This window comes from Arthrobacter sp. U41, from assembly GCF_007679325.1.
In the GTDB taxonomy this organism is placed as follows: domain Bacteria; phylum Actinomycetota; class Actinomycetes; order Actinomycetales; family Micrococcaceae; genus Arthrobacter.
Genome location: NZ_VEGI01000001.1, coordinates 112321 through 169991, shown reverse-complemented (window position 1 = coordinate 169991; position 57671 = coordinate 112321). Strand labels below are relative to the sequence as shown.

Sequence of the window (57671 nt, the reverse complement as noted above, 5' to 3'; positions counted from 1 at the left end):
GACATTCCGAGGGTTTCCTTGGTGTCCGTGGCGAGGTTCATGGTGAGGCAGCGGCGGGCGGCCGTGTTGCAGAGCGCCTGGCGCATTTCCGGCAGCAGCAGGTGCGGGAGCACGGACGTGTACCAGGACCCGGGTCCCAGGATGACCCAGTCCGCCAGTTCGATGGCTGTGAGCGCCTCAATGCAGGCCGGCGCGTCCTCGGGCAGCAGCCGGACGCTTTCGAGCGTGCCGGCGACGGCGCATTTCGCCTGTCCGGCGATGGTCTGCAGTGCCGACGTGCCGTCGGGGGCGGTGACGCGGACCTGACCCTCGATGGTCAGGGGGACGCTGGACATCGGCAGCACCTCACCGCGGGCACCGAGCAGCGCGCCGGCCCATTTGAGCCCGGCCACGGTGTCGCCCAGGAGCTCCCAGAGCGTCACGATCAGCAGGTTGCCCATGGCGTGCTCATCGAGGGAACCGCCTCGGCCTTTGCCGGGGGTGAAGCGGTGCTGCATCACGTCACGCCAGGTGCGGCCCCAGTCGGTGTCATCGCACAGCGCGGAGAGCGCCATCCGGAGGTCGCCGGGCGGCAGGACGCCGTACTCCTCGCGCAGCCGTCCCGAGGAGCCGCCGTCGTCCGCGACAGTGACGACGGCGGTCAGCTCGGTGGTGAGCAGGCGCAGCGCGGACAGCGAGGCGGAGAGACCGTGTCCGCCGCCGAGCGCAACGACGGACGGACCCTTGTCCTGTTGGCTGGCCATCACCGCGCTGGCGGGCGGGACGAGCGGCAGCGGACCGGTGAGCAGCGCCATTACTCGCGGCCCAGGTCCCGGTGGGTGGTGGTCACCGTGACGCGCGGGTACTGCGCCAGCCGGCGGGACAGCTCGACGGCGACGGCGACGGAGCGGTGTTTGCCGCCGGTGCAGCCGACTGCGATGGTGGCGTAGTGCTTGTTCTCCCGCCGGTAGCCTTCCAGGACCGGTTCCAGGGCCAGGACGTAGCGTTCCACGAAGTTGCTGACGCCCTCCGCTTCCAGAACGTAATCGCTGACGTCCTGGTCCAGCCCGGTGTGCGGGCGGAGCGCCGGAACCCAGTGCGGGTTGGGGATGAAGCGGGCGTCGGCCACGAAGTTGGCGTCCACGGGGAGCCCGTACTTGAAGCCGAAGCTCATGACGTTGAGGCGCAGTGCCACGGGACCGGTCTCGCTGAACAGTTCGGTGATCGCGGTGGCGAGTCCGTGGACGTTCAGCGCGGACGTGTCCAGCACGATGTCGGCGGAGGTGCGCAGTTCGTGCAGCAGCTCGCGTTCGGCGGCGATGCCGTCGAGGATCCTGCCGCCGCCCTGCAGCGGGTGGGGGCGCCGGCCCTGCTCGAAGCGCCGCACCAGGACGCCGTCGTCCGCGTCGAGGAACAGTACGCGGAAGCCGACGCCGCTGGCTTCAAGATTGCGGAGGGCGGCGCGGATGTCCGCGAACAGTTCCTTGCTGCGGACGTCCATCACGACGGCGAGTTTGGAAATGGACCCCGGCGCGTGGGACACGATTTCCGCGAGGGTGCCGAGCATCTGCGGGGGGAGGTTTTCCACGACGTACCAGCCGTGGTCTTCCAGGGCGTCCGCTGCAGTGCTCCGGCCGGCTCCGGACATGCCCGTCACTACGAGCAGTTCGGCCTCGACGGGTTTGACCGGTGTCATACCGTCCGTGTCCGTCCCGGATCCTGCCGTCGACTCTGCCATCAGTGAAGCCCCGTTCTGCTGTGCTGTTGTGCGCTGTTCCCGCCGGGCGGCGGTTGCGGTGGATTGCCCACCGCGTATGCCGATTTACCCAAGTCCTTACCCTAGCTAAGTTTGCCGGTGCTAGCTAAGTCTCCAGGATTTCGCCGGTGGTCATGTTGATGGCGGGGACGGTGGCAGCGGCGCCGTCGTCGTCGGTGAAGTGCCGGACGATCGCCGCCGCCAGGGACGGGCCGATGCCCTTGGCGTCCGTGAGTTCCTCGATGCTGGCCGTCTTGATGCTTTTGACCGAGCCGAACTGGGCCAGCAGGGCTTTGCGTTTGGATTCCCCCAGGCCGGGGACGCCGTCCAGCGCCGAGACCGTCATTGCCTTGCCGCGCTTCTGCCGGTGGAAGGAGATCGCGAAGCGGTGCGCCTCGTCACGGATGCGCTGCAGCAGGTACAGCCCGGCCGAGGCACGCGGCAGGATCACCGGGAAGTCGCTGTCCGGCAGCCAGACTTCCTCGAGGCGTTTGGCGAGCCCCACGACGTAGACGTCCTCGATGCCCAGTTCGGCCAGCGCGCGGGCGGCCGCGTTGACCTGGGGCTTGCCGCCGTCCACCACCACGAGGTTGGGCGGGTAGGCGAACTTGGTCCGCGGCGCCGGGGTGGTGGTATCAGCCACTGTGGTGGAAGCAGTGCCGGCCACAGCGGCGTCCGCGACGGCGTTGAGCATGGCCTGGTGGCCAGGCTGCCGGGCGGCGTCGGCCTGGACCGACTGCTCCTGGAGGTAGTTCCGGAAGCGCCGGGTCAGCACGTCGTGCATGGCTGCGGTGTCGTCATTGGCGGCGGCGCCCGTGACAGAGAACTTCCGGTAGTCGGACTTCTTCGGCAGGCCGTCCTCGACCACCACCATGGAACCCACCACGTTGGTGCCCTGGACGTGCGAGATGTCGAAGCATTCGATCCGCAGCAGGGCAACCGGCAGTTCCAGGGCCTCCTGCAGTTCCTGGAGCGCCTGGGACCTCATGGTCAGATCGCCGGCGCGCCGGGATTTGTGCAGTTTGAGGGCGTGCTCGGCGTTGTCCCGGACGGTTGACAGGAGGGCGGCCTTGTCGCCGCGGCGGGGCACACGGATGTCCACGCGGGCTCCGCGCAGACCGCTGAGCCAGGGTCCCAGCTCGGCGGCGTTGCTGGGCTCCACCGGGACGAGGACCTCCCGCGGCAGCCGGCCTTCGAGGCCCGCCTCCTCTCCATAGACCTGCTGGAGCAGGTGCTCGACGAGGTCCGGGGTGGTGGTGTCCTCGACCTTTTCGACTACCCAGCCGCGCTGTCCGCGGATCCGGCCGCCCCGGACGTGGAAGACCTGTACGGCGGCTTCGAGTTCGTCCTCGTGCAGGGCGAAGACGTCGGCGTCCGTCCCCTCGGCCAGGACGACGGCGTTGCGTTCGAAGACCTTTTTGAGCGCGACGATGTCGTCACGGATCCGCGCCGCCCGCTCGTAGTCCAGTTCCGCCACAGCGGCGGCCATGTCCTTTTCCAACCGGGAGACGAACGGCTTGGCCTCACCGCCCATAAACGTGCAGAAGTCTTCGGCCAGCGCGCGGTGGTCCTCGGTGGAGATGCGCCCGACGCACGGCGCGGCGCACTTGTCGATGTAGCCGAGCAGGCAGGGCCTGCCGCTGGCTTCGGCCCGTTTCAGGACCCCGGCGCTGCAGCTGCGGACCGGGAAGACGCGCAGGAGGGTGTCCATGGTGTCCCGGATGGCCCCGGCGGTGTAAGGACCGAAGTAGCGGGTGCCCTTGCGGCGGTCCCCGCGCAGGACCTGGACCCGGGGGTACTTCTCGGCCATGGAAACGGCGAGGTACGGGTAGCTCTTGTCATCCCGGAACATCACGTTGAACCGGGGTTTAAATTCCTTGATCCAGGTGTATTCAAGCTGCAGCGACTCGAGCTCGCTGCCGACGACGGTCCACTCGACGCTGCTGGCCGTGTGGACCATGGCATAGGTCTTGGGCAGCAGGCCCGCCGGGTTGGCGAAGTACGAGTTCAGCCTCGAGCGGAGGTTCTTGGCTTTGCCGACGTAGATGACCCGCCCGTGCGGGTCCCGGAAGCGGTACACGCCCGGATTGGTCGGAATTTCACCGGTCTGGGGCCGGTAGCTCGCTGGATCTGCCACACACCAAGTCTACTGAGGGTGCAGCCATGCCCCGGACAGTTAAGCCCCGGGCAGTGTTTGCCGGGCTGGGTTTCTGCTGTGCCGGGGTGTGATGCTAGTCGGTGACTTTGCTCTGGTTGTAGCTTGTGGAACGTTCCTGGCCGCTGAGTTCGGCGATGGCGTCCATGATCCGGTCCGTGGCCTGGCGGCGCGCGGGGAGGGAATGGTCCGGCCCGGTTTTCTCAAAATACAGCGGCTCGCCGACCTTCATGGTGAAGTGCTGCGGCTTGACCGACTTGCTGTCCGCCGGCTGCAGGTTTTCAGTGCCGATCAGCCCCACCGGGATCACGGGGGCTCCCGTGGTCAGCGCCAGCCAGCCCACGCCGGTGCGTCCGCGGTACAGGATGCCGTCCCGCGAGCGGGTGCCTTCCGGGTAGATCCCGACGCCCTTGCCGGAGTCCAGGATTTCCAGCAGCGTCTTGAGCGCCTGGACGCTGGCGGCCTGTTCGCCGCGTTCCACCGGGATGGACCCGACCGCCTCGAAGAAGGCCTTCATCGCCTTGCCCTTGACGCCGCCGGTGGTGAAATACTCCGCTTTGGCGAAGAAAGCCACGGGGCGCGGCATCAGGGCCTGCACGATCACACTGTCCAGGAAGGACAGGTGGTTGGGTGCCACGATGAACGGGCCCTCCTTGGGCACGTTCTCCAGTCCGATGACCGTGGGCCGGCAGGTCGAGGAGACAAGGCCCCGCGTGGTCCAGCGGATTGCATCAAACATTGCCATGGGTGTGCACCTCGTCTTGGGCTTCGATCGAAAGGTCAGGGTTCGCTGTCATGGGGCCCGCTGCGACGTCATGCGCAGCGGCGGGATTCACCGCGTTGCTGCGCACTGCGTCCCGCTTCGCAATGGTCTCGTGCAGTGCCAGGCTGCTGTGCACAATCTCCACGGCGCCCGCCGCGTCCAGTTCGCCGTCCGGAGCAAAACCCCAGCCTACGCCGATGCAGTCGAGGCCGTTGGCAGCGGCTCCGGCCACGTCCTGCGCCCGGTCCCCCACCATCACGGCATGTTGCGTGTCCACGCCGTGGTGCGTCGAAAGGTCCGCCAGCGCGGCAGCCACGATCCCGGCCTTCCCCGACGGCACGCCGGCTGCTGCCGCCTCGTCCGCGGCCGAGCCGCGGATCGTATGGAACAGGGCGGCAATGCCGTGGTGCTCCAGGACGGTCCGGGCGATCCCTTCGGGCTTTTGGGTGGCCACGGCAATCGGCCGTCCGGCGTCGACGAAGGCTTCCAGCAGGGCACGGATCCCCGGATACAGCCTGCTCCGGGAAATACCGGTCGCGAGGTAGTGCGCCCGGTAGATCCGGATGGCGTCGTCCAGCTGCGCGGCCGGGACCCCGGCGATGTCCGTGAGGGAATGGCTCAGCTTCGGTCCGATCATGGCATCCATCCGGGACTGGCCGGGAACTCTGAGACCGAGCTCCGTGAGGGCCGCTGCGATTCCGTCCGTTATCCCCCCGGCCGGATCGACAAGAGTGCCGTCCAGGTCGAAGATCACGGGCACTGTTGTTTGGGTCACCGGCCTAGTTTCTCACGACTGAACGGATGCCAGAAACTCGCATACCCCGCCGGGAATATGTCGTCATCCGGCAGGCCGGTGCATCCGCGGCAGCTTCCGCTGATGCACAGGGCCCGGCGTATCAGCCCAGGATGTCGGCCAGGAACCCTGCCGTGTGGCTCTCCGTGGACTTTGCGACCTGTTCCGGCGTGCCCGAGGCGACAATGCGGCCGCCGCCGGAGCCGCCGTCGGGACCCAGATCGACGATCCAGTCCGCGCTCTTGATGACGTCGAGATTGTGCTCGATGGTGATGACCGTGTTGCCCTTTTCCACCAGGCCCTGGAGGACCAGCAGCAGCTTCCGGATGTCCTCGAAATGCAGACCCGTGGTGGGCTCGTCCAGCACGTAGACGCTGCGGCCGTTGGAGCGCTTCTGCAGCTCCGCGGCGAGCTTGACGCGCTGCGCCTCGCCGCCGGAGAGCGTCGTGGCGGGCTGGCCCAGCCGGACATAGCCGAGTCCGACGTCGACGAGGGTCCGGAGGTGCCGGGCGATCGGCGAGAAGGCGGCGAAGAACTCCGCGCCTTCCTCGATCGGCATGTTCAGGACATCAGCGATCGTCTTGCCCTTGTAGTGGACTTCCAGCGTTTCGCGGTTGTACCGGGCGCCGTGGCAGACCTCGCAGGGCACGTAGACGTCCGGCAGGAAGTTCATTTCGATCTTCAGCGTTCCGTCACCGGAGCATGCCTCGCAGCGGCCGCCCTTGACGTTGAAGGAGAACCGGCCCGGGAGGTAGCCACGGACCTTCGCCTCGGTGGTGTCAGCGAAGAGCTTGCGGATGTTGTCGAAGACACCCGTGTAGGTGGCCGGGTTGGACCGCGGGGTCCTGCCGATCGGGCTCTGGTCGACGTGGACCACCTTGTCGAGGTGCTCGAGGCCCTTGATCGACTTGTGCCGCCCCGCCACCTGCTTGGCGCCGTTGAGCTTGTTGGCCAGGACCTTGTAGAGGATTTCATTGACCAGGGTTGACTTGCCGGAGCCACTGACGCCGGTCACCGCGGTGAACAAGCCCAGCGGGAAGGTGGCATCCACGTTCAGGAGGTTGTTCTCCTTGGCACCGACCACCTTGAGTTCGCGCTTTTTGTCGTACTTGCGGCGCTTTGTGGGGATCTCAATCTGCTTCCGGCCGGAGAGGTAATCCCCCGTGAGGGACTCGGTGTTCTCGAGCAGCTCCTTGTAGGAACCGGAGTGCACCACCATGCCGCCGTGTTCACCGGCTCCCGGTCCGATGTCCACCACCCAGTCGGCTTCCTGGATGGTGTCCTCGTCGTGTTCGACCACAATCAGGGTGTTGCCGAGGTCCCGCAGCCGGGTGAGCGTCTCGATCAGGCGGCGGTTGTCCCGCTGGTGCAGCCCGATGGACGGTTCGTCCAGGACGTAGAGCACGCCCACAAGGCCGGAACCGATCTGGGTGGCCAGCCGGATGCGCTGGGCCTCGCCGCCGGACAGCGTGCCGGACGGGCGTTCCAGGTTCAGGTACTCCAGGCCGACGTCGAGCAGGAAGGTCAAGCGGGCCTGGATCTCCTTGAGGACCTGGTTCGCGATCTGGGCTTCGCGGCCGGTGAGGACGAGGTTGTCCAGGAAGTGGGCGCATTCGCGCATCGGCAGGGCGGCGACTTCGGCGATGGACTTGCCGTTGATCAGCACCGAGAGCGACGCCGGGTTCAGCCGGGCGCCGTTGCAGGCCGGGCACGGGATCTGCCGCATGTATTCCTCGTAGCGGTCGCGGGCCGAGTCCGAGTCCGTTTCGAGGTGTTTGCGGTGGACGTACTGGATGACACCCTCGAAGCCGGTGCTGTATTTGCGTTCCCGGCCGAAGCGGTTGCGGTACTGCACCACCACTTTGTGGTCCTTGCCGTGCAGCACGGTCTGGCGGATGTCCTCGGAGAGCTTGTCCCACGGCGTGTTCATGGAGAAGCCGAGTTCCTTGGCGAGCCCGCCGAGCAGGCGGTTCCAGTACTCGGTGGTGGCGGTGCCGAGAGACCAGGGCGCGATGGCCCCCTCCGCGAGGGACAGCTCCCCGTTGGGGATGATCAGTTCCTCGTCAACCTCCAGCTTGGTGCCGATGCCGCTGCAGGCGGAGCAGGCACCGAAGGGGTTGTTGAAGGAGAAGGACCGGGGTTCGATCTCATCGATGGCAAGCGGGTGCTCGTTGGGGCAGGCAAGGTGTTCGGAGAACGCCCTGATGCGTTCGGGATCGTCGGCGTCGAGGTCGACGAACTCGGCGAGGATCCGGCCTTCGGCCAGGCCCAGGGCGGTTTCCACCGAGTCGGTGAGGCGCTGGCTGATGCCGTCCTTGACCACCAGGCGGTCGACCACCACTTCAATGGTGTGCTTGAACTGCTTGCCAAGCTTGGGGGGATCGCTCAGCTGGATCAGCTTGTCATCGACCCGCGCCCGCGAGTAGCCCTTCGCGGTGAGTTCCTTGAACAGTTCGACGAATTCGCCCTTGCGGCCGCGGACCACCGGCGCAAGGACTTGGAAGCGGGTGCCCTCCGGCAGTTCCAGCAGCTGGTCCACAATCTGCTGCGGTGTCTGCTTGGTGACGGGCTCGCCGCACACGGGGCAGTGCGGTCGGCCCACACGTGCCCACAGGAGGCGCATGTAGTCGTAGATTTCCGTGATGGTGCCCACGGTGGAGCGGGGGTTCTTGCTGGTGGACTTCTGGTCGATGGACACCGCGGGTGAGAGGCCCTCGATGAAGTCGACGTCGGGCTTGTCCACCTGGCCCAGGAACTGGCGGGCGTAGGCGGAGAGTGACTCGACGTAGCGTCGCTGGCCCTCGGCGAAGATGGTGTCGAACGCGAGCGATGACTTGCCTGAGCCGGAGAGGCCCGTGAAGACGATCATGGAGTCGCGCGGCAGGTCCAGGTCCACGTTGCGCAGGTTGTGTTCGCGCGCGCCTTTGACCACCAGCCGGGACATGTCCGGCCGGGTCAGCGCCGGGCGGGACCCGGCTTCGCGGCCGGGTTTGGCGGAGGCGGGTTTTGCGGAGGCATCAACGGCGGTCGGGGCCTGAACGGCGGGGGCATCAACGGCTGGATCTTCAGCTACGGCTTTAGGCACGCTACCAATGCTAATCGAAAACTTCTTCGAGTATCCATTCGCGGCTGTGTCCCGCGCGGGGAACGCGGGCCGATATGTTAGCGGGGCGCTACTCGCGGTCGTACGCCGCGGCGAGCAGCTGAACGGCCTCGGCGAAGCTGGCACCCTGGGCTTTGGCCGCAGCCGCGAAATCGGCGGCGGCGGCCGAGAGTGAACTCCACGCCTCGTCCCGGGCGCACACCACCGTCCCGTTCCGTCCCCGGGTGAGCACGACGCCGGCAGCCTCCAGTTCCTTGTAGGCGCGCGCTACCGTGTGGGGCGCGACGCCCAGCTCGCCGGCGAGGTTCCGGACTGCTGGGAGCTTGGTCCCGGGCGCCAGGGTCCCGTTGTCAGCGCGTTCGATGATGTTGAGCCGGAGCTGTTCAAAGAGGGGGACGGTGCTGCCCGGATTCGGCCGCCAGGAGCCGGGAAACGGTGCCGCTGATGTTGCTGAGGTTTCGCTGGCGGTCACTGTCCGGGCTCCTGGCCGCGTCGGGATTGTTCGCGGCGGGCGAACTGCGCCTCGTACAGTTTCAGGTAGTGCCCGCCCTTGGCCATCAGCTGCTGGTGGGTTCCCTGTTCAACAATCCGTCCTTGGTCCATGACCAGAATTAGATCAGCGTCGCGGACGGTGGACAAGCGGTGGGCAATGACGAAGCTCGTGCGGCCCTGCCTAAGCCGCTGCATCGCCTGCCGGATCTGCACCTCGGTGCGGCTGTCGACGGAGCTCGTGGCCTCGTCCAGGACCAGGATGCTGCGCCCGGCAAGTTGCGCCCTGGCGATGGAGATGAGCTGGCGCTGGCCGCGGCTCAGCGAGTCCCCGTCGTTGCCGAGCACCGTGGCGTAGCCGGCAGGCAGGGCCCGGACGAACTGGTCCACGTGGCTGGCGCGCGCGGCGGCCACGATTTCGGCGTCGCCGGCGCCGGGGCTGCCGTACTCGATGTTGTCCCGGATGCTGCCGCTGAACAGCCAGGCGTCCTGCATCACGACACCGAATTTGGCCCGCAGGGCATCCCGCGGCAGATCCGTGATGTCCGTGCCGTCGACCCTGATCCGTCCGGAGTCAAGTTCGTAGAACCGCATCAGGAGGTTCACCACGGTGGTCTTGCCGGCGCCGGTGTGGCCCACCACCGCCACGGTCTGCCCGGGTTCCACTGTGAAGGACAGGTCCCGGACCGCGGGGGCAGCCGGGCTGTAGCCGAAGGTGACGTGTTCAAAGCCGACCCTGCCGGCGGCGCCGGACGGCGCGGCGGCGCCGTTACGGGTGCCCGGGCCGGCTCCCGGGACAGGGGCGGGCTCCCCCGGGATTTCCGGCGCGTCGAGGAGTTCGAAGACCCGCCCGGCCGAGGCGAGGCATGACTGCGTGAGGGTCAGCATGCCGCCGATCTGGCCCATTGGCTGGCTGAAGAGCCGGCTGAACTGAATGAAGGCCTGAAGTCCGCCGATGGTCATGGCGCCGGCCAGCACCTGGAGCCCCCCGACGACGGCGACGGCGACGTAGTTGAGGTTGGATACAAAGACCATCAGGGGCTGCACCACGCCGGATACGTACTGCGCGCGAGCGCTGGCGCGGCACAGTTTGTCGTTGCCGTCCTTGAAACGGGATGCGGCCGTCTCCTGCCGCCCGAAGGCCTTGAGGACCTCGTGGCCGGTGAAGAACTCCTCCAGCTGCGCGTGCAGCTCGCCCGTGCTCCCCCACTGCTCGGTGAAGTGGGCCTGGGATTTCCTGGCCACAAGGACGGTGATGAGCGTGGAGACCGGGACAGAGATCAGTGCGATCAAGGCCAGGACCGGCGACAGCCACAGCATCATGGCCAGGGCAGCGGACAGCATCAGCAGCGACATAATCAGCTGGTTGAGCAGCTGGTTAAGGGCCTGGGCGATGTTGTCGACGTCGTTCGTGGCGCGGCTCAGCACGTCCCCGCGGTGTTGGTCGTCAAAATGGCCGGACGGCAGGACGTGCAGTTTCTCCTCCACCGAAGCCCGCAGCCCGTAGCTCAGCCGCTGCACGGCGACGGCGGTCATGGCACCCTGGATCCAGCTGAAAAAGGAAGCCCCCAGATAGATGACGGAGACTCCCGACAGGAGCGCGGCGAGTTCCTCCTGGTTGAAGGAACCCCCCACCACACCGGCAACCACGACGTCGGTGGCGTCACCGAGGAGTTTCGGCGCCGCCACGTTGAGCACCACAAACGCGCACGTGGCGGCGATGACGCCGGCCATCCGCCACGCCGACGGCCGCAGCAGTCCGAGCAGCCGCCCGGCGGTCCGCCAGCGGAACCTGCTGCCCGTCGGCGCCTCCTCCGCGGCCACTACCGGGAGGGCCTCGGTGCGCCCGCCGGAGGGCGTGTCCACCAGGGACTGGTCCCTGGCGTCGCGCGGCGGGGCGTCCGTGCCGGCGTCGAGCGCCTGTTCCGGGGTCACAGGGTCTCCTCCAGCACCAGCTGGGAAGCGGCGATCTCCCGGTAACTCGGTGACGTGTCCATCAGCTGCTGGTGTGTCCCCTGCGCCACCAGCCGGCCGTCCTCAAGAACCAGGATCAGCCCGGCGTCCACGATCGTGGCGACCCGTTCGGCGACGATCAGAACGGTGGCCGTGCGGAGCAGCGGAGCGATCGCCTCGCGGAGCCGGTGGTCGGTGCCGTAGTCCAGCGCCGAGAAGCTGTCATCGAACAAATACACCGGAACCTCACGTAGCAGCGCCCGGGCGATGCACAGCCGCTGACGCTGGCCGCCGGAGAAATTCGTGCCGCCCTGGCTCACCGGCGCTTCCAGCCCCTGCGGCAGCTTCCGGACAAATTCCCCGGCCTGCGCGCTGCCCAGCACACGCCAGAGATCCTCGTCGGTGGCCCCCGGGGCGGCCATCCGCAGGTTCTCGGCAAGCGTCCCGGAGAACAGATACGAATGCTGGGGCACGACGGCGATCAGGCTCCGCAACGTCTCCAGGGTCAGGCTCCGGACATCGCATCCTCCGATGCTGATGTGCCCACCGGTGGCGGCCAGGAACCGGGGCACCAGATTCAGCAGCGTTGTTTTGCCGCTCCCGGTGGCGCCGATAACAGCCGTCACGGTCCCCGGAGCGGCGGTGAAGCTGACACCGTCGAGGACCGGGGCCTCGGCCCCGGGATAAGCGAAGGAGACGTTCCGGAATTCCACGGTGTTGCCCTTGGGTGCGTCGCTGCCCGGGCCGTCCGTGATCGCCGGCGCGGTGTCGAGGACCGCCTGGATCCGTTCGGCGCAGGCGGCCGCGCGCGGGGCCGTCATAAAGACGTACATCGCCATCATGATCGCGATGAGGATCTGCAGGATGTAGGCGATAAATGCTGTCAGTGCGCCAAGCCGCATTTCGCCGGACTGGATCCGGTGCCCGCCGAACCAGACGACAGCGACGGAGGACAGATTCACCACGAGCATGATCAGCGGCATCATTCCGGCGACCAGCAGCGCGGACCGCAGGTTGTTCTGCGTCAGGTCCTTGTTGACCACATCGAAGCGCCGGATTTCGTGTCCCTGGCGCACAAAGCCGCGGATGACGTTGGCGCCGATGATCTGCTCGCGCAGCATCCGGCTGACCCGGTCGATGAGGTCCTGGCCCTGCCGGTAGAGCGGTACGAGGCGGCGGACGATCAGGACCATAATGACCGCAAGGACCGGAATCACCGCGATCACGATGCCGGACAGGACGACGTCCTGGTGGATGGCCAGCAGAATGCCCCCGACAAAGATGGCGGGCGCGGCGACCAGCATCGTGAACACGAGGACTACCAGGTTCTGGATCTGCGCGACGTCGTTGGTAGCCCTCGTGACGAGGCTGGCCGCGCCGAAAGCGCCGACTTCCTGGGACGACATGGACTGCACCTTGGCGAACAGCTCCTCGCGCAGTTGCCGGCCCAGTTCCATGGCAGTAACCGCGCCCAGATAGCCGGCAGCGATGGCGGCAATGACCTGCACCAGGGCGATCCCGGCCATCCAGGAACCCAGGTGCACGATCGCCGGGACCTGCCCGCCGACGACGCCGTCATCGATGATGGCCGCGTTCAGGGTGGGGAGGAGGAGGGTGGCGGTGGTCTGTACCAGCTGCAGGAGAACGATCGCCAGCACGGTTCCTTTGTGGGCGGCCAGCAGCCGGCCCAACAGGCCAATAAGCACCGAACCTCCATCACTAGGTCAGGGCACGGATCCAGCTTCGCCAATGCAGCCGCCCCCACGCTGCCCGGTCATTGTAAGCACGATCACACAGTGCCCGGTTGTCACGCCGCGGCCGTCCCCGTGACCAGGCCGGGGCCGGAGGTCATTCCCGCTTGCGGGCCACAGCGAAGATCCGCCGGAACGGGAACACGGTTCCGTGCGGCCCGGGCGGGTAGGCCCCGGCCAGCCGCTCCGAGTATTCGGCTTCGAAATCGCGGGCATCCCCGGCGGACAACGCGGTGAGAACAGGCCGGAGCCCGGTACCGCGGACCCATTCCAGGACGGGGTTGGGCCCGGCGAGGAGCTGGCTGTACGTGGTCTCCCACGCGTCCGCATCGCAGCCGGCGTCGAGCATGATGTTCAGGTAGTCCTCGGGTTCGCCCACAACGTCGTCGTGGCGGAGTACACCGGCCAGCCGGCCCTGCCATTCCGCCGACTCCGCCAGCCCGCGCATCAGGGCGTGCGAGGGGGCGTTGAAGTTGCCGGGCACCTGCAGCGCGAACCAGGCCCCGGGCTTGAGCGCGGCGAGCCAGCGCACCAGCATGTCCCGGTGGCCCGGCACCCACTGCAGGGCGGCGTTGGTGACGACGACGTCGGTGTCCCCCGAGGGCACCCAGCCGGCGATGTCCGCCGTCGCGAAGGAGAGGTTGGGCAGCCGTTCGGCGTGGGCCGCTGATTGGGCCAGCATTTCCACGGACGAGTCCAGTCCGGTGACCTTCGCATCGGGCCACCGCTCGGCAAGGGTGGCCGTCAGGTTCCCGGGACCGCAGCCGAGGTCCACGACGTGCCTGGGAGAGTCCGCATGGACCCGGGCCGTCAGGTCGAAGTACGGCCTGTCCCGGTAGTCCCCGAACTGCACGTACTTGGCGGGATCCCATTTCACGGCTTTCCTCCGGTCGTTGGCGAACGGCGCGACGTCCGAAGCCTAACCCCGGCCGGGACGGCGGCCAAGGAGGCGCGACCTTGGGGCATGCGCCGTCCGGGCGCTTCATCCCAGCCCGCCCGGCGCTGCCGCCCGGGCGCCGGCCACCAAGCAGGCCGCCAAGCTGGCCACTAAGCTGGCCACTAAGCTGGGGGCAATGAAACTTGTTGATCAGCTCCCCGCCCCGGCCGCGCGAGTCCCAGGCCGGACCGGCCTCGACCCGGACGAGCTCTACACCCGCTTCGTCGAGTGGACGGAAACCCGCGGGCTGGCCCTGTACACCGCCCAGGACGAGGCCATTATGGAGCTCGCGGCCGGCGCCAACGTCATCCTGGCGACCCCCACCGGCTCCGGGAAATCACTCGTTGCCATCGCCGCCCACTTCCAGGCCATGGCCCGCGGCCAGCGCAGCTACTACACCGCACCGATCAAGGCCCTCGTCTCGGAGAAGTTCTTCGCCCTGTGCGAGATCTTCGGCGCCGAGAACGTGGGAATGATCACCGGCGACTCCGGCGTCAACCAGGACGCTCCGATCATCTGCTGCACCGCGGAAATCCTGGCCAACATCGCCCTCCGCGAAGGCGCTGCCGCCGATCTCGGCGCCGTCATCATGGACGAATTCCACTTCTACTCCGACCCGCAGCGCGGCTGGGCGTGGCAGGTGCCGCTGCTGGAACTCCCCCAGGCGCAATTCCTGCTGATGTCCGCAACGCTGGGCGACGTCAGCCGCTTCGAAGCCGGCATCACCGAACTGACCGGCCGCCCGACGACAACCGTCAGTTCGGCAGAGCGGCCCATCCCGCTGCACTACTACTACGAGCAGACCCCGGTGCACGAGACCCTCGAGGAACTGCTGGCGACAAAGCAGGTCCCTGTCTACGTGGTGCACTTCAGCCAGGTGGAGGCGATCGACCGGGCCCAGAACCTGATGAGCATCAACGTCTGCACCCGCGAGGAGAAGGACAAGATCGCAGAGTTGATCGCCGGTTTCCGTTTCGCCGCCGGGTTCGGCAAGACCCTCAACCGGCTGGTCCGGCACGGCATCGGCGTCCACCACGCCGGCATGCTGCCCAAATACCGCCGCCTGGTGGAACAGCTGGCCCAGGCCGGACTGCTCAAGGTCATTTGCGGGACCGACACGCTCGGCGTGGGCATCAACGTTCCCATCCGCACCGTGCTGCTCACCGCACTGAGCAAGTACGACGGCGTCCGCACGCGGCTGCTGAACTCCCGGGAATTCCACCAGATCGCCGGCCGCGCCGGGCGGGCCGGCTACGACACCGCCGGCACGGTCGTGGTGCAGGCCCCGGAGCACGTCACAGAGAACGTCAAGGCGATGGCCAAAGCCACCGCCAAGTTCGGCGACGACCAGAAAAAGCTCCGCCAGGTGGTCAAGAAGAAGCCGCCGGAGGGTTTCGTGTCCTGGGGAGAACCGACGTATCAGCGCCTGGTGGAATCCGCTCCGGACCCGCTGACGTCAAGCTTCACCGTGACCCACGCGATGCTGATGAACCTGATGGAACGGCCGGGCGACCCGTTCAAGGCCGCGCGGCGGCTGCTCACCGAAAACCATGAGTCCCGCTCCTCCCAGCTGCAGCTGATGAAGAAGGCCCTCGGAATCTACCGCGAATTGCTGGCCGCGGGCGTCGTGGAGCGCATCCCGCTGCAGGAGCAGGGCACCGACGGCCGCACGGTCCGGCTCACGGTCCATCTGCAGGCCAACTTCGCCCTGAACCAGCCACTGTCCCCCTTCGCCCTCGCAGCCCTGGACCTGCTGGATCCGGAGTCGCCGTCGTACGCCCTCGATGTGGTGTCTGTGATCGAATCCACGCTGGAGAAGCCCCGGCAGATCCTCTCCGCGCAGCAGAAGAAGGCCCGCGGCGAGGCGATCGCCGCGATGAAGGCGGACGGGATCGACTACGACCAGCGCATGGCCATGCTGGAGGAGGTCACCTACCCGCAGCCGCTGGCGGAGCTCCTGGGCGAGTCCTTCGAGGTCTACCGCCGGGCCGCACCGTGGATCGGCGACTTTGAACTCGCGCCCAAGTCCGTGGTCCGGGACATGTACGAGCGCGCGATGAACTTCGGCGAATTCGTCCAGTTCTACGGGCTGGCCCGCTCCGAGGGCATCGTGCTGCGCTACCTCGCCGACGGTTTCAAGGCGCTGCGGCAGACTGTTCCGCAGGACGCCCTCCGCGAAGACCTCGAAGACCTCATCGCGTGGCTCGGCGAACTGGTCCGACAGGTCGACTCCAGCCTGCTGGACGAGTGGGAGGAGCTTACGTCTGGCAAGGCGCCGACGCCGCACGACGCTCCCCCGCCCCCGCCGCCGTCGCTGACCTCCAACGTCCGCGCCTTCCGCGTGATGGTCCGCAACGAGATGTTCCGCCGGGTGGAGCTCTTCGCGGACGAGGACGCCGCTGCCCTGGCCGAGCTCGATGCCGGGTCCGGCTGGGACGCCGAGCGCTGGGAGGACGCGCTGGATGACTACTTCGACGAGCACGACGACATCGGCACCGGCCCGGACGCCCGCGGCCCGGGCCTGCTGATCATCACCGAGGACACCGGGACGTGGAAGGTCCGGCAGATCTTCGAGGACCCGGCCGGCAACCACGACTGGGGCATCTCCGCCGACGTGGACCTCGCGGCGTCGGACGAGACCGGCACCGCGGTGGTGCGGGTGACGGACGTGAACCGGCTCTAGGATGTCCGGGATCCGGCGGCAGCGGCTCAACGCATACAGCGGGACACCCGGTGCTCCAGGACCACGTGGTGGCCCGAACAACTTGTAAACTCGGACAATGAGTGTAATCCGGCCCGCGACGGCGAACGATGTCCCCGCAATCCTGCAGATGATCCATGACCTGGCCATCTACGAGAAAGAACCGGACGCTGTCCGGAACACCCCGGAGATGCTGACCGAGGTCCTGTTCGGCGAGAACCCTCGGGTGTTCGCCGCGATGGCGGAAAATGAGGCCGGTGACATCCGGGGCTTCGCCCTCTGGTTCCTGAACTACTCCACCTGGGAAGGCGTTCACGGCATCTACCTCGAGGACCTCTACGTGCGTCCCGAGGCCCGCGGCGAAGGCCACGGCAAAGCGCTGCTGCAGCACCTGGCGGCGACCGCCGTCGAGCGCGGCTACGCGCGCGTCGAATGGAGCGTCCTGGACTGGAACGAGCCCTCCATCAATTTCTACAAGAAACTGGGTGCCAATCCGATGGACGAATGGTCCACGTTCCGGCTCACCGGCGAGGCGTTGGAGGCCTTCGGCGCCCGCCAGGTCCAGGCCCGTGGCTGACCACCTTCTCCCTTCCCGGTCTGCCGTTGCCCGGTCTGCCGACCGATTTGCGGTGGGGTCGGCGGGGGACGGTCGCCGTGCAGACCTGCCGCTGACCGGCTCCGGCGCGGCGGACCTGCTGGAGGCAGCGCGGCCGCCCGTTCCGCACACCATCAAGGCGCGGCACGAGTACCGCGGAATGCGCACCGCGGAGCACTACTTCGAAGTCCCGCTGGACCACTTCGGGGAGGACGCGGCGGCGGGTGAGACCATCACGGTCTTTGCCCGCGAATACGTCTCCACGGACCACAGCGAGGAAGAGGCCGCGCAGCTTCCGTGGCTGCTCTACTTGCAGGGCGGCCCGGGCGGACGCGGCAACCGCTTCCCGGCCCTCGGCGGCTGGAGCAAGGCCGCCGCAAAGGACTTCCGCATTCTGATGCTGGACCAGCGCGGCACCGGCCTGTCCTCCGCAATCGACCGCAAGACACTCCCGCTGCGGGGGAACGACGCCGACCAGGCGGACTACCTGGCCCGCTTCCGGGCGGATTCGATCGTCGCCGACGCCGAAGCCATCCGGCTGGCGCTGGGATCCGGGCCCTGGACCATCTACGGCCAGAGCTACGGCGGCTTCTGCGCCCTCAGCTACCTCTCGTTCGCCCCGGAAGGCCTGCGTGAAGTCCTGATCACCGGCGGACTCGGCCCGCTCACCGGGCCGGCGGACCGGGTTTACCGGGCCACCTTCCAGCGGGTGGCGGCGCGCAACGAGGAATACTTCGGCCGCTACCCCGAGGACCGGGCGGCGGTCACCCGGATTGCCCGGCACCTTCGCGACACGGAGGAATTCCTGCCCGACGGCGAACGGCTCACCGTGGAGCGCTTCCAGATGGTGGGGTCCTTCCTGGGCGGCAACACCCGGGTGGATGCCCTGCACCACCTGCTGGAGGATGCCTTCGTCGGTACACCCGCCGGCGACCGGCTCTCGGACACCTTCCTGGACCAGGTCCGGGGCCTGGTGTCACGCTCGGCAAACCCGCTGTATGCGCTGATGCACGAGTCGATCTACGGCCAGGGTGAGTCCACCGACTGGGCCGCGTGGCGGGTCCTGCAGGATTTCCCGGAGTTCTCCCCGGAGGCCCCCGAACCGCTGCTCACCGGTGAGATGGTCTACCCCTGGTATTTCGAACAGGATCCCGCCCTCCGGCCGCTGCGGAACGTCGCCGGGCTGCTCGCCGAAAAGGCCGACTGGCCGCCGTTGTACGATCCCGCCCGGCTGGCACGCAACACCGTGCCGGTGGCCGCGGCTGTGTATAGCGATGACATCTATGTGGACCGCGAGCTCTCGCTGGAGACGGCCGCGGCCGTCCGCGGCCTGCAGGTCTGGGAGTCGGCGGACTTCCATCATGACGGCATTGCGGACGACGGCGAGGGTATCTTTGCCCGGCTCCTCGGCCTGACCCGCTCCGTCAGGGCCTAGGTCCCGGCCCGGTCCAGGCCTGCGCGCCGGCCGCTACGCTGCTGCTGTCAGGCCGATGGTTGCAGCCGGCGGTCCAGGGCGGCCGCGCGCAGGGCGACCGCGAAGACCGCCAGGGCGACGGCGGCAGCGGCGATGTTGAGGCCCTGGTAGCCGACGCCGCTCATCACGAGTCCGGAGAAGCCTGCCCCCACCGCCCCCGCGACCCCCATCAGGGTGTCGGAGACGCCCTGCACGAGGACGCGGTCGTCCGCGCCGACGCTTTCGGCCAGCAGGGTGGAACCGGCAATCGTGGCCGCGGACCAGCCCAGGCCCAGCAGCACCAGCCCGATGGTGACCAAGGCAGGCTCGGCCTGGCCGAATCCGGCCACCAGGACCGAAAGCAGGATCAGGCCGTGTCCCAGCAGGATAATGGGGAGCCGGCCGGTTTTGTCCGTCAACCAGCCCATCACCGGCGAGAGCGCGTACATCCCTGCGATGTGCAGCGAGATGGTGAACCCGATCAGGACCAGGACGTCGGTGCTGGCGGCGTGGGCGTGGCCGGACGGCATGTCGCCCAGCGGGCCCTCGGTCAGCAATTGCAGGTGCAGGGGCGTCATCGACATCACGGCGGCCATGCACCCGTGGGCGGCAATCACTGCCAGGAGCGCCAGCCCCGCCCGCGGCGAGGCCTGGATGGCACGCAGGCCGTGGCGGAGGCCGTGCCGCCGTCGGTCCCTGCTGGTGCCGCCGGCAACGCTGGTGCCACCGGCAACGCTGGTGCCACCGGCAGCGCTAACGGCACTGCCGGTGTTGCTCGCGGACGCCGCCGGCCCGCCGGAACGGAGCCGGGCTGCCAGCAGCAGCGGATCCGGCCGCAGGCCGATGAACAGCAGCATCGCGGCCAGGGCAAGACCTGCCGCGGAGAAAACAAAGGGCCCGGCTAGGGCGGGCAGGCCCAGGGACTCTCCCACGAGGGCGCCGGGACGGATGAGGTTGGGACCGGCGACGGCGCCGATGGTCACGGCCCACACGACGATCGCCAGGGAGCGGCCGCGGTGTTCCGCATCGGCGAGGTCGACGGCGGCGAAGCGGGCCTGCAGGTTGGCGGCCGTGCCGAGGCCCAGCAGGGCCGCGGCCAGCAGCAGCACCGGGAAGTTCCCCGTCACCGTGGACACGATCACCAGCAGGGATCCGGCCATGGCGGCCAGCAGGCCCGTGATAAGGGAGGCGCGCCGGCCGCGCCGGCCGGCCAGCCCGGCGAGGGGCAGGGCGGCCGCAGCGGCGCCGAGGGTCATGATCGTGGTGACCGACCCGGCCCAGGCGTTGGAGCCGGAGAGCTGGACGGCCAGCAGGGAGCCGACGGACAGGCTGGCACCGCTGCCTATTCCGCTGAGGAGCTGCGCGGTGCTCAGCACCCAAACGGTACGGCGCTGGACCCGTTGGGGATCCAGCGCCGTACCGTTCACTGCCGTTGTGTCAAAGATTTTCACGGTTCGAGCTTAGTCGAACCGTGCTGCCTATTCGGCGTCGCTCATGCTCTTGCGTGAGTCCTCTTCGAGCCGGGCATCCACCTTGGACTGCGTCGCCTTGGAGCTGATCAGGCTGGCGATCACGGCGATGATGATGGTGCCGATGATCACGCCGAGCGAGACGAAGGTCGGAATCTCGGGGGCCCATTCGATGTGCTGGCCGCCGTTGATGAAGGGCAGTTCGTTGACGTGCATCGCGTGCAGGATCAGCTTGACGCCGATGAAGGCGAGGATTACCGAGAGGGCGTGCTTCAGGTAGATCAGGCGGGTCATCAGGCCGCCGAGCAGGAAGTACAGCTGCCGCAGGCCCATCAGGGCGAAGATGTTGGCGGTGAAGACGATAAACGCGCTCTGGGTCAGGCCGAAGATGGCCGGGATGGAGTCCACCGCGAAGAGCAGGTCCGTCAGGCCGATGGTCACGAAGACGATCAGCATCGGAGTGAAGACCTTCTTGCCGTCCACCACGGTGCGGAGTTTGCCGCCGTCGAACTTCTCCGACATCGGCAGGACCTTGCGGATCCGGGCGATGAGCGGGTTTTCCTTGTCTTCCTCGTCCTCACCCTCGTCCTGGGCCTGCTTCCATGCGGTCCATAGCAGGAAGACGCCGAAGATGTAGAAGACCCAGCTGAACTGTTCGATCACGATCGCACCGAGCAGGATGAAGATGCCGCGGAGGATCAGGGCGATGATGATGCCCACCATCAGGACTTCCTGCTGGTACTTACGAGGTACCGAGAAGCGGGCCATGATGATGATGAAAACGAACAGGTTGTCGATGCTGAGGCTGTACTCAGTCACCCAGCCGGCAAGGAACTGCCCGCCGTATTCAGGGCCGGTGAACGCGAACATGGCGCCGGCAAAGAGCAGGGCGAGGGCGATGTAGAACGACACCCACAGGCCGGCCTCCTTCATGGAGGGCTCGTGCGGACGCTTGAGGACCAGCAGCAGGTCAATGGCCAGGATGATGCCGAGGACGACGAAGGAGCCGATCTCAAACCAGACGGGAAGTTCGGGCACGAAGATACCTTTCGCAGGGTGTGACGGTGCGGTGTAAGTCTCTCCGACTGGCCTGGGTCCGGTACGACGTACCTGGTACTGCCTGGCTGCCCGCTACGCCCGGCAGGGCATCTATGCCGTGCGTGTTGACGATCGTAGCGCTTGGGATACTCCCCTACGTCCGCCCAACATTACCCTAGGCGTGCCCCGCGGACTGCATTTGACGCAGCTCCTTCTTAAGCTCCCCCACTTCGTCCCGGAGCCGTGCCGCGAGCTCGAACTGCAGTTCCCCGGCGGCGGCATGCATCTGCTCCGTGAGCTGCTCGATCAGGCCCACCAGATCCTCGGCCGGCGCGGCCGCGAGGCCGTCGGCGCGGACCTTCGCCGAGCCTTTGCCCTTGCCGCGGGCCTTGCCCGCGCTGGCGAGGAGTTCGCGGGTGTCGGCGTCCTCCTTGGCGATCTGGTCCGTAATGTCGGCGATCTTCTTCCGCAGCGGCTGCGGGTCGATACCTTTTTCGGTGTTGTAGGCCACCTGGATGGCCCGGCGCCGGTTGGTCTCATCGATGGCGTGCGCCATCGAATCCGTGATGCGGTCCGCGTACATGTGGACCTGGCCGGAGACGTTGCGGGCGGCACGGCCGATCGTCTGGATCAGCGAGGTGGAGGACCGCAGGAAGCCTTCCTTGTCCGCGTCCAGGATGCTGACCAGTGACACCTCGGGAAGGTCCAGGCCCTCGCGGAGCAGGTTGATGCCGACCAGCACGTCGAAGACGCCCATCCGAAGCTCACGGAGCAGCTCCACCCGGCGGAGCGTGTCCACGTCCGAGTGCAGGTACTCGACCTTCACGCCGTGGCCCAGCAGATAGTCAGTGAGGTCCTCGGCCATCCGCTTCGTCAGGGTGGTGACCAGGACGCGCTCGTTTTTCGCGGTGCGGTCCCTGATCTCGCCGAGCAGGTCATCGATCTGGCCCTTCGTGGGCTTCACGATCACCTCGGGGTCGATCAGCCCGGTGGGCCGGATGATCTGCTGGACGAAGCCGTCCGCCTTCCCCAGCTCGAACTTGCCCGGTGTTGCGGAGAGGTACACGGTCTGGCCCACGCGCTCCTGGAACTCGTCCCATTTCAGCGGGCGGTTGTCCATCGCGGAGGGCAGCCGGAAACCGTGGTCCACGAGGTTCCGCTTCCGGGACATGTCGCCCTCGTACATGGCGCCGATCTGCGGCACGGTGACGTGGGATTCATCGATGACCAGCAGGAAGTCGTCCGGGAAGTAGTCGAGGAGGCAGTGCGGCGCGGTCCCGCGGGCGCGGCCATCGATGTGCGAGGAATAGTTCTCGATCCCGTTGCAGAATCCCATCTGCTGCATCATCTCGAGGTCATAGGTGGTGCGCATCCGGAGGCGCTGGGCCTCGACGAGCTTGTTCTGGCCCTCCAGCACCGCGAGGCGCTCGGCCAGTTCGTCCTCGATCCTCTTGATCGCGCGGCCCATGCGTTCCGGGCCGGCCACATAGTGGGAGGCCGGGAAGACGTACATTTCGGTCTCTTCCCGGAGCACTTCACCGGTCAGGGGGTGCAGGGTGTAGATGTTTTCTATCTCGTCACCGAAGAACTCGATCCGGATGGCGAGTTCCTCGTACATCGGAATGATCTCCACGGTGTCGCCGCGGACCCGGAAGGTGCCGCGGTGGAAGTCCATGTCGTTGCGGGCGTACTGCATGGAGACGAATTTCCGGAGCAGGTCGTCGCGGTTCATCTCCGCGCCCTTGCGGAGCGTCACCATCCCGGCGATGTATTCTTCCGGGGTGCCGAGGCCGTAGATGCAGGACACCGTGGCCACCACAATCACGTCGCGGCGGGTCAGCAGCGCGTTGGTGGCGGAGTGACGGAGCCGTTCGACTTCCTCGTTGACGGAGGAGTCCTTCTCGATGAAGGTGTCCGTCTGCGCCACGTAGGCCTCGGGCTGGTAGTAGTCGTAATAGGAGACGAAGTACTCCACCGCGTTGTTCGGCAGCAGCTCCCGGAACTCGTTGGCCAGCTGGGCGGCAAGGGTCTTGTTCTGCACCATCACCAGGGTGGGCCGCTGGACCTGCTCGATCAGCCACGCCGTCGTAGCGCTTTTACCGGTTCCGGTGGCGCCGAGCAGCACCACGTCTTTCTCGCCATTCTGGATGCGTTCAGTCAGCTCCGCGATGGCGGCCGGCTGGTCACCTGCCGGCTTGAACTCGCTGATGACCTCGAAGGGCGCCACGACACGGTTGATCTGCTGGGCAAGACTCATGTATCTAATCTACCGCCGGGCTCCGACAGGATGTCCTGATTCAGCTTTGGGCGGTACCGGAGCCGGAGTCCGTCCGGGTCTTCGGGCCTGTTCCCGGTCCGGTCTCCAGGCCTGTTCCCGGTCCGGTTCCCTGGACAGCGGCCCCGTCAGGGGCCGTGTACGACGGCGGCTGCCACCCGGTGCGCTGCGCCCACGCATCCATCCGCGGCGCGGCGTACTCGGTGAACCAGCCTTCCTTGTCGGCGGCGTAGCCTGCGGTGGACTTGTCCACACCATGCAGTTTGGCGACCCGGCGCTTCTCGGCCAGGTACGCGGCCCGGGCGGTTGCGTCGTCGCGCAGCCAGTCCCGGAAGCAGAGCGCAAACCGCCAGCCCGGGGACCCCAGGGCGCGGACGTGGAGATTGACCGCCCGGCCGGGGTCGGCGTTGCCGTGCAGTCGCTTGCGCCAGTCCGCAGGGTCCGGGTGCGAGGGTTTGGGGTTGTCGGAGGAGACGCCGGCCCACCCGGGGAAACCCGCGTCGGCCAGGAGCGGCGCGATCCGCTCGGCGGCGGCCATGTCCTCCACCCCGAGCTGGAGGTCGATCACGTCTTTCGCGGCGAGGCCGGGGACCGCCGTCGACCCGACATGGTCCAGGGCCAGGATGTCCTCCCCCACGGCCGCCCGCAGCCGGGCAATGAGCCGGCCGGCCTGCGCGGGCCACTCCGGGTTGGCAGCCGTGAGCACCGGCCCGCCCGGGCGGGGTGCGACGCGGTGCCGGGACAGGTTCTCCGCGAAGGGTGCCAGGCGGAACTTCCAGAGCCGGTCCACCGCATCCCGCAGTTCGTCCTTGGTGCCCGAGTTGTCCAGCACGACGTCGGCCGCCGCCAGCCGCTCGTCGCGGCCCGCCTGGGCGGCCATCCGCGCACGGGCTTCGTCCGCGGTCAGGTGCCGGTGCTGCACCATGCGCTGGACCCGGACGGCGTCAGGCGCGTCAACGACCACCACGAGGTGGAAGTTCGCACCCTGTCCGGTCTCGACCAGCAGGGGGATGTCCTGGACCACCACGGCGCCCTTCGGTGCGGCGGCGGCCAGCGCGGCGGCCCGTTCCCTGACGAGGGGATGGATGATGCCGTTGAGCACGCCCAGGCGTTCCGGGTTCCCGAAAACAAGGGCGCCGAGCTTCGGCCGGTCCAGGCCGCCGTCGGGCGTCAGGATGGCCTTGCTGAACGCCCCGGCCACCTGCGCGAGTCCCGGCGTTCCCGGTTCAACAACCTCGCGGGCCAGGGCATCGGCGTCGATCACCACCGCGCCGAGTTCACGCAGGCGCGCGGCCGCCACTGACTTCCCTGAGGCGATGCCGCCCGTCAACCCGATTTTCAGCACCCCACCAGACTAAACTGATCCGGTGGCTGAAGGCGTGGATTATCCGGAGAGCAGGGCCACCGTTTACACCGCCCTGGCCGCCGGTCCCGAATTCCGCCACGAGATCGAGGTGAAACGCTCCCGCTTCATCACCGTGCTGCACCGCACCGCGGATGAGGACAGCGCCCGGTCGGTTCTCGCCGGGCTCCGGAAGGAATTCCACGACGCGCGGCACCACTGCTCCGCCTTCGTGCTCGGTCCGGACCGCGGCATACAACGCTCCAACGACGACGGCGAGCCGTCCGGCACCGCGGGCCTGCCCATGCTTGACGCGCTGCTCAAGCGCGAAACCGCGCCCGGCGTGACGGACCTCAGCGACGTGACCGCCGTCGTCGTCCGCTACTTCGGCGGGATCCTGCTCGGCGCCGGCGGACTGGTCCGGGCCTACTCCGAATCCGTGAGCGCTGCCCTGGACCGGGCACCGCTGGTGCAACGGCGGCGGCTGCGGATCTGCACCGTGGAGGTCCCGCACACGGCTGCCGGCCGGCTGGAGAATGACCTGCGCGCCGCGGGCTATGTCATGGCCGAAACCAGTTATGAGGCGCAGACTACTGTTCTGAGGCTGGCCCTGCCGGACGATCCGGAGGTCCTGGCCCGGGCGGGTGACCGGCTGGCCGGGCTGTCAGCCGGAACCGCCGTATTGCTGCCTGGAGAAACGGAGTGGATCGATGTCCCCCTCAACTGACCCGTTACCCGCCCCGGTCCGGCTCGTGGACGTGACCGACGCGGTCCTGGAGCAGCTCCTGACAGTGGCGATCCAGGACGCCGACGCTGACGAGGTGACGCCGCCGCTGGGCAGCGCGGCCGGCTGGAATTCGGAACGGATCAGCTGGTTCCGCGAATATCACCATGCCGCGGCGGGACTCGACGGGCCTGCGCAGCAGAAAAGCTGGGCGATCACCTGCGACGGGAAACTGGCCGGTTCCATCCGGCTCAAGCGGACCGGAGCAGGCTCCCTGGAAACGGGCATCTGGCTGGGCCGCAGCTTCCGCGGCCAGGGAATCGCGCGGGAGGCCCTTCGATTGGTGATGGACAGGGCTGCCGCGTCCGGCGCCACGGTCCTGGAAGCCGACACAACGGCCGGGAACACCGCGGCCCTTATGCTGCTGCGCTCGGCCGGGGCCGAACTGGAGGAAGGCCAGGCCTCCGACGCCGCCGCTGTCCCGGTCAGAGCCAGGATCCCGCTGCGCTAGCTGGACATGTCCCACGGCCCGCGACGCGCCGCCGCACCCCCACCGGACATGCCCCACGCTCGCCACCGCCACTGGACATAGTGCCCTATGTCCAGTGGCTGCGCCCACGACTGAGCATGTCCCGCGGAGTGAGTGTCAAACAATGGGGATGTCCCGCGAGGCGCGTACCGACCAGGGGCAAGTCCCCCGGCTCGAGTACCCTCGAATGGGCATGCCCCCCCGGACCCGGCGCCAGCGCACCCTTGGAGCAGGGCATGCCCTGAGCGCGCGCCCAAGATTGGACATAATGCCCTATGTCCCGTGGCTGCGACCAACACTGAGCATGTCCAACGAAGTGAGTGTCAAACAATGGGCATGTCCCCCTGGACCCGGCGCCAGCGCACCCTTGGAGCAGGGCATGCCCTGTGCACGCATCCAAGACTGGACATAATGCCCTATGTCCCGTGGCTGCGACCAAGACTGAGCATGTCCAGCGCGGAGGTGGGCCACCGCTGGGCATGTCCTTAAATGAAAGGTGGCCGCCCCTGGGGGACGGCCACCTTCACGGTGCTACTTCAAGCTGGCAACTGCCAGGCCCCGGGGAGGTGTCTCCCCGGGAACCAAGGGCAATTAGTTGCCGGTCAGCTTCTCGCGCAGTGCTGCAAGAGCCTCGTCGGAAGCGAGCGTGCCGCCACCGGTGGTGGACTCGGCTGCAGCCGGCTCGGAGGAGTAGCTGGTGGTGCCGGAGTCGCTCTCGCCGGACGTTGCAGCTGCAGCGTCGTCGGCAGCGTGCTGGGCAACCTGCTTCTTGTGGGCTTCCCAGCGGGTCTGGGCGTCAGCGTACTGCTGCTCCCAGGCGGCGCGCTGCGTCTCGTAGCCTTCAAGCCACTCGTTGGACTCCGGATCGAAGCCCTCCGGGTACTTGTAGTTGCCCTCTTCGTCGTACTCAGCGGCCATGCCGTAGAGAGCCGGATCGAATTCGGTGGACTCGGCGTCGACGCCCTCGTTGGCCTGCTTGAGGGACAGCGAGATGCGGCGGCGTTCCAGGTCGATGTCGATGACCTTGACGAACAGCTCGTCACCAACGGAGACAACCTGCTCGGCCAGCTCAACGTGGCGCACGGCGAGCTCGGAGATGTGGACCAGGCCTTCGATGCCGTCTTCAACGCGAACGAACGCGCCGAACGGAACCAGCTTGGTGACCTTACCCGGCACAACCTGCCCGAGGGCGTGGGTGCGGGCGAAGGTCTGCCACGGATCTTCCTGCGTAGCCTTGAGCGACAGGGACACACGCTCGCGGTCCAGGTCGACCTCGAGAACCTCGACGGTGACTTCCTGGCCAACTTCGACAACCTCGGACGGGTGGTCGATGTGCTTCCAGGACAGCTCGGAAACGTGAACGAGGCCGTCTACGCCGCCCAGGTCCACGAAGGCACCGAAGTTGACGATGGAGGAAACGACGCCGGGACGAACCTGGCCCTTTTCCAGCTTGTTGAGGAACGTGGAGCGGACCTCGGACTGGGTCTGCTCGAGCCATGCACGGCGGGACAGCACAACGTTGTTGCGGTTCTTGTCCAGCTCGATGATCTTGGCTTCGATCTGCTGACCGATGTACGGAGCGAGGTCGCGCACACGGCGCATCTCGACGAGGGATGCGGGCAGGAAGCCGCGCAGACCGATGTCGAGGATAAGACCACCCTTGACAACCTCGATGACGGTACCGGTAACGACACCGTCTTCTTCCTTGACCTTCTCGATGTCGCCCCAGGCGCGCTCGTACTGAGCACGCTTCTTGGAGAGGATCAGGCGGCCTTCTTTGTCTTCCTTGGTGAGCACCAGGGCTTCGACGAGATCGCCAACGGAGACGACGTCTCCGGGATCAACATCGTGCTTGATGGAAAGCTCGCGGGAGGGAATGACACCTTCGGTCTTGTAACCGATGTCGAGCAGAACTTCGTCGCGGTCGACCTTGACGACGGTACCTTCGACGAGGTCTCCGTCGTTGAAGTACTTGATGGTGGCGTCGACTGCTGCGAGGAAGTCCTCAGCGGTACCGATGTCGTTAATCGCGACTACGGGGGTACCGGGCTTCTCGGTTGAGGTGATGGTCATGTAGTAGGGGCTCCGTTGTGGATAGTTAGTCGGTCAGGCAAACCGCTGCGCCCGCGTCGGCGACACGGGCACAGAACACGGCAAAGCGCCGGGTCATCCTGATTTGTGGATTGTAGATGCGCGCACGTAGTACACGCCCGTTTAGTCTAGTCGCTTTCGTGAACGCGGGTCAAAGCGCATCGGGACGGCGGAGACCCGCCTAGAAATGCGTCAGGCAGTGCGGTGAACGTTCGACGGCGAACATCAGCCGCGCTGTCAGGGCCGCCCCCGGCGTGTGCTCGCTGATCCGTCCGGCGGCGGCGAGGGTCACCGGGCAAACAGCGCCGAGATAGATGGAGCCCAGGTCCGCGACGTCGAGGGAAAGGTCAGCTTCAGCGCCGTCCGGAGCAGCGGCAACGGTTGCCTCGCCGCCGCTCACGGACAGGGTGAACGTGCCGCCGGCCAGGCCCAGGGTGTCACTGACGCGCAGGACCAGCCTGCCATCCGACGAGTAACGCCGCGCGCCGAGGGCCTTCACGGTGTCCAGCACACGGAGCCAGAGCATGTCGGCGTTCTCGCCGGACTCGATGCAGCGCGGGTCCTCCAGGGCCCACGTCAGCGGGTCGTCCACGGGCGCTTCGGACCAGGTGACCCGCTGGATCATGTCGATACTGCCCAGGAACTGCCACAGCTCCAGGTACCCGGAATCGGTGGCCGCCACGAGGTCGATGACTTCCATGGTGTACGGCTTGGTGTCCCAGCCGGCGAACTTGTAGGCGACGTAGCCGTCCACGTTCCCGTCGGCGTCGTAGTGCAGGGCGCACCGGATCGATTCGTCCTCGGCGCCGTCCCGGCCGAGGGTTCCCGAGCTGCGCTGCCGGTACGCCTCCTGCCGCACAATGGAACCCGGCGTGGCCCGGTGGACGCGTTCGAACACCTCCGGCGCCAGTTCAAGGAGGACTTTCCGGTCGGCGATTTCCACCGAGCCCGTCGGCGTGTGCCGGAGCCGGAACCGCGGGCCGGTGTCCACTTTGATGCTGCGCTCGAACGTCGCGACGCCGAAGCCGAACCGCCCGTAGATGGACGCTTCCGAGGCGGTCAGCGCGGCCATCGCCAGGCCGTCCGCCTTCGATCCGGCGAGGTCCTCCGTCATCATCCGGCGCAGGAGCCCCTGCCGGCGGTGGGTCCCGCGGACGGTCACGGCGGTGATCAGCTGTGCTTCGAGCTGCCGGCCGTAGCCGACGTTGAGGTCCTTGCGCAGGGTGGCGAAGGTGGCGACGGGGGTGTCGGCCGCCAGTGAGTGGGCGGCGACGGCGCCGGTCTGGTAGACCCCGGTCATCTCACGATTGTCGACGCGGTACATCGCCATGACCTTGTCCACGAACTCGTCCTTGTGCCGTTCGTCGTAGAACCCGATGCCGACGCCGCGCAGCCAGGCTACTCCCAGCGCGTAGTCCGGTTCACCCTTTTCGGCCGCGCGGAACCGCCGGACCTCATACTTCTCAGCCACGAAATTTTCCCCCTAGGAATCCTGTCAATTGACCCAACTGCGCTGGCGCCCCAGTGCTCTGGTGCTCCAATGCTCGCGAAGCGGGCGTCAGTGCCCGGCCTCGTACCAGCTGGAGCCGATGCCGATCTGGACATCGAGCGGGACCGTCAGCTTCGCTGCGGCGCCCATCTGCTCGGTCACCAGTTTCTCCACGGCCTCACGCTCGCCGTGCGCCACCTCGAGGACCAGTTCATCATGGACCTGGAGCAGCATGCGCGATTTCAGGCCCTGCTCCGCCAGCGCGCCGGCGACGCCCAGCATGGCGCGTTTGATGATGTCCGCGGCCGACCCCTGGATGGGCGAGTTGAGCGCGATGCGCTCCGCGTTCTCGCGCAGCTGGCGGTCGGTGCTGGTGAGGTCCGGGAGGTAGCGGCGGCGGCCTTCGATGGTGGCGGTGTAGCCGTCGATCCTGGCCTGTTCCACCACGCCGCGGAGGTAGTCGCGGACGGCGCCGAACCGGTCGAAGTAGTCCTTCATCAGGGTCCGCGCCTCGTCGACGGAAATTTCGAGCTGCTTGGAGAGGCCGAACGAGGTCAGGCCGTAGGCCAGCCCGTAGGACATGGCCTTGACCTTCGAGCGCATCGCGCTGGTCACCTGGTCGGTGGGCACATGGAAGATGTTCGAGCCGACGAACCGGTGCAGGTCCTCGCCGTCCTTGTAGGCCTGGATCAGGCCGGCGTCCCCCGAGAGGTGGGCCATGATGCGCATCTCGATCTGCGAGTAGTCCGCGGAGAGCAGGCAGTCATAGCCCTCGCTGACCACGAAGATGCCGCGGACCCGCCGGCCTTCCTCGCTGCGGATGGGGATGTTCTGGAGGTTCGGGTTGTTGGAGGAGATCCGGCCCGTGGCCGCGACGTTCTGCGCGTAGGTGGTGTGGATCCGGCCGTCGTCCGCGACGGACTTCTTGAGTGACTCCAGCATCTGGCGCAGCTTCGAGGACTCACGGTGCGCCATGAGCTGGACCAGGAATTCGTGGCCGGTCTTCTCCAGCAGCGACTTCAGCGAGGCGGCGTCGGTGGTGTACCCGGACTTGATCTTCTTGGTCTTCGGGAGCCCCAGTTCATCGAAGAGCACCGCCTGCAGCTGTTTGGGCGAGCCCAGGTTCACTTCGTGGCCGATCGCGGCGAACGCGAGTTCCTGGGCGTTGTCGATCACCTTGCCGAGATCGGCCAGCTGCTCGTCCATGCGCGGCATGTCGATGGCGATGCCCGCGAGTTCCATGTCGGCGAGCACGCGGCTAACGGGCAGCTCAAGGGTGGTCAGCAGGTCCTGGGCCTTGCGCTCGGCCAGTTCCGTCTCGAAGTACCGACTCAGGGTCTGGACGACGGCGGCGACGTGGACCAGCGCACCGGCAGCGGCGGCGTCGTCCTCGCCATCAAACGCCAGCTCCAGCTGGCCCGCCTTGGCCGCTTCCGTGGAGACACTGATGTTCAGGTGGTGCTGGGCCAGTTCGGCCAGTTCATAGCTGCGGCGGTCCGGCTGGATCAGGTACCCGGAGATCGAGGTGTCGTCCACCACACCTTCCAGGCCCAGGCCCCGGCTGACAAGGGCTTTGAGGGCCGCCTTGTAGCCGTGCATGACCTTGGCCGCACCGGCGTCCCGGAGCCAGCTGGCCAGCACGTTCTCGGACGCGGCGTCCTGCGCGGTGAGGTCGATGTAAGCGGCCCCGCCATCGTGGACGATGGCCAGGGCGGCGGCATCCTCGCCGATCCGGCCGGGCACGAGGTCGACGGCGACGGCTGAGCGCTTGCCGGCCCCGGCCTCGAGGAAAGCGGTCAGCCCGGCGGCGTCCGCCGGAACCACGAAGTCCGGGGTCTCGAGGCTTTCCCGCTCCGCCTCCGGGACCTCGCTGCCGTAGAGGGCAAAGAGGCGGGTGCGGATGGTCTTGAACTCAAGCGCGTCGAACAACTCCTCGAGGGCGGCCTGGTCCGGCCGCGGATCCGCGAGCTCATCCAGCGTCACCGGGAGGTCGAGGTCCGTGTGGAGCCTGTTCAGCCGCCGGTTGCGCTTGACGTCCTCAACGTTTTCGCGGAGGGAGTCCCCCACTTTTCCGCCGATCGCGTCGAGGTTCTCCAGGACCCCCTCCAACCCGCCGTACAGGTTGATCCATTTGGCCGCCGTCTTGGGCCCGACGCCGGGAACGCCCGGCAGGTTGTCCGCGGACTCCCCCACCAGGGCGGCAAGATCCGAATACTGGGCGGGGCTGACAAAGTACTTTTCCTGGATGGCAGTGGCATCCATCCTGGGAATGTCGCTGACGCCCTTCCGCGGGTACAGGACAAAGACGTTGTCCGTGATCAGCTGGAAGGCGTCACGGTCGCCCGATACGAGCAGGACCTCGAAGCCCGCCTTCTCACCCATGGCGGCGAGGGTTGCCAGGATGTCATCAGCTTCATAGCCGGGCATCTTGATGGTCTTGATGCCCCACGCGCCCATGACTTTGTCGATGAGGTCGATCTGGCCGCTCATCTCCCGGGGGGTCTCGTTGCGTCCGCCTTTGTACTCGCTGTACTCGGCCTTGCGGTGGGTGGTGTCGTCCGAGACGTCGAAGGCGACGGCGACATGCGTGGGCTTCTGCTCCTTGATCAGGTTGATGAGCATGGACGTGAAGCCGTGAATCGCGTTGGTGTGCTGCCCCGTGGCGGTGGAGAACTTGTCCGCGGGCAGAGCGAAAAACGCCCGGAACGCCATGGAATGACCGTCCAGGACCAGGAGCCGGGGCTGGTCCGTCAGGGGAATGACGGGCGCCTCTGTGGCGGACACCGACGCCGCGGCCCGCGTGGACTTCCTGGCGGACCCGGCCCCGCTCACCGGGGTTGACCCAGCTGCCGGGAGGGTATCGGCTGCGGTGTCTGCAGGAAGGGTGGCTGCGGAATCGGTCGCTGCAAGAAGGGGGGCTGCAGAATGGGAGGCAAGGGCCGGTTTGGTAGTTTCGCTCACAGGTGCCAGCCTAGTTCCCATGACGGACAATTTCACGCCGGGCCCCTATGCAGCCGAACTGACGGCCGCCGGTGTTCCCGAGGAGATGCACGACTGGCTGGGGCAGTACGGCGTGGGCGCACTGGTGGTGAAGATGGGCATCCATTTCCTGGAAATGAGTCCCGAGCGGACGGTGGCCACCATGCCGGTGGAGGGCAACACGCAGGTGGCCGGAATCCTGCACGGCGGCGCCCACGTGGTCCTCGCCGAAACCCTCGGCTCCTTTGCCGCCGGACTGCACGCCGGGCCCAAACGGCAGGCGCTGGGAATCGACGTCAGCGCAACGCATCACCGGGCCATCACCTCGGGCACCGTGACCGGCACCTGCACGGCCATCCATCTGGGCCGCACGCTCACCACACACGAGGTGGTTATGACGGACGAGCAGGGACGCCGGCTGTCCACCGCGCGCATCACCAACCTGATCCGCGACATCTGACCGCAGGCCAGGACGCGAGGCGCTAGGCCGGACTGCTCCCGAACCGGTAGCGCAGCTCCACAATCCCCCGGCCCAGGGTGTGTGAGGAGATCAGCTCTAGCGGCGCGGTCGGCCCCGCCATCGGCAGTACCGCTTTGCCGCTGCCCAGCACCACGGGAATGATGGAGATGATGATCTCGTCCAGCGCGGAGGCGTCAGCGAACTGGGCCGCCAGGACCCCGCCGCCGACGATCCAGACATTCCGGTCGCCCGCATCCGCCCTGAGGTCCTCGACAAATTCAGCCACCGGCCCGCGGACGAAGGTCACGTCTGCCCCTTTGGGAACGGCGTGCTCGTGGTGCGTGAACACCCAGCAGGGGGTCGCCGGATACGGCCAGTTGTTGGGTTCGTGTTTGCGCAGCCAAGCGTAGGTGTCCCCGCCCATCACGATGCAGCCGACGTCCGCCATAAAGGCGTCGTAGCTTTCCTTGCCTCCGGCGAAGCCGTCGAACTGGAGAAGCCAGTCCAGATTGTCGTCACGGGTGGCGATGAATCCGTCCAGCGAGGACGCCACAAAATACTGGAATGCAGGCATGGCCCCAGCCTAGCCATTCCCGGCCGGACTGCCCATCCCTCAAGTCCGCGGTGCCGCGGGGGGCGCCGCGGGGCGCGTTGCCGGCTACTTGCTGAAGTAAGGAATGATCAGGTAAAGCCCGAACAGCACGGCCACGCCGCAGAGGCCGAAGCACACGTAGGCAAGCGGCCGCAGCCACGACGGCTTCCGTTCGCTGACGTCACCAGCGATGGCGGTCAGACGCACCCCCAGGGAGTACAGGACCACGACGGTCACTGCTGCGATGAGCGTTGCGCCCGCCACCTGAACCAGTTCCAGCCATTTCATTACAGTTCGCCCTTCGGCTCGTCCTTGGAGCTACTGACGGACATAGCTTTCTTCTTCTTGCGGAACCGCACAGCCTGGCCGGCTTGATCGACCTCGACGGCGTTGTGGTGCCCCACATGAGATTTCTTCGAGTGCAGGAACATGAACAGCACCGCACCGGTGCCGGCCACTGCAGCGATGACCACGCCAACGACGCCGGTCTGCACCAGAAGGGCGGTCAGGGCCCCCACGATTCCCGCGGCGGGGAGGGTGAAGAGCCAGCCGAGCGCAATCCGTCCGGCGGTTCCCCAGCGGACGCTGGTGCCGCGGCGTCCCATGCCTGACCCGATGACGGAGCCGGAGGCCACCTGGGTGGTGGACAGTGCAAATCCCAGGTGCGAGGAAGCGAGGATGGCCGAGGCCGTGCTGCTTTCCGCGGCGAAGCCCTGGGCGGGCTTGACCTCGGTGAGGCCGGATCCCATGGTGCGGATGATCCGCCAGCCGCCGGAGTAGGTGCCGATCGCGATGGCGAAGGCGCAGGAAGCGATGACCCAGAACTCGGGTCCGGAACCGGGCGCCTGGGTGCCCGCAGCGATCAGCACGAGGGTGATGATACCCATGGTCTTCTGCGCGTCATTGGTGCCGTGCGCGAGGGCCACGAGGCTGGACGTGAAGATCTGGCCGGTGCGGAAGCCGCCGCGCTTCTGCGTGAGCTTGCTGCCGGATTCCGGGTCGTGGCGGGAGGTCAGTGCATAGGCAAGCTTGGTGCACAGGTAGGCCACAACTCCGGCGATGATCGGCGCGAAAATCGCGGGCAGGATCACCTTCTGCATGAGGCTCTCGAAGTTGATCGAGTGGATGCCGATGCCCGCGATGGCGGCGCCGATCAGGCCGCCGAAAAGCGCATGCGAGGAACTCGACGGCAGGCCCTTAAGCCACGTGATCATGTTCCAGAGAATGGCGCCCATCAGTCCGGCGAAGATGATGTCCGGAGTGATCTGGACCCCGTCGGACCCTTCCTTGATGATGCCGCCGGACACGGTCTTGGCCACTTCCGTGGAGAGGAATGCCCCTACCAGGTTCAGCACCGCCGCGAGGGCAACAGCCGTTTTGGGTTTGATCGCACCGGTTGCGATGGGCGTGGCCATCGCGTTTGCGGTGTCGTGGAATCCGTTCGTGAAGTCAAAAAAAAGCGCCAGCGCTATAACCAGCGCCACCATGATGGTGATTTCCACCTGTTGCCCAATCTGCAGAGTCGACGGTCAGGGGTTTCATTCCCCGCTGCCGGCATCGTTCATCCGGGATATACCGGGAGGATGTGTGGCGTTCAGCAAAGTTGCCTGACGCGTTAAAGCGTACGGGATATGGCATCAGGGCAAAAACACGCGCGGGGACGGCGCCGGCCGGTGCAATTCAGCAGCCCGGCGCAAGTCCACAGCCCTGCGGTTCAACCTCCCCCGCGGCACAACATCCCGACCGTGTCAGCCCGGGTGGACGTCGGGCGTGCGTCCGGCGTCGATCATCCCGGCGATCTTCTCCTCCAACGCGGCAAGGGTGGCGTCCGGGAGCACGATCAGTCCGTCCAGTTCGCGCCGCGCCCGCTTGTACGCCGTCTGCCGTTCCGCCGGTGTCGCGGCGGCATCGGACGCGATCCGCAGCAGCTTCCGGGCCGTTGACAGGCGTTCCCGTTCCGGTCCGGTGAAGTTGCCGTCCTTGATCCGCCGCGCCTCCCGCTCGGCGACGTCGAACGCCAGCTCGTAGCTGGTGACGGCCTCACGGTACTCCGCCAGCCGCGCCGCCGTCGTGATCTCCTCCGGCGCTCCCGGGCGCAGTCCGTCGGCCAGTCGCTTTGCCCGCAGGAACGCTACAGTCAGGGGTTCACGTACGTCGGTCATGACCGGAAAGTCGATGAGTTTACCCACATCAAGCTCGTAGTCGAGCCACCGGCGGTTGACGGTGTCGTGGCTGTCCATGAGCTGCTGGACCTGGGACCGGCTGGCGCGTTCCACCTCCACGGCATGGTTCCGGAGTTTGTAGAGCTCCACCCGGCGCCGGTGCCGCCGTTCGCTGGCCTTGGACCATGACCGTGCCCAGCCGCCGAACAGTCCGCTCACCGGGAAGACCAGCCACCAAAAGTGGCCCACGAAATCGAAGAAGGGCTCCACTGCATCATCCTCCCATCCGGCCAGTACAGGCTCAAGGGTCCGTCACGGGGAGAGCCCCCTCCACTGAGGGGGCTCTCCGTGTGACAGCTGCCTGCCCCGGCGGTCAGGCCTCGTGCTTCACCTTGTGCACCCTGGTGACGAGGGTGGGGCACGGCACGTTGAGGAGAACGGCGTGGGCCGTGGAGCCGAGCATCATCCGGGAGAAGCCGCCGCGGCCGCGGCTGCCGATCACAAGGAGCCGGGCGTCTTTGGCGGCGTTGACCAGTGCTTTCGCGGGTTCGATATCGGTCTCCAGCCGCTGGTGGACGACGAGGTCCGGGTACTTGTCCGCGAGCCCGGCGACGGATTCGGCCAGGACGATCCGGTCCTCCTCAAGGATCGTTTCGGCGAGGCCGCTCTTCGGCAACTGGTTTTCGACCCAGCGAGCCGGCCGGCGGAAGGCGAGGACCACGGTCAGCTCGTCGCCGCCCTTGTCCGCGTCGGCGGCGGCGACGTCGACCGCCTGCAGGGACTCCTCGGAGCCGTCCACGCCGACCACGACGCCGGAGGCTCCGGCGTCGCGCTTCAGCGGGATGACGGCCGTGGGGATTTCCGAGGCGGAGACGATCTGCAGGGCCCGGTCGGTCAGCGGACCGCCGTCCATCCAGTGCTTGTCATGTTCGCCGACCACCACCATGGAGGCCTCGTTGGAGACTTCCCGCAGCACGGACCCTCCGCTGCCATGGCGGAGCTGGATGTCCACCTTCACGTCGGGGGCCTGCTCGTTGGCGCTGGCCTGCGCTTTCTGGAGAAGATCCATGCCGGCTTGCCTGATGATCTCGTGGTACTGGAAGTCCGGCGAAATCCAGCGGTCATCCACCGCATGAATGATGGTGACAGGAAGCTTGTCCCGGCCCGCCCGCTGCAGGGCCCACGTCAGCGCGGCCTCACTTCCGGCTGATCCGTTGATACCGACGACGATTGGTTTGCTCATTCTGAATCCTGCTCTTTTCCATGGCGCGGTCAATTCTGCATCGCATGATCGGGCGGCGCGACCGTAGTCATCCGCCACTTCAGTGTGCGCCGGGGGGTCACCGCCGGTTAGGGCCTTAAGCCCCTCACTCCCCCTCGCCCGCCCGCATAGCGTCGTGCCATGAACCAGGCCCCGCCGCCGGAACGCCTGCCGCAGCCGGCCGTTCCCCCCGTGGGACTGTTCCTCGTGACAGGAGCCCTCAGCGGCTTGCTCTCCGCCGCCCTGGGGGTTGCCGGCGGGATGTTAGAGCTGGCGCTGAGCGGGCCGTGGCCTGACGCCACAGACCCCGGCTATGCAGAGTATCTGGTGGCGAACCGGGCCCCGGTCCTGGCGCAGAGTATGTTGTTCGTCTGCAGCTCCGCCGCGCTGCTTTGGTTCCTCGGCTTGGTCCGGGCCCGGCTGCTGCAGGCCGAACCGGCGCCAGGGACCGTCTCCGGCATCGCGTTCGGCGCCGGGGCGCTGGCCGTGGGCCTGAACATCCTGGGCCAGGCCGCCCAGATCACCCTGACGCTCCCCTCGCAGGCCCGGATTCCCCCGGATGTCGCTGCAGCAGTGGCGGATCTGTGCCTCGTCACCTTGAACCTGGCCAACCTGCCGGCAGGAATGATGTTCCTGGCCATCGCGCTGCTGTCCCTGCGATTGCGTGCCTATCCCCGGTGGCTGGGCTGGATCGCCGCTGCTGCGGCCACGGCGGCGATCGTTTCCACGTTTTCGCTGATCCCCGCGGAGGGTCCGCTGTCCCCGACCGGCGCCCTGACCACGGCGCTGCGGCTGGTGCCGCTGCTCTGGTACGTGCCGGCCGCCGTCGTGATGCTGCGCCGGCCCGGCATCCTGCCGACGACGGCGGATTAGAAGCCGGTGGGCTCGGTCTCGAATTCCGGTTCCCGCGGCGGCCCTTCATGGTGCACGGGCCGCAGCGCGGCGGTGTGCTCGAACCAGATCAGCGCGTCGTATCGTTCGCCGATCCGGGTCGGAACGTAGTTCCCCAGCTCCCGCCCGGGATGGTAGACCACCCCGATCGCGCGGTGTCCGAGCCAGGTGGACAGCCACGGCCCGGACCTGTCCTCCCCGAAGTCCAGCACCGACGCCACCCCCAGGGCCTCGTGCAGGAAGTCCTCGTGGCTGCCCGGGCGCGCCGGCGGGACCGGGAGGATCCGCTCCGGGCGGCCCCACGCTTCCGCGGCGAGTACCTCACCCCGGTGCGAGGCGAGACCCACCAGCATCACGCCGTCCGCGGCGTGCCGTTCACGCAGCAGCTGCCCTACGTTGACCAGTCCGTCCTGCGCCATGTCCGTGGCGCGGGCGTCCCCCACATGGGTGTTGTGCTCCCAGATGAGCCCCTTGGAATGCGGACCGAGGTGCCGGCTGAGCCGGTCGATGGTGTCCGCCATGTGGTGGTCACGGATGTTCCAGGACTGGCGGTCGCCGCGGACCATGATCCGGTAGTAGTGCTCGGCGTTCGCCGCCACCTCGGCATTCTGCACTGCATCGAAGGCTGCCTCGCCGTGGTCCCCCGGGCCGGACACCCGGTTCCGGACTTCGGTGAGGAGGGCGATGACTTCGGCTTCGCAGGACTGCGGCACCAGCCGGGTGCTCCAGGCGTACTGATGGGGGTCCTCGTGATGGGGCAGGAAGCACTGCCAGGCGCGCTTGGCGGCCGGGACGGCGTCGGGGTCGTTCTCCTCCAGCCAGCCGATGATTTCGCGGAGCGAATCCCAGAGGGAGTACACATCGAGTCCGTAGAAGCCGACCCGGCGGCCCGGCGGCCGGCCGAGGTTCCACGATCGGAGCCAGTCCAGGAACGCGGCGACTTCCTCATTCGCCCACATCCACGTGGGCCAGCGTTCAAAGCCGGAGAGCAGGGCATGGACCCCTTGGTCCCGCCCGGTCTCGCCCCGCACCCAGCTGTTGATACGCCAGCAGTCGGGCCAGTCCCCCTCCACCCCGATCCAGGTGTAGCCTTCCTCCGTGATCAGGCGCCGACTGAGGGTGTCACGCCACGTGTAAAACTCGTGGGTGCCGTGGGAGGCTTCGCCGATCGCGACGAACCGGCAGTCTGCCGCGCGCCGGACCAGCCCGTCCAGGTCCCGGTCGGACGTCAGCGGCCGCGCCAGCGAATGGATCTCGGCGAGGACCTCGGACTTCCTGACGCCGGACGTCACCGCGGGTCCTCGAGTGAGATTTTTTCGAGGTGCTCCGGCACCCGGGCCCGCCATCCCAGCTCGTGCTTGATCCGCAGGCGCAGGGCATCCGACGCGTCCGGTTCGCCATGGGTGATGTACGTCATCCGGGGTTCCTTGGCCGCCGTCTTCATCCATGCGATGAGGCCGTCCGCGTCAGCATGCGCCGACAGGCTTTCCATCTGGATCACCTCGGCCCGGATCGTGATGTCCTCACCGTAGATGCGAAGCTCCCGCCCGCCGGCTGCGAGGGCAGCGCCGCGCGTCCCGCCGGCCTGGTATCCGCTGAGGATGACGGCGTTCTTCGGGTCCGGCCCGTAGGCGGCGAGGTGGTGCAGGATCCTTCCGCCGGTGAGCATTCCGCTGGCGGAGATGATGATCATCGGGCCGCCCCGCAGGTTCAGCAGCTTGGATTCGTCGACCGAGCGGGTAAGTCTGGCCACTTTGTACATGTTCAGGTATTCCTGCTCTATGAGCCGGTGTTCCTCCGGGTGCCGCTGGTACATGCCGGACGCGTCAATGGCCATCGGGCTGTTGAGGTACACCGGGATGTCCGGGATCAGGTGTTTGCCGCGGAGGCGGGACAGGTGCAGCATCAGCGTCTCGGCACGGCCGACGGCGAAGGCGGCGAACAGGACCACGCCGCCTCGCTTCGCGACCCGGTTGATGATGTCCCCAAGCTGGAGTTCGGGATCGGTGGTGTCGTGTTTCCGGTTTCCGTAGGTGGACTCCGTGACCAGGACGTCGGTCTCCCCCAGAGGCCGGGGCGGCTTCATCAGGGGGTCGTCCGTCCGGCCCAGGTCCCCGGTGAAGTGCACCGAGTGTGAGCCAATCCGCACACGGACCTGGGCGGCGCCGAGGATGTGACCGGCCGGCAGGAATGTCATTTCCATCCCGCCGCCGAGGTCCAGCGGATCGTCGAAATCGTGGATCTTGAACCTGTTGAGGGACGTGACGGCGTCGGCGGCGGTGTACAGCGGCAGCGCCGGACTGTGCCTGGACGATCTGCGGTGCGTCGCGTACCGGGCTTCCTCCTCCTGCAGGTAGCCGCTGTCGGGCAGGAGCAGCTTGCACAGGTCCGTGGTCCCGTCGGTGGCGATGACCGGCCCGGCGAACCCGTCCCGCACCAGTGCGGGAACGTAGCCGGTGTGGTCCAGGTGCGCGTGGGTCAGGACGACGGCGTCGATCGAGTGCGGCGGGACGGGGAAGGGCGCCCGGTTGCGTTCCCGGCTGCGCTTGTAGCCCTGGAAGAGCCCGCAGTCCACCAGCACCCGCTTCCCGCCGGCCTCCAGCAGGTACCTGGAGCCGGTGACGGTGTCGGTGGCTCCGAGGAAACGCAGGGTGGGCTCCTGATGCTTCATGACGCTCCCGTTCCCGCATGGAATGACCTGCCCCGGAGACGCAGGAGCACAGCTGACACGCGGAGGTGATGTATCCCCAGCTTCCGCCCGCGCCGCACCCCCACCTAGGGCCGAAAGTCACGAACGCGGCGTTGCCGAACCCTGGCCCCCGGCCCCACCGCACCGGGGCACGCGGCGGCCGCGGCCGCTGCCGCACACCGTCCCGGGACGCGCTGCCGCACACGCCCGCGGGCACCGGTAGGATTTTCCGGCGGGCTCTTTGGTTCGCGAACATACGGCGGATTCCAGCGGCAAGGCCTGATCATGAAGAAGAAATCCACGCGGACCGGCGCCAACGTCACGGCCGCGGACCCGGCTGCGGACCGCGCTGGCCACCCGCCGGAGCTACGCTGGAGCGACCGCCCGTGGACCCGTTCCTACGGGCCGGGTGTGCCGGCGGACCTGGTACTGCCCAAGGGTTCGCTCGTGGACCTCATGGACGGCTCAGTGCGCCGCTACGGCTCCAAGACCGCCCTGGAGTTCTTCGGCGCCCGCACGAGCTACCGCGAGCTGGGCACCCTGATCAGCCGGGCGGCCGCCGGGCTGCAGAAACTCGGCGTCAAGGCCGGCGACAGGGTGGCGCTGGTCATGCCGAACTGCCCGCAGCACATTGTGGCCTTCCATGCCGCGCTGCGCCTGGGCGCCGTCGTGGTGGAGCACAACCCCCTCTACACCGACCGGGAACTGCGCCACCAGTTCGAGGACCACGGCGCCGTCGTCGCGATCGTCTGGGACAAGGCAGTGGAGCGGGTCCGCCAACTGCCGGCCGACGTCGGGCTCCGCAGCATTGTCTCGGTGGAGCTGATTCCGGAGATGCCGCTGCTGCAGCGCCTGGCGCTGCGGCTTCCGGTGCCCGCGGCCCGCAAGGCCAGGGCCGCCCTCTCCGTGGGCAAAGAGCGCCGGAAGGGCGCGCCGGCTCCCGCTGCGCGGCCGGTGCTGCCGTGGCGGGAGCTCCTGGACGCCGGCGAACTCAAGAGGAGGCATCCGCGCCCCGCAGCGCAGGACCTTGCCGTCCTCCAGTACACCTCCGGCACCACGGGCGAGCCGAAGGCCGCGATGCTCAGCCATGCCAATCTGCAGGCCAACGCCGCGCAGGGCCGGGCCTGGGTGCCGGGGCTCAAGGACGGCCGGGAAACCGTGTACGCAGTGCTGCCGATGTTCCACGCCTACGGCCTGACCCTCTGCATGACGTTTGCCCTGAGCATCGGCGCGAAACTGGTCCTGTTCCCCAAGTTCGACGTCGACCTGGTGCTGAAGGCGCTCAAGAAGTCACCGGCCACTTTCCTGCCGGCGGTGCCGCCGATCTACGACCGGATCGCCGCCGCGGCAAGCGAACGAGGGATCGGGCTGGAGAGCATCCGCTTTTCGATCTCCGGCGCTATGAACCTGCCGGCGGCAACAGTGGAGACCTGGGAGAAAGCGACCGGCGGCTACCTGATCGAGGGCTACGGGCTGACCGAAACGTCGCCCATCGCGATCGGTAACCCCTTCGGCCCCAGCCGCAAGCCGGGAACGGTGGGGGTGCCGTTCCCGCTGACCGACATCCGGGTGGTGGACCCGAAGAACACCGCCCTGGACGTCGCCCCGGGCGAGGAAGGGGAACTCCTGATCCGCGGCCCCCAGGTGTTCCGAGGCTACTGGAACCGGCCGGACGAAACGGAGGAGGCACTGCTCGACGGCGGCTGGTTCCGGACCGGTGACATCGTCTCGGTGGACAACGACTACTTTGTCACGATCCGGGACCGGATCAAGGAGCTCATCATCACGGGAGGCTTCAACGTTTCCCCCAGTGAGGTGGAGGATGTGATCGCCACCTTCCCGGGCGTCGCGGACGTTTCCGTTGTCGGGCTGCCGCGCCCCGGGGGCGGCGAGGACGTGGTGGCCGCCGTGGTGCCGGTCCCGGGAACCACCCTCGATCCTGACGCACTCCTGGCCTTCGCCCGGAAGCACCTGACCGCCTACAAGGTGCCGCGCCGGGTGGTGGTGCTCGACTCCCTGCCGCGCTCGCTGATCGGCAAGGTCCTCCGCCGGGAGATCCGGGACACGCTGGTGGCCGGGCGCTGAGGCGGCCTATCCCTGCCGGCCGGCCGCCCGCGGATTGAGTGCCGCGATTGCCGTCGACAGGACAGTGGCAAAGCCGCACCAGAGTGCGTAGGGGGCCAGGGCCGCCCCGGCTCCACGGTTGAGTCTGTAGGTCCGCCGCACCAGGTCGGCGCTGCTCGCCGTCAGCACGGCGCACTCGGCCGCAGCCAGCCACGGCCGGCGGCTGCGCCAGAAGAGCCAGCTCCACGCAGCATTGAGGACGAGGTTCACGGCAAGGGCACCCCGGTAGGCGCGGATCTCCTGCTCCGCGGTCCTGCCGCCGGGAATGTCCGGCACATCGTTGCTGTCCAGCGCGACGGCCGAACTCACGGCAAGGTCAACGAAGAGCGCTGTCCAGACCACCGGGAAGGCGATGGCGGGCGGCTACCAGTCCGGTTTGCGCAACCGCCGGTACCAGTTGCTCTCCGGGTCCGTCGCCATCCCGCCGGCCGCCGCCGTCGCGGCTGTAGCAGCCGCCGTCCACACCACTGTCATCAGTTTCATCACTTCTCCTCGGTTTTCGTCGTTGACGCGCGCTCAGGGTGCAGCTGTTCGCCGATGAACTCGATGGTCCGGTCCAGAGCCTCTTTCGTCGGGTGCCCGGGTGTGTCCACCAGGTCCACGGTGAGGACGCAGTGTGATGACCGGGCGATGCCGAACGGATTACCGGGCGAAGAGTCCACCTCGATGCCTTCGAAGCTCTCCCCGAATTCCCGCCGCAGGGTGGCGAAACGCGCTGCCGGGCACGCCCGGTCATCGCTGAACCGCAAACCGAGGAGCCGCAGTCCCTGGCCGGTCCGCGCCTTCACCCGTGCCAGCTCGCCCTCATCCAGCCCGACGGCGGCACGCCGCCGGGCGGTCAGGCCCGCCGGCAGTGAGGGCTGGCTCATCACCGGGGCCAGGACTGCGGGTTCCAGTGCCATGGCGAGGGCGAAGCTCCCGGTCATGCACATGCCGATCGCGCCGACGCCGGGCCCTCCGCATTCCTGGTGGGCTTTGGCGGCAAGGGCGCGCAGCCAACTGGTGGCCGGGCTGCTCCGGTTCGCCAGCACGGAGAATTCGCGGGAAATGCAGACCTTGGCGACGGACTTCGCGATGGCACGGCCGCCCATTGCTTCGCCGGGCTTCCCGAACATCGAGGGCAGGTACACGGTGTACCCCCGGCCGATCAGGCGGCGTGCGAGCTCCAGCACCCCCGGATGGATGCCGGGCACCTCATGGATCAGAACCACGGCCGGGCCTTCCCCGGCCCGGAACACCTGGTGGCTGATGCCGCCGTGGCTGAAGTCCGACTCGGTAAAGCCTTCCAACGTTTCCCGCTGCTCCGGCATGGTTACCCCCTGATTGCCGTGACTGCCCTGTGTAGGCCTGTCTGTGTAGGCCTGACCCGGTGGGTCCAACCCGGCCGCCCTGCGTACCGGACATGCTACGGAACGGTGGCGCCGCCGTCGACGGCTGAACTCTTGCGGCACTCCATGCCACCTGATAGGCCTGTAATGGGCCTAAAGGTAGGGTGCTTGGTAGTAGAGACGCGCCGGCCTGAACAGGCGGTGGTTGCAGAAGGGAAGTTCACGTGACCCGCAAGAATCCCATAGTCGAGGAAAACGACGAAAAGGACCTCGAGGTCGGCGGCGGTCCAAAGGACTGGGCCGCCGGCATCCCCGGGGTGCTGCACTCCATGAAGCCCGCGATCGAGCACATGGGCCTGAACCGCACGCGCAAGACCGTGCTAGCGATGAACCAGAAGGACGGTTTCGACTGTCCCAGCTGCGCTTGGCCGGACCCGAACCACCGCAAGGCCTTCGAGTTCTGCGAAAACGGCGCCAAGGCCGTCACGTGGGAGGCGACGCCGGTGGTCATCGCCCCGGAGTTCTGGGCGGAACACTCCGTCAGCGAACTGCGGTCCCGTTCCGAGTATTGGCTGGGAATGCAGGGCCGGCTCACCGAACCCGTGCACAAGCCGGCTGGCGAGGACCACTACAAGCCGGTGAGCTGGCCGGAGGCGATCCGGATCATCACGGACAAACTCAAGAGCCTTGACTCACCAGACGAGGCTGCCTTCTACACCAGCGGCCGCACGTCCAACGAGGCCGCGTTCCTGTACCAGCTGATGGTCCGCGGCTATGGCACCAACAACCTGCCGGACTGCTCCAATATGTGCCACGAATCCTCGGGCTGGGCCATGGGCCAGACCATCGGCATCGGCAAGGCCACCGTCAATTTCGACGACTACGCCCACGCGGACCTCATCATCGTGATGGGCCAGAACCCGGGCACCAACCACCCGCGTATGCTGACCGAACTCGAGGCGTGCAAGGAAAACGGCGGAGAGATCGTCGCCATCAATCCCCTCCCCGAGGCGGGCCTGCGCCGGTACAAGAACCCGCAGAAGGTCAAGGGCATCGTGGGCCGCGGCACGGAGATCGCGGACCAGTTCCTGCACATCCGGATCGGCGGCGACATGGCGCTGCTGCAGGCCATCTCCAAGCGGGTGTTCGACGCCGAGGCCCGCAACCCGGGGACCGTGCTGGACCACGCGTTCCTCGCCGAGCACTGCGAGGGCCTGGACGAGCTCAGGGAACACCTCAGTCTGCTGGACGAGAACGCGGTCCTGGAAGCGACCGGCCTGCGGACCGAGGAAATCGACGAACTCGCCGCCCGTTACCTGCGGGCCGAGAAAGTCATCATCACCTGGGCCATGGGCATCACGCAGCAGAAAAAGGGCGTGGCCACCATCAAGGAGATCATCAACCTGCTCCTGCTGCGCGGCAACATCGGCAAGCCGGGCGCCGGCGCGTCACCCATCCGGGGCCACAGCAACGTCCAGGGCGACCGCACCATGGGCATCTGGGAGCAGATGCCGCAGTCCTTCATGGACGCCCTCGGTGAGGAATTCGGCTTCGAACCGCCCCGCGAACACGGCGTGGACGCCGTGGAAACCATCAACAAGATGCGCGACGGCGGGATCCGGGCCTTCATAGCGCTCGGCGGCAACTTCGTCGGCGCCATCTCGGACACGAACGCCACCGAAGCGGCCATGCAGAACACCGAACTGTCGGTCCAGATCTCCACGAAACTCAACCGGTCCCACACCGTGACCGGGGCGGAGGCCCTCATCCTGCCGACGATGGGCCGCAGCGAGATCGATATCCAGGAGTCCGGCCCGCAGTTCGTCTCGGTGGAGGACACGGTCTGCGCCGTGCACCCCTCCTGGGGCCGGGTGGAACCGGTGTCGCACCACCTGCTCTCCGAGCCGGCAATTGTCAGCCGGCTGGGCAAGGCGCTGGTCGGGGACAAGGTCAAGGCCGACTGGGACGGATTCGAAAAGAACTACGACCTGATCCGGGACCATATCTCCCGGGTCGTCGGCGGCTGCGAAAACTACAACGAGCGGATCCGGCAGACGGGCGGCTTTATCCTGGCGAACGGGCCGCGGGACTCCCGCACGTTCCCCACGCCCACCGGCAAGGCGGTGCTGACCGTGAATCAGCTGGAGCACGTGGAGAGGCCGGAAGGGACGCTGATCCTGCAGAGCATGCGCTCCCATGACCAGTTCAACACCACCATCTACGGCCACAACGACCGGTACCGGGGGATCAAGAAGGGCCGCCACGTGGTGTTCGTCAATCCGGAGGACATCGCCGAACTGGGCCTGGCCGACGGGATGTTCGTGGACATCCGCGGCGAGTACCAGGACGGCGCGGAACGTATGGTCCGCAACTTCCGGGTGGTTGCCTACCCCACGGCCCGTGGCTGCGCGGCCGCCTACTACCCGGAAGCCAACGTGCTGGTGCCGCTTAACCACACGGCCGAGGGCAGCAACACGCCCGTTTCCAAGGCCGTGATTGTCCGGCTGGAGCCCAGCAAGGAGCAGACCCCGGACGGTTCCGCCGCCGTGGCTACCGGCGCAGCCAAGACGCACTAGGGCACCCGCTCCCCCGCGCACATCCGCGGGACATGCCCAGCCTTGGCCCAGGCCAACGGACATAGTGCCACTATGTCCATCCCAGCGCGCACCGGGAGGGCATGTTCCGTGTGGCCCAGTTGCGGCTCCACGGGACATGCCCAGTCTCGGACGCAACCAACGGACATAGCGCCACCATGTCCATCCCCGCGCGCACCGGGAGGGCATGTCCCGTGTGGCCCAGTTGCGGCTCCACGGGACGTGCCCAGTCTCGGACGCAACCAACGGACATAGCGCCACTATGTCCATCCCCGCGCGCACCGGGAGGGCATGTCCCATGTCCCACGGGGGTGGCGGCGGGCTGCCGGGGTTACTGGGCCCGCTTGGCCCAGCCCTTTTCGTCGGGGCCGCCGGACTCGCCTTCCTCGCACAGTTCGAGGACCTTGTTCGATGCGGCGTGCACGGCGTCCTGAGTGCTCTTCCGGCCCTCGGTGGACGCGGTTCCCGCGGCGTAGCCGACAATAAAAGCGCTGATCGCGTCCGCGTGGGGCCCGACGGATTTCAGCGATTCGTCCGCGACCTGGACGATCTTCTCGTGGTCCACTTCGAGGTCAAGGATCTGCAGCGCCTGGATCAGGCGGGCGCTCCAGTGCCGTAGCGTGCTGTCTTCGTCCCGGGGCAAAGTCATGGTTACTCCTCTTCGTAGGGCGCGTCAGTTGATCGCGTACCCCCACAAGGGTTAGCACCGACCCCCGCGATCCGCAACGCGACACAGGGACACAGCGCAGCGAAAAAGGTCCGCGTCGAAAAGTCCACCGGGGACAGTCCGACGCCGGGGCGCCGGCTCGCGATGCTGCGTCAGCTCCACAGCGCGACGTGGAACTTCGACCCGCGGCGCTCCAGGCCCCGCGAGCCGCCGGGGGCCACCATGGCGGCTGTGGCCTCCGCGGTTCCGGCGAAGCGCTGCAGCGTCCGGGCCATGGTGGTGGTCCGGCGATGGTCCAGTGTGGTGGCCCACCACAGGCCGGTGACCGGTGTCCCGACGACGGGCAGCCGCACCAGGACCCCGGCCTGGATGTCGGCCCGGACAACATGGCCGAGCGCCAGCATGATGCCCTCCCCCGCCCGCACGGCAGCGAGGGCTTCCGTCTCGCTGCTGAGCCTGATGATCTCCGGCGCCACGCCCATCGACGCCAGCCATCGTCCCTCCTCCGAGCTGTCCTGGATACCCGCCGGTCCGGCGAACCACGGCCGGTCCAGGAGCCGGGCGACGGAAATCGGTCCGTGCAGCGGAGCCAGCGGATGCGACGCCGCCGCCACCAGGGCGCGCTGGTAGCGCAGGAAGGGCACGCTCTCCAGGTGGAGTTCCGTCACCGCGGTACCGGCCGGCGGCGTCGGCCGGGCCCCGAGGGCAATGTCGTAGGCGCGTTCCTGCAGGAGCGAGGCCAGGTCCTCCGCAGACTCCACCACCACGTCCACGGACGCGCCGGGGACGCGTTTGGTGAAGAGGTCCAGCAGGCGGCCTGCCGCATGTTCGGCAAAGGGCGCGGTCGAGGCGATCTTCAGCCGTCCGGCGTCGTTCTGGGCGTTGGAGACTTCCCAGCGGGCCTGGTCCGCCAGCCCCACGATGTCCTGGGCGTAGTCGGCCAGCGCCCGGCCTCCCGGGGTCAGCGCGATCCCGCCCCCGGCCCGGACGAACAGCGGATCGCCGAGGTCCTGCCGGAGCGCGGCCAGGGCCGAGGACACCGCCGGTTCGCTGACACCGAGGACCTCCGCGGCAGCGTGCAGCGAGCCCAGGCGGGCCACCAGGGCGAACGTTCGGAGCTGGCTCAATGTCATCGACACGGCGTCATAACCTTTCGCTTATGACGATATTGACACTCCGTATCAGGCGGGGCAAGACTGACCTCACACCGGTGCTGCGCGACGTTGCCAGCGCCCTGGAGTGAGGTAGGGACTATGCAGATTCCGGCTCCTTTCGACTATGTGCGGGCCACGTCCGTCGACAACGCCCTCGAACTCCTCTCCCGCCACGGCCCGGAATCGAGAGTCGTCGCCGGGGGCCACAGCCTCCTGCCGATGATGAAGCTCCGGCTCTCCCGGCCCGAGTGGCTGATCGACATCAACGACCTCTATGAACTCGACTTCATCCTGCGCCAGGGCGACAAACTGCGCATCGGCGCCCTGACCCGGCACACCACCCTGCTGGAGTCGGACGAGGTCGCGGCGCTCTTCCCCATCGTCCGGGACGCGGAAGCCGTGATCGCGGATCCGATCGTGCGGAACCGGGGAACCATCGGCGGCTCGCTCTGCCAGGCCGACCCGGCAGAGGATCTTTCCACGGTCTGCGATGTCCTCGGCGCCGAAGCCGTGATCCGGGGACCGGCCGGCGAGCGCATCCTGGCGATGGCCGACTTCCACCGCGGACCCTATGAGACGGCGGTGGGCCAGGACGAACTGCTGTGTGAGCTGCGCTTCCCGGTCCGGCCCCGGTCCGGCAGCGCCTACGAGAAAGTCGAACGCCGCGTGGGCGACTGGGCCGTCGGCGCCGCCGGCGCGTCCGTGACCCTCGCGGAGGACGGCACCATCGCCGACGCCGCCGTCGGGCTCACGGCCCTCGGACTCGACCACACGGTCGCCGGGGTCGCGGAACTGCTCCGCGGCCGGCAGCCCGGGGAGGAACTCTTCGCGGAGGCGGCACGCCTGGCCGCCGCGGCCAGCGACCCGGTGGCCGACCAGCGCGGACCGATTGACTACAAACGGCATCTCGCCGACGAACTCACCCGGCGGGTCCTGCGACGGGCCTGTGCCCGCGCCGCCCAGACACAGGAAGGCTGAAGCGGATGCAGATCAGCATGACCGTCAACGGCAACGAAGTCACGTCCGACATTGAGCCCCGCGTGCTCCTGGTCCACTACATCCGCGAGGTCCTCGGCCTGACCGGCACCCACTGGGGATGCGACACCAGCAACTGCGGCACGTGCGTGGTCCTGATGGACGGCCAGCCGGTGAAGTCCTGCACCGTGCTCGCGGCCATGGCCGCTGGACACGACATCCGCACGGTCGAGGGGCTCGCCAACGGCGGAACGCTGGACCCCGTCCAGCAGGGCTTTATGGAGGAACACGGGCTGCAGTGCGGCTTCTGCACCCCCGGCATGATGCTGACCGCGCGTGCCCTGCTCGACAAAAACCCCCACCCGGACACCACCGAGATCCGGCAGGCCATATCGGGCCAGATCTGCCGGTGCACCGGCTACGCCACCATCGTCCGGTCGGTGCAGTGGGCCGCCGCCCACCCGGCCGGCGGCGACAGCGACCCCACGGCAGCCGACGTCATCGACGGCACGGACACCGTCGTCGAGGACATCCCGGCGCAGATACAAGACACAGAGGTGAAGGCATGACCGTCATCCATGAACGGCCCGGCAACCCGGCGGCCGGCGACGAGGACCGCCCGATCGGCTACGGCCGGATCCAGCGGAAGGAAGATCCGCGCTTTGTCCGCGGCAAGGGCAACTACCTGGACGACATCGTCCTGCCCGGCATGCTGCACGGCGCCATCCTGCGCGCCCCCGTGGCGCACGCCCGGCTGGTCTCCATCGACACCACCAACGCCCTGGCCCACCCCAAGGTCCTCGCCGTGATCACCGGCAAGGACCTGCTCGGCCTCAAGCTCGCCTGGGCCCCCACCCTCTCCGCGGACGTCCAGGCCGTCCTGGTGACCGACAAGGTGCGCTTCCAGGGCCAGGAGGTCGCGTTCGTCGTGGCCGAGGACCGCTACGCCGCCCGCGACGCGCTGGAACTGATCGAGGTCGAATACGACGTCCTCCCCCCGGTCATCGACGCCCGGAAAGCGCTCGACGCCGACGCCCCCGTGATCCGCGACGAGATCGAGGGCCGGACCGACAACCACATCTTCGACTGGGATATGGGCGACAAAGCCGAAACCGAGGCCGTGTTCGCGAGCGCCGACGTCGTCGTCTCCCAGGAGATGGTCTATCCCCGCGTGCACCCGGCCCCGATGGAGACCTGCGGCGCGATTGCCGACTTCGACGCCATCGACGGGAAACTGACCCTGTACGAAACCACCCAGGCCCCGCACGCCCACCGCACACTGTTCGCGATCGTCGCCGGGATCCCGGAGCACAAGATCCGCGTGATCTCCCCGGATATTGGCGGCGGCTTCGGCAACAAAGTGGGCATCTACCCCGGCTATATCCTCGCCGTCGTCGGTTCGATCGTCACCGGCCGGCCGGTGAAATGGGTGGAGGACCGTTCGGAGAACCTGATGTCCACCTCCTTCGCCCGGGACTACATCATGCAGGGCGAGATCGCGGCCACCAAGGACGGCAAGATCCTCGCGCTGCGCACCAACGTCCTGGCCGATCACGGCGCGTTCAACGCCACCGCCCAGCCCACCAAGTATCCCGCCGGTTTCTTCTCCATCTTCACGGGCAGCTACGACATCAAGGCCGCCTACTGCAGCGTCACCGGCGTCTACACGAACAAGGCACCGGGCGGCGTCGCCTATGCCTGTTCCTTCCGCGTCACCGAGGCCGTGTACCTCGTCGAACGGATGGTGGACATCCTGGCCCGCAAGCTCGAGATGGATCCGGCGGAACTGCGGCTGAAGAACTTCATCAAGCCCGAGCAGTTCCCCTACGCCAACAAGACCGGCTGGGTGTACGACTCCGGCGACTACGAGCCCGCCATGCGGCTTTCCATGAAGCTGGCCGGCTACGACGACCTCCGCCGCGAGCAGCGGGAAAAGCGCGAGCGCGGCGAACTGATGGGGATCGGTGTCTCCTTCTTCACCGAAACCGTGGGCGCCGGCCCGCGCAAACACTTCGACATCGTGGGCCTGGGTATGGCCGACGGCGCCGAACTGCGGGTCCATCCCACCGGCAAGGCCGTGGTCCGGCTCTCCGTGCAAAGCCAGGGGCAGGGCCACGAGACCACTTTCGCGCAGATCGTGGCCGAGGAGCTCGGGATCCCGCCGGAGGACATCGACGTCGTCCACGGCGACACCGACCAGACGCCGTTCGGCCTCGGCACGTACGGGAGCCGCTCGACGCCGGTGAGCGGCGGCGCCGTCGCCCTCGTCGCGCGCAAGGTGCGGGAGAAGGCGAAACTGATCGCGGCCGCCATGCTGGAGACCCGGCCGGACGACCTTGAATGGGAGAAGGGCCGCTGGTTCGTCAAGGGCGATCCCAGCGCAGGAAAGACCATCTCCGAGGTCGCCATGGCCGCCCACGGCACCATGACCCTGCCCGAGGGGGTCGACGGCAACCTCGACGCCGAGGTCACTTATGACCCGCCGAACCTCACGTTCCCGTTCGGCGCCTATATCTGCGTGGTCGACGTCGATCCGGGCACCGGGCACGTGAAGGTGCGCCGCTTCATTGCGGTGGACGACTGCGGCACCCGGATCAACCCGATGATCATCGAGGGCCAGGTGCACGGCGGCCTGACCGACGGCGTCGGGATGGCCCTGATGGAGATTATCGAGTTCGACGCCGACGGCAACTGCCTGGGCGGGTCCTTTATGGACTACCTGATCCCCACCGCCATGGAAGTGCCCGACTGGGAGACGGGCTTCACCGTCACCCCGTCCCCGCACCACCCCATCGGCGCCAAGGGCATCGGTGAGTCCGCCACCGTGGGCTCACCGCCGGCGATCGTGAACGCCGTCGTGGACGCGCTGGCCCCCTACGGAGTGGTCCACATGGACATGCCCTGCACACCGGCCCGGGTCTGGGCCGCCATGCAGGGCCGGGCAACACCGCCGATCTGACATGACTACGATGGCAGATACCCTCGCGGCCCGGGCGAATGACCTCGCCTCCCGCCGTGAGCCGTTCGTGCACGCCACGGTGGTCCGCGCCCAACACCCCACCAGCGCCCACGCCGGGGATACCGCCCTGGTGATGCCCGGCGGCGACATCCTGGGCTTCGTCGGCGGGAACTGCGTGGAATCCTCGGTCCGCGAATACAGCCTGCAGGTCCTGGCGTCCCAGGAACCCCTGCTGCTGCGCGTGGTCCCCGGCGAACCGTCCCGCACCGCCGGGGAAGGCGCGGTGGAGGTGTCCAACCCCTGCCTGAGCGGCGGGGCCATCGAAATCTTCCTCCAGCCCCGGATCCCTGCTCCCCGGGTGCTTGTGGTCGGCACCACCCCGGTGGCGCAGGCCCTCGCGACCCTCGGCGCCGGCGTGGGCCTGGCCGTGGAACTCATCGACGGCGATTCCGCCCGTCCGCAGGCCGGGGATGCCGCGCTGATTGTGGCCTCGCACGGCAAAGCCGAGGAAGCCGCGCTGGAGGCGGCCCTGCGCGCCGAAGTCCCGTATGTCGCGCTGGTGGCCAGCGGGACGCGGGGCGCTGCGGTGCTGGAGTCGCTCGACGTCGACCCGGAGCAGCGCTCGCGGGTCTTCACCCCGGCGGGGCTGCGGCTGGGTGCCCGCACCCCCGGGGAGATCGCGCTGTCGATCCTGGCCCAGCTCATCCAGGAACGGGCGACGTCCCGGACCACGGCCCCGGCCCCGCTGTCCCCTGACGCTGCCGCGCGCGAAGAGACGGCGCTGGCGGCCGTTCCGGCGACCGCAATCGATCCTGTCTGCGGCATGACCGTCCCGGCCGTGGAATCCTCCCTGCAGATCGAACACAACGGCGTCACCGTCTACTTCTGCTCGCCCGGCTGCCGCGCCGCCTTCCGCAAAGATCCGGAGCGTTATGCCCTCACCCTCTGAACACACCCCCGCACAGCACCGGACGGCAGGGCTGATCCTCGCGGCCGGGGCCTCCCGCCGCCTGGGCCGGCCCAAGCAACTGCTCCCCTACGGACGCGGCGTACTCCTCGACGCCGTCCTGAAGACCGCCCGGGACTGCGGCTTTGACCAGACGGTGCTGGCCCTGGGCGGCGCGGCCGCGGACGTGCAGCGCACAGTCGACACCACCGGCTGCGACATCGCGCTCAATCCGGACTTCGGTGCCGGCTGCGCCTCCTCGATCGCCGCCGGCATCAACGCGCTCCACCCGGACACGGACGCCGTGGTCCTGCTGCTCGGTGACCAGCCCGGTGTCCTGGCCGGCAACGCGCGGGCACTCCTGGAACTCCTTTTAACCGGGAAGCCGGCCGCTTCCGTGCCACGGCGCCGGGGCGCCCCGGGCATCGCCGTCTGCCGCTACGCCGACGGCGTCGGCCACCCTATGGCGTTCACCCGGCGGATGTTCCCGGAGCTGGCCGGCCTGCACGGCGACAAGGCGGTCTGGAAGCTGCTGGAGCAGCGGGCGGACGACGTCGTCGAACTCGCCGTGCCGGGCGCGGTGCCCCCGGACGTTGACACCGAAGAGGACTACCGCCGGGTCCTTGCCGTTCTGGAGGGGGCGCTGTGAGCACACCGTCGCGCAGCGGAGCGGAGGAGGACGTCCAGCGGCGGATCCCCGACGTCGCAACCCTCATCTCGGCGCTGGACAGCAGCGACTACCTGGCCGACGTCGGGCTGGCCACGGCGCTGTTCCTCGCCGTCCGGCTGCCGCAGCCCATCCTGCTCGAGGGCGAGGCCGGCGTCGGCAAGACCGAGGCGGCGAAGGCCCTGGCCGGGCTGCTGGACACACCCCTGTACCGGCTGCAGTGCTATGAGGGGATCGACGCCGGCGAGGCCCTCTACGAGTGGAACCACCAGCGGCAGATGCTCGGGATCCGGCTGGCCGAAGTCCGCGACGCCGCGGTCACCGAAACGGACCTCTTCGGCCCGGAATACCTGCTGCGCCGGCCGCTGCTGCAGGCGATCGAGCATCCCGGTCCGCGCCCCGCCGTTCTCCTGCTGGATGAGATCGACCGCGCCGACGCCGAGTTCGAGGCCTTCACCTTCGAACTGCTCGCCGAGGCCGCGGTCACCATCCCGGAACTGGGCACTATCCGCGCCACCCACCCCCCGATCGTCATCCTGACCTCCAACCGGACACGGGACCTGCACGACGCGCTGACCCGGCGCTGCCTCTACCACTGGATCGACTATCCCGGCCCGGAGCGGATCGCGGAAATCGTCCGCCGCCGTGTGCCGGCCAGCAGCGGACCGCTGGCGCTGCAGGCCGCCGCGGTGATCACGAAGCTGCGCACCCTGGACCTCGCCAAGCCGCCGGGGATTTCGGAGGCCATCGACTGGGTGTCGGCGCTCGCCGTGCTGGGCATCGACCGTATCGACGCCACGACGGCGGACCGGACCCTGGGCTCGATCGTCAAGAACCGCGACGACCTGGAACTGGTCGGCGCCCGCGGGGCTGACTGGCTTGTGGCCGGGACGGACGGGTGAGCCCGGTGATGGCCGGCACCCCGCCACACACGGCCGCCGCCTTGCCCGTGGTGGAGGCAGCCGCCTTGGCTGCGGCGTTTGTCACCGCCCTGCGCCGGGCCGGGCTGTCCTGCTCCCCGGACCGGGCGGTCCGGCTGGCCGAGGCCCTCCGCCTGGTCCCGCCGTCCGACGTCGAATCGCTCTACTGGGCCTCCCGCGTGGTGCTGGTGTCCACGCGCGAGCAGCTCCCGGCCTTCGACGCCGTCTTCGCCGCGGTATTCCGCGGCGGCTTCGACCCCACCGTTCCGCCCCGGAAAGCCGCGGCACCGGCCGCGTCCCCGGCGGCCGTCCCCGGGGAGCCACGCACCCGTCCGTCCCCGGCCGAGGACCGCGCCCCCGGACGCGCGCCGGCCCACCCACCCACCGCGCCGGCCATTGCCTCCACCGGACCTGACGCCGCCGGGGACCGCAACACCCCCGGGCGCGAAGCCGTGCTGGCCATGGCTTCCACCGAGGAGCGGCTGCACGGGATGAACTTCGCCCGGCTGACCGAGGCGGAAGTCCTGGAGATCCGGCGGCTGGCGTCCCGGCTGCTGGTCGCCACGCCCACCCGCCTGAGCCGCCGCACCCGCAAGTCAACCCACAGCAGCGCCCGCCTGGATGTCCGCGCCACCGTCCGCGCCGCGCGGCGCTCGGGCAGCGACACCACCCTGCTGTTGTATGCCCGCCGCCGCGAGCAGCGCCGCAAGCTGGTGATGTTGTGCGATGTTTCCGGGTCCATGGAGCCGTATGCGCGCATCTTCGTCTCCCTGCTCCAGGGGGCAGTGGCGACGGCCGGCGCCGAGGCCTTCGTCTTTTCCACCCGGCTCACACGCCTCACCCGGCAACTGGCGCTGCGCGACCCGGACGAAGCCCTGGCCCGTGCCGCCGTGGCCGCACCGGACTGGGCCGGCGGGACCCGGATCGGCGACAGCTTCCGGCATTTCCTCGACGAGCACGGCCGCCGCGGGCTGGCCCGGGGCGCGGTGGTGGTGATCTTCTCCGACGGCTGGGCGCAGGAGGACCCTGACCAGGTGACCGTCCAGATGGCGCGGCTGCGGCGCCTGGCGCACCGGATCATCTGGGTCAATCCCCGCAAGGCGGCCCCGGGCTACCGGCCGCTGGCCGGCGGCATGGCAGCGGCCCTGCCCTACTGCGACGCGTTCGTCAGCGGACACAGCTACACGGCTTTGGCGGAAGTGGCGGCCGCAATCCGCGGCGACGGCCGGTCATCACTCAAGGGAAGAGGGAACCAATGCAGATAGACAGCGATTTCTCGGTTGTCGCACCGATCGGCACGGTCTGGGAAACCATCATGGACTTTGAACGCGTGGCCGGCTGCGTCCCCGGCGCCCGGATCCTGAACAAACTCTCGGACGACGCTTACCAGGTGGGCATGACCGTGAAGCTGGGCCCGGTCAACATGCAGTACAAAGGGCTGCTCAACGTCATCGAACGCAACGCCGCCGAACACCGCGCCGTCCTGGGCGGCAAGGCCCAGGAAACCCGCGGCCAGGGCACCGCCGAGGCCACGGTGACCATGCTCCTTACCGAAGAGGCCGGCGGCACCACCCGCGGCACCGTCAGCGCCGATCTGAAGCTGTCCGGCAAGGCCGCCGCGATGGGCAAGGGTGTGATCGGCAGTGTGACCGAACAGATGATGGGCCTGTTCGCCAGCAATCTTCAGGCCATAATTGCCACGCCCGGCGAAGCCGGCGTACCGGCCGCCGGCGAAGGTGCGGTAGCCGCCGGGGCGTCCGCGCCCGGGCTGGACGCGGACGCTGAAGCGGCGGCCGCTGCGGCGAAGGTCTCCAAACCGACGGCCCCCGCCCCGGCGGCGGAACTACCGGGCGTGCCGCCGGCTGCCGTGCCCGCGGCACCCCCAAGGGCGTCCGCGCCCGCACCGGCGCCCGCACCCGCCGGCAGCCTGGACGCCCTCAGCCTCGCGAAGGGGATCGCTGCGGAGCAGCTGTCCAGCCCGGGGAAGGTCCTGGCCCTCGTGGCGGTGGTGGGGTGCGTCTCGTACTGGGCGGGCCGGCGTTCCGCGTTCCGGCTGATCCGGGCGATCGAAAGGTTGCAGACTGACCGTGCGTGATGTCCTGGCAGCCCTGATGCCCGGCTGGCGGAAAGGTGACACCGCCGGCCTCGCCACGGTCGTGAGCACGTTCAAATCGGCCCCGCGGCTTCCCGGCGCGTCGATGCTCGTGACCGCCGATGGCGCCGCGGCGGGCTCGGTCTCCGGCGGCTGCGTCGAGGGCGCTGTGTACGAACTGGCCACGCAGGTCAAGGAGGACGGCACCCCCCTCCTGGTGCGCTACGGAATCAGCGACGACGACGCGTTCGCCGTGGGCCTGACCTGCGGCGGGATCATCGACATCTTCGTCGAGCCGGTGTCCCGGCAAAGCTTCGCCGAACTCGACGCCGTCAGGGCGGACATCGCCGGCGAGCGCCGCGTCGGTGTCGCCACGGTGATCGAGCACCCCGACAGCAGCCGGCTGGGCCTGCACCTGATCGTGCGGCCAGACGGTTTCGAGGGCGACCTCGGTTCCGAGCGGGCCAACCACGCAGTGGGCGATGACACCCAGGGCCTGCTGGCAGCCGGCCGCTCCGGCATCCTGAGCTACGGCCCTGACGGGGAGCGCCTGGACGCCGGAATGCGCGTTTTCTTCGCAAGTTACGCCCCGCCGCCGCGAATGCTGGTCTTCGGCGCCATCGACTTCGCCTCGGCGCTGGCCCGGATGGGCACCTTCCTGGGCTACCGCGTCACGGTGTGCGACGCCCGCGCAGTTTTCGCAACCCCCGCGCGCTTTCCCGAAGCCGCCGAGGTGGTCAACGCCTGGCCGCACCGCTACCTTTCCGGGCAGCTGGAACAGGGCCTGGTGGATGAACGCACCGTGATGTGCGTCCTCACCCACGAT

The 57671-nt window shown here is 68.0% G+C and carries 46 protein-coding genes (2 of these 46 only partly in view); 18 read left to right on the top strand and 28 right to left on the bottom strand.

From position 1 onward, the window contains the following. The 10 genes from yvcK to FS787_RS00730 all read right to left on the bottom strand — a co-directional run. Positions 1 to 794: the 5' portion of a uridine diphosphate-N-acetylglucosamine-binding protein YvcK gene (yvcK, locus tag FS787_RS00775; protein WP_144670180.1), read on the bottom strand. 226 nt of this gene lie to the left of the window's left edge; 794 of the gene's 1020 nt are visible here — the first part of the coding sequence; it begins with the start codon at positions 792 to 794; its stop codon lies beyond the left edge, outside the window. Beyond that, a complete protein-coding gene (gene rapZ, locus FS787_RS00770; RefSeq protein WP_144670178.1) occupies positions 794 to 1717 on the bottom strand; it encodes an RNase adapter RapZ in 924 nt (307 codons plus the stop codon). Before rapZ ends, yvcK begins: the two co-directional genes overlap by 1 nt. A 124-nt stretch (positions 1718 to 1841) precedes the next feature. Then, entirely contained in the window at positions 1842 to 3872 is a 2031-nt protein-coding gene (gene uvrC / locus FS787_RS00765) for an excinuclease ABC subunit UvrC (protein WP_144670176.1), read from the bottom strand. A 94-nt stretch (positions 3873 to 3966) separates the two neighbouring features. Further along, positions 3967 to 4635 carry a 1-acyl-sn-glycerol-3-phosphate acyltransferase gene (locus FS787_RS00760; protein WP_144670174.1) on the bottom strand — a complete coding sequence of 223 codons (669 nt, stop codon included), beginning with the start codon at positions 4633 to 4635 and terminating at the stop codon, positions 3967 to 3969. Further along, positions 4622 to 5428, bottom strand: a complete 807-nt coding sequence (locus FS787_RS00755; protein WP_144670172.1) for an HAD hydrolase-like protein — start codon at positions 5426 to 5428, stop codon at positions 4622 to 4624. The genes FS787_RS00760 and FS787_RS00755 overlap by 14 nt, the downstream gene beginning before the upstream one ends. Before the next feature lie 121 nt (positions 5429 to 5549). After that, positions 5550 to 8390 carry an excinuclease ABC subunit UvrA gene (uvrA, locus tag FS787_RS00750; protein WP_186329119.1) on the bottom strand — a complete coding sequence of 947 codons (2841 nt, stop codon included), beginning with the start codon at positions 8388 to 8390 and terminating at the stop codon, positions 5550 to 5552. 229 nt (positions 8391 to 8619) lie between these two features. Further along, positions 8620 to 9021: a GntR family transcriptional regulator gene (locus tag FS787_RS00745; protein ID WP_144670168.1), complete on the bottom strand. Its 402-nt coding sequence runs from the start codon at positions 9019 to 9021 to the stop codon at positions 8620 to 8622. Further along, a complete protein-coding gene (locus FS787_RS00740) occupies positions 9018 to 10772 on the bottom strand; it encodes an ABC transporter ATP-binding protein (protein ID WP_144671800.1) in 1755 nt (584 codons plus the stop codon). Before FS787_RS00740 ends, FS787_RS00745 begins: the two co-directional genes overlap by 4 nt. Positions 10773 to 10969: 197 nt before the next feature. Then, on the bottom strand, positions 10970 to 12697 hold the full coding sequence (locus FS787_RS00735; RefSeq protein ID WP_186329059.1) for an ABC transporter ATP-binding protein: 1728 nt from the start codon (positions 12695 to 12697) through the stop codon (positions 10970 to 10972). A 142-nt stretch (positions 12698 to 12839) separates the two neighbouring features. Beyond that, the gene (locus FS787_RS00730) at positions 12840 to 13619 is read right to left on the bottom strand and encodes a trans-aconitate 2-methyltransferase (protein ID WP_144670166.1); all 780 of its coding nucleotides are present in this window, start codon (positions 13617 to 13619) and stop codon (positions 12840 to 12842) included. 196 nt (positions 13620 to 13815) lie between these two features. Here FS787_RS00730 and FS787_RS00725 point away from each other — a divergent pair, with 196 nt between their 5' ends. From FS787_RS00725 to FS787_RS00715, 3 genes are all read left to right on the top strand, one after another. Next, a complete protein-coding gene (locus tag FS787_RS00725; protein ID WP_144670164.1) occupies positions 13816 to 16362 on the top strand; it encodes an RNA helicase in 2547 nt (848 codons plus the stop codon). A 97-nt stretch (positions 16363 to 16459) separates the two neighbouring features. Further along, entirely contained in the window at positions 16460 to 16957 is a 498-nt protein-coding gene (locus tag FS787_RS00720) for a GNAT family N-acetyltransferase (RefSeq protein WP_144670162.1), read from the top strand. Positions 16958 to 17135: 178 nt separating this feature from the next. After that, positions 17136 to 18410, top strand: coding sequence for an alpha/beta fold hydrolase (locus FS787_RS00715; RefSeq protein WP_144671796.1), 1275 nt, complete (start codon positions 17136 to 17138; stop codon positions 18408 to 18410). A 47-nt stretch (positions 18411 to 18457) separates the two neighbouring features. Here the strand turns inward: FS787_RS00715 and FS787_RS00710 are convergent, their stop codons facing one another. The 4 genes from FS787_RS00710 to coaE all read right to left on the bottom strand — a co-directional run bounded on the left by FS787_RS00710 (position 18458) and on the right by coaE (position 24555). Beyond that, entirely contained in the window at positions 18458 to 19879 is a 1422-nt protein-coding gene (locus FS787_RS00710) for an MFS transporter (protein WP_260982336.1), read from the bottom strand. A gap of 27 nt (positions 19880 to 19906) precedes the next feature. Continuing rightward, entirely contained in the window at positions 19907 to 20935 is a 1029-nt protein-coding gene (locus tag FS787_RS00705) for a TerC family protein (RefSeq protein ID WP_144670160.1), read from the bottom strand. Positions 20936 to 21110: 175 nt separating this feature from the next. Beyond that, complete coding sequence (uvrB, locus tag FS787_RS00700) at positions 21111 to 23192, bottom strand: excinuclease ABC subunit UvrB (RefSeq protein ID WP_144670158.1); 2082 nt, start codon at positions 23190 to 23192, stop codon at positions 21111 to 21113. A 40-nt stretch (positions 23193 to 23232) separates the two neighbouring features. Further along, complete coding sequence (gene coaE / locus FS787_RS00695; RefSeq protein WP_144670156.1) at positions 23233 to 24555, bottom strand: dephospho-CoA kinase; 1323 nt, start codon at positions 24553 to 24555, stop codon at positions 23233 to 23235. A gap of 22 nt (positions 24556 to 24577) precedes the next feature. Here coaE and FS787_RS00690 point away from each other — a divergent pair, with 22 nt between their 5' ends. Both FS787_RS00690 and FS787_RS00685 read left to right on the top strand, forming a co-directional pair. Further along, entirely contained in the window at positions 24578 to 25279 is a 702-nt protein-coding gene (locus FS787_RS00690; protein WP_260982335.1) for a YigZ family protein, read from the top strand. Next, positions 25263 to 25787 carry a GNAT family N-acetyltransferase gene (locus FS787_RS00685; protein WP_144670154.1) on the top strand — a complete coding sequence of 175 codons (525 nt, stop codon included), beginning with the start codon at positions 25263 to 25265 and terminating at the stop codon, positions 25785 to 25787. Before FS787_RS00690 ends, FS787_RS00685 begins: the two co-directional genes overlap by 17 nt. Positions 25788 to 26396: 609 nt before the next feature. Here FS787_RS00685 and rpsA read toward each other — a convergent pair. From rpsA to polA, 3 genes are all read right to left on the bottom strand, one after another. After that, on the bottom strand, positions 26397 to 27878 hold the full coding sequence (rpsA, locus tag FS787_RS00680) for a 30S ribosomal protein S1 (protein WP_056433914.1): 1482 nt from the start codon (positions 27876 to 27878) through the stop codon (positions 26397 to 26399). 199 nt (positions 27879 to 28077) lie between these two features. Then, entirely contained in the window at positions 28078 to 29367 is a 1290-nt protein-coding gene (locus tag FS787_RS00675) for a GNAT family N-acetyltransferase (RefSeq protein WP_144670152.1), read from the bottom strand. An 87-nt stretch (positions 29368 to 29454) separates the two neighbouring features. Next, a complete protein-coding gene (gene polA, locus FS787_RS00670; protein ID WP_260982334.1) occupies positions 29455 to 32367 on the bottom strand; it encodes a DNA polymerase I in 2913 nt (970 codons plus the stop codon). Between polA and FS787_RS00665 the strand changes: the two genes are divergently transcribed. Next, the gene (locus FS787_RS00665; protein WP_144670150.1) at positions 32366 to 32824 is read left to right on the top strand and encodes a hotdog fold thioesterase; all 459 of its coding nucleotides are present in this window, start codon (positions 32366 to 32368) and stop codon (positions 32822 to 32824) included. The genes polA and FS787_RS00665 overlap by 2 nt on opposite strands. A 22-nt stretch (positions 32825 to 32846) precedes the next feature. On the opposite strand, the gene FS787_RS00660 is transcribed toward FS787_RS00665, so the two are convergent. The 5 genes from FS787_RS00660 to FS787_RS00640 form a co-directional block, all read right to left on the bottom strand. After that, complete coding sequence (locus FS787_RS00660) at positions 32847 to 33398, bottom strand: dihydrofolate reductase family protein (protein ID WP_144670148.1); 552 nt, start codon at positions 33396 to 33398, stop codon at positions 32847 to 32849. 84 nt (positions 33399 to 33482) lie between these two features. Further along, entirely contained in the window at positions 33483 to 33704 is a 222-nt protein-coding gene (locus FS787_RS00655; protein ID WP_144670146.1) for a hypothetical protein, read from the bottom strand. Continuing rightward, entirely contained in the window at positions 33704 to 34918 is a 1215-nt protein-coding gene (locus FS787_RS00650) for an inorganic phosphate transporter (RefSeq protein ID WP_144670144.1), read from the bottom strand. Before FS787_RS00650 ends, FS787_RS00655 begins: the two co-directional genes overlap by 1 nt. Before the next feature lie 246 nt (positions 34919 to 35164). After that, positions 35165 to 35848, bottom strand: a complete 684-nt coding sequence (locus FS787_RS00645) for a hypothetical protein (protein ID WP_144670142.1) — start codon at positions 35846 to 35848, stop codon at positions 35165 to 35167. Positions 35849 to 35951: 103 nt separating this feature from the next. Then, positions 35952 to 36821 (bottom strand): universal stress protein, encoded by an 870-nt coding sequence (locus tag FS787_RS00640; RefSeq protein WP_144670140.1) that lies wholly within the window; start codon positions 36819 to 36821, stop codon positions 35952 to 35954. Between the two features lie 159 nt (positions 36822 to 36980). On the opposite strand from FS787_RS00640, the gene FS787_RS00635 reads away from it, so the two are divergent. Continuing rightward, a complete protein-coding gene (locus FS787_RS00635) occupies positions 36981 to 37712 on the top strand; it encodes a hypothetical protein (RefSeq protein WP_144670138.1) in 732 nt (243 codons plus the stop codon). Here the strand turns inward: FS787_RS00635 and FS787_RS00630 are convergent. Further along, positions 37709 to 39022, bottom strand: a complete 1314-nt coding sequence (locus tag FS787_RS00630) for an erythromycin esterase family protein (RefSeq protein WP_260982333.1) — start codon at positions 39020 to 39022, stop codon at positions 37709 to 37711. The two genes, FS787_RS00635 and FS787_RS00630, sit on opposite strands and share 4 nt — an antisense overlap. Beyond that, positions 39019 to 40401 (bottom strand): MBL fold metallo-hydrolase RNA specificity domain-containing protein, encoded by a 1383-nt coding sequence (locus FS787_RS00625; RefSeq protein WP_144670134.1) that lies wholly within the window; start codon positions 40399 to 40401, stop codon positions 39019 to 39021. The genes FS787_RS00630 and FS787_RS00625 overlap by 4 nt, the downstream gene beginning before the upstream one ends. A 303-nt stretch (positions 40402 to 40704) precedes the next feature. Between FS787_RS00625 and FS787_RS00620 the strand changes: the two genes are divergently transcribed. Continuing rightward, positions 40705 to 42504 carry a long-chain-fatty-acid--CoA ligase gene (locus FS787_RS00620; protein WP_260982332.1) on the top strand — a complete coding sequence of 600 codons (1800 nt, stop codon included), beginning with the start codon at positions 40705 to 40707 and terminating at the stop codon, positions 42502 to 42504. A 6-nt stretch (positions 42505 to 42510) separates the two neighbouring features. On the opposite strand, the gene FS787_RS00615 is transcribed toward FS787_RS00620, so the two are convergent. Both FS787_RS00615 and FS787_RS00610 read right to left on the bottom strand, forming a co-directional pair. Next, on the bottom strand, positions 42511 to 42897 hold the full coding sequence (locus FS787_RS00615; RefSeq protein ID WP_260982459.1) for a TspO/MBR family protein: 387 nt from the start codon (positions 42895 to 42897) through the stop codon (positions 42511 to 42513). A 128-nt stretch (positions 42898 to 43025) separates the two neighbouring features. Next, positions 43026 to 43853 (bottom strand): dienelactone hydrolase family protein, encoded by an 828-nt coding sequence (locus tag FS787_RS00610; protein WP_144670132.1) that lies wholly within the window; start codon positions 43851 to 43853, stop codon positions 43026 to 43028. Between the two features lie 242 nt (positions 43854 to 44095). On the opposite strand from FS787_RS00610, the gene FS787_RS00605 reads away from it, so the two are divergent. Continuing rightward, entirely contained in the window at positions 44096 to 46447 is a 2352-nt protein-coding gene (locus tag FS787_RS00605) for an FdhF/YdeP family oxidoreductase (RefSeq protein ID WP_144670130.1), read from the top strand. Positions 46448 to 46796: 349 nt separating this feature from the next. Here the strand turns inward: FS787_RS00605 and FS787_RS00600 are convergent, their stop codons facing one another. Next, entirely contained in the window at positions 46797 to 47114 is a 318-nt protein-coding gene (locus tag FS787_RS00600; protein ID WP_144670128.1) for a DUF6457 domain-containing protein, read from the bottom strand. A 170-nt stretch (positions 47115 to 47284) separates the two neighbouring features. Next, positions 47285 to 48265 (bottom strand): LysR family transcriptional regulator, encoded by a 981-nt coding sequence (locus FS787_RS00595; RefSeq protein WP_144671786.1) that lies wholly within the window; start codon positions 48263 to 48265, stop codon positions 47285 to 47287. Between the two features lie 120 nt (positions 48266 to 48385). Between FS787_RS00595 and FS787_RS00590 the strand changes: the two genes are divergently transcribed. The 9 genes in view from FS787_RS00590 to FS787_RS00550 are tightly spaced (at most 5 nt apart) and all read left to right on the top strand, a layout consistent with a single transcriptional unit that may run on beyond the window. Then, positions 48386 to 49264, top strand: a complete 879-nt coding sequence (locus tag FS787_RS00590) for a xanthine dehydrogenase family protein subunit M (RefSeq protein WP_144670126.1) — start codon at positions 48386 to 48388, stop codon at positions 49262 to 49264. A gap of 5 nt (positions 49265 to 49269) precedes the next feature. Beyond that, positions 49270 to 49830 (top strand): (2Fe-2S)-binding protein, encoded by a 561-nt coding sequence (locus FS787_RS00585; protein WP_144670124.1) that lies wholly within the window; start codon positions 49270 to 49272, stop codon positions 49828 to 49830. After that, entirely contained in the window at positions 49827 to 52220 is a 2394-nt protein-coding gene (locus FS787_RS00580) for an aerobic carbon-monoxide dehydrogenase large subunit (protein ID WP_144670122.1), read from the top strand. Before FS787_RS00585 ends, FS787_RS00580 begins: the two co-directional genes overlap by 4 nt. Position 52221: 1 nt before the next feature. After that, positions 52222 to 53169 carry an XdhC family protein gene (locus FS787_RS00575; protein WP_144670120.1) on the top strand — a complete coding sequence of 316 codons (948 nt, stop codon included), beginning with the start codon at positions 52222 to 52224 and terminating at the stop codon, positions 53167 to 53169. Beyond that, on the top strand, positions 53153 to 53815 hold the full coding sequence (locus FS787_RS00570) for an NTP transferase domain-containing protein (RefSeq protein ID WP_144670118.1): 663 nt from the start codon (positions 53153 to 53155) through the stop codon (positions 53813 to 53815). The genes FS787_RS00575 and FS787_RS00570 overlap by 17 nt, the downstream gene beginning before the upstream one ends. Continuing rightward, positions 53812 to 54735, top strand: a complete 924-nt coding sequence (locus tag FS787_RS00565; protein WP_144670116.1) for a MoxR family ATPase — start codon at positions 53812 to 53814, stop codon at positions 54733 to 54735. Before FS787_RS00570 ends, FS787_RS00565 begins: the two co-directional genes overlap by 4 nt. After that, complete coding sequence (locus tag FS787_RS00560) at positions 54732 to 56018, top strand: VWA domain-containing protein (protein WP_260982331.1); 1287 nt, start codon at positions 54732 to 54734, stop codon at positions 56016 to 56018. Before FS787_RS00565 ends, FS787_RS00560 begins: the two co-directional genes overlap by 4 nt. After that, entirely contained in the window at positions 56009 to 56848 is an 840-nt protein-coding gene (locus tag FS787_RS00555; RefSeq protein ID WP_144670114.1) for an SRPBCC family protein, read from the top strand. Before FS787_RS00560 ends, FS787_RS00555 begins: the two co-directional genes overlap by 10 nt. After that, positions 56841 to 57671: the 5' portion of an XdhC family protein gene (locus tag FS787_RS00550; RefSeq protein WP_144670112.1), read on the top strand. 297 nt of this gene lie beyond the right edge of the window; 831 of the gene's 1128 nt are visible here — the first part of the coding sequence; its start codon is at positions 56841 to 56843; its stop codon lies beyond the right edge, outside the window. The genes FS787_RS00555 and FS787_RS00550 overlap by 8 nt, the downstream gene beginning before the upstream one ends.

Coding starts and splice junctions, on each gene's coding strand:
- rapZ (WP_144670178.1), bottom strand. CDS start 1,717: ATGGCAGAGTCGACGGCAGGATCCGGGACGGACACGGACGGTATGACA.
- FS787_RS00760 (WP_144670174.1), bottom strand. CDS start 4,635: ATGGCAATGTTTGATGCAATCCGCTGGACCACGCGGGGCCTTGTCTCC.
- uvrA (WP_186329119.1), bottom strand. CDS start 8,390: ATGTCCCGGCTGGTGGTCAAAGGCGCGCGCGAACACAACCTGCGCAAC.
- FS787_RS00740 (WP_144671800.1), bottom strand. CDS start 10,772: ATGGCCGGCGTCATCGCCGCCACGTGCGCGTTTGTGGTGCTCAACGTG.
- FS787_RS00725 (WP_144670164.1), top strand. CDS start 13,816: ATGAAACTTGTTGATCAGCTCCCCGCCCCGGCCGCGCGAGTCCCAGGC.
- FS787_RS00720 (WP_144670162.1), top strand. CDS start 16,460: ATGAGTGTAATCCGGCCCGCGACGGCGAACGATGTCCCCGCAATCCTG.
- FS787_RS00715 (WP_144671796.1), top strand. CDS start 17,136: ATGCGCACCGCGGAGCACTACTTCGAAGTCCCGCTGGACCACTTCGGG.
- uvrB (WP_144670158.1), bottom strand. CDS start 23,192: ATGAGTCTTGCCCAGCAGATCAACCGTGTCGTGGCGCCCTTCGAGGTC.
- FS787_RS00685 (WP_144670154.1), top strand. CDS start 25,263: ATGTCCCCCTCAACTGACCCGTTACCCGCCCCGGTCCGGCTCGTGGAC.
- rpsA (WP_056433914.1), bottom strand. CDS start 27,878: ATGACCATCACCTCAACCGAGAAGCCCGGTACCCCCGTAGTCGCGATT.
- FS787_RS00665 (WP_144670150.1), top strand. CDS start 32,366: ATGACGGACAATTTCACGCCGGGCCCCTATGCAGCCGAACTGACGGCC.
- polA (WP_260982334.1), bottom strand. CDS start 32,367: ATGGGAACTAGGCTGGCACCTGTGAGCGAAACTACCAAACCGGCCCTT.
- FS787_RS00660 (WP_144670148.1), bottom strand. CDS start 33,398: ATGCCTGCATTCCAGTATTTTGTGGCGTCCTCGCTGGACGGATTCATC.
- FS787_RS00655 (WP_144670146.1), bottom strand. CDS start 33,704: ATGAAATGGCTGGAACTGGTTCAGGTGGCGGGCGCAACGCTCATCGCA.
- FS787_RS00640 (WP_144670140.1), bottom strand. CDS start 36,821: ATGAGCAAACCAATCGTCGTCGGTATCAACGGATCAGCCGGAAGTGAG.
- FS787_RS00635 (WP_144670138.1), top strand. CDS start 36,981: ATGAACCAGGCCCCGCCGCCGGAACGCCTGCCGCAGCCGGCCGTTCCC.
- FS787_RS00625 (WP_144670134.1), bottom strand. CDS start 40,401: ATGAAGCATCAGGAGCCCACCCTGCGTTTCCTCGGAGCCACCGACACC.
- FS787_RS00620 (WP_260982332.1), top strand. CDS start 40,705: ATGAAGAAGAAATCCACGCGGACCGGCGCCAACGTCACGGCCGCGGAC.
- FS787_RS00610 (WP_144670132.1), bottom strand. CDS start 43,853: ATGCCGGAGCAGCGGGAAACGTTGGAAGGCTTTACCGAGTCGGACTTC.
- FS787_RS00600 (WP_144670128.1), bottom strand. CDS start 47,114: ATGACTTTGCCCCGGGACGAAGACAGCACGCTACGGCACTGGAGCGCC.
- FS787_RS00595 (WP_144671786.1), bottom strand. CDS start 48,265: ATGACATTGAGCCAGCTCCGAACGTTCGCCCTGGTGGCCCGCCTGGGC.
- FS787_RS00590 (WP_144670126.1), top strand. CDS start 48,386: ATGCAGATTCCGGCTCCTTTCGACTATGTGCGGGCCACGTCCGTCGAC.
- FS787_RS00585 (WP_144670124.1), top strand. CDS start 49,270: ATGCAGATCAGCATGACCGTCAACGGCAACGAAGTCACGTCCGACATT.
- FS787_RS00580 (WP_144670122.1), top strand. CDS start 49,827: ATGACCGTCATCCATGAACGGCCCGGCAACCCGGCGGCCGGCGACGAG.
- FS787_RS00575 (WP_144670120.1), top strand. CDS start 52,222: ATGACTACGATGGCAGATACCCTCGCGGCCCGGGCGAATGACCTCGCC.
- FS787_RS00570 (WP_144670118.1), top strand. CDS start 53,153: ATGCCCTCACCCTCTGAACACACCCCCGCACAGCACCGGACGGCAGGG.
- FS787_RS00555 (WP_144670114.1), top strand. CDS start 56,009: ATGCAGATAGACAGCGATTTCTCGGTTGTCGCACCGATCGGCACGGTC.